The following is a 41317-nucleotide window of genomic DNA, read 5'->3' on the forward strand; positions in this document are numbered from 1 at the left end:
CTTCGATCGGCCCAAGGATGAACGCCGCGCAGATCCGAGAATCTCGTGGAGGATGGACGTTACGCCTCATCGGCAGGAGATGGTCGGGCCAAGCCCGACCACGACGCGGCACCTCAAAGCGCCTCGCCCTTCATCAGTCTCGGCGGCGCCCCGCTCACACCCGCCGCCTCGCGGATGAAGAAACGCTTGAGCCCGGGCAACCGGTCCACCAGCCCCAGCCCCAGATCCCGCACCAGCCTGACCGGCGTGACATCGTTCGAGAACAGCCGGTTCAGCCCGTCGGTGACCGCTCCCATCGCCACCGTGTCGAAGCGCCGCGCCCGCTCGTAGCCTTCCAGCACATCCGCCGTGCCCGGATCGAGCCCGAGGCGCGCGGCATCGACGATCGTCTCCGCCAGCGCCGCCACATCCCTGAGGCCGAGATTCAGGCCCTGCCCGGCGATCGGATGGATCAGATGCGCCGCGTCGCCCAGCAGCGCCAGGCGCTCGCCGACGAAGCGCCGCGCCACGCCAAAGCCCAGCGGATGCGCGGAGACCGGGCTTTCCAGGACGATATCGCCGAGTTCGAGACCAAAGCGCCGCTCGATTTCGGCCAGCATGTCGATGGCGTCGAGCGACAGCAGCGCCGGCAGATTCTCGGCGGCTTCACTCCAGACGATCGAGGAGCGATGCCCCAGCCGCCCGCCATCCGTCAGCGGCAGGATGGCGAAGGGACCCGACGGCAGGAAATGCTCGACCGCGCGACCGCCATGGGGCCGCTCATGGCCGATCGTCGCGACCAACCCCGATTGCCCGTAATCCCAGCCGACCCAGCCGATGCCGGCCTGTTCGCGCAGCCTGGACCGCGCCCCATCGGCCGCGACCAGCAGGCGGGCCGACAGATTCTCGCCAGCCGACAAGGTGATCGTCACGGCCGTCGCGCTGGTCTCGAAGCTGGCCACGCCCTCGGCCCGAAGCACGACGCCTGCCTCGCGGCAGGCCTGCGTCAGAGCTGCGACCAGCGCCGCACTCTCGACCATATGGGCAAAGGCCTGGCCCGGCTCGACCTCGCCGTCGAAGGTCAGGAACACCGGCCGCACCACATCGCCGCTGCGGCTGTCGGAAACGATCATCTCCGTCATCGGCTGGGCGGTCGCGACGATCGTGTCCCAGATGTCTAAAGTCTGCAGCATCGCCTGCGCCGCCGCAGCCACCGCATAGGCCCGGTTGTCGGGGCGCGCAGCCGCACCCAGCGCCGGATCGGCCACGACGATCGAAAATCCCGTCCCGAGCGCCCGCTTCAGGGCGAGCGCCAGCGACAATCCCGCAATGCCCCCGCCTGCGATCACGATCGCCTCGCGAGGCCCTGTCCCAACGGTCATCTGCTGTCCTCCTCGCCGCTGCCCGACGGTGTGCCGGCTTGACGGCCCCGGATCGGTCGGTGCTGATGCGCAACGGCCGGCCGATCCTCTAGTCCCCGATCCTCTAGTCCCAAAGCCGGCGAAACCGTCAACCCGCCTGCCTTCAGAGCGTGCAAGACCATGTCCCAGATCAGCGACTCCCTGATGTCGATCCTCGACCTCGAGCCGCTCGAACGCAATCTGTTCCGAGGTCGCAGCCCCAAGGTCGGCTGGCCGCGCGTCTTCGGCGGACAGGTCATCGCGCAATCGCTCTATGCCGCCTGCAAGACGGTCGAAGGTCGCCAGCCCCATTCCCTGCATGCCTATTTCCTGCTGGGCGGCGACCCCGAAATCCCGATCATCTACGAGGTCGACCGCCTGCGCGACGGACGCTCCTTCACCACGCGGCGCGTGCTCGCGATCCAGAAGGGCGAGGCGATCTTCGCCATGTCCGCGTCCTTTCAGGTGGAGGAGCCCGGCTACGAGCACCAGATGCCGATGCCCGATGTGCCGATGCCGGAGGATCTGCCCGACCGGGAGGCGATGAACCGCAGCGTCCTGCCCAACATGCCCAAGGCGGTGCGCGCCTATTACCAGCGCGAACGGCCCATCGAGATCCGACCCGTGGAATTTGAGCGCTATGGCGACCGTACCGGGTCGCGCGAGCCGAAATTCCATGTCTGGATCAGGGCGATCCAGCCCTTGCCCGACGATCCCGCGATCCACCAGGCCGTGCTCGCCTATGCCTCGGATCTGATGCTGCTCGATTCCAGCCTGATCGCCCATGGCACCACCGTCTTCGACGAGAAGATCCAGGCCGCCAGCCTCGATCATGCGCTCTGGTTCCACCGGCCCTTCCGCGCCGACGAATGGCTGCTCTACGCGCAGGACAGCCCCTCGACCTCGGGCGCGCGCGGCTTTTCGCGCGGGCTGGTCTTCGATCGGCAGGGTCGGCTGGTGGCGTCGGTCGCCCAGGAAGGCCTGATCCGGCCGCGCCCCGATCGCGACTGATCACTTTTCAGGCACAAGCTAAAGTTTTCATCAGACGCACACGCGCTGGGCAAACTGCCTGTGCCGGAATCACAGGCATGGCGGCGATTCGAATTATTGCAGGAACCCCGCGTCCCGCCGGGGCAGTTGGCACGCGCTTTGAATTGCGTCCGGACGACGCGCTGCGGCTCAACACGGCGCGCGAAGCGCAACGAGATCGCCGGGGCTGACTTCCGGGCGGCGTAAACGGGGAAACCCTTCAGATGAAGATCGTGATGGCTATCATCAAGCCGTTCAAGCTGGAGGAGGTGCGCGACGGGCTCACCGCCATCGGCGTGCATGGCCTGACCGTGACCGAGGTGAAAGGCTATGGCCGCCAGAAGGGCCATACGGAGATCTATCGCGGCGCCGAATACGCCGTGAGCTTCCTGCCGAAGATCAAGATCGAGGTCGCCGTGTCCGACGAGCTCGTCGGCAAGGTGATCGAGGCGATCACGGCAGCCGCCCGCACCGGCCAGATCGGTGACGGCAAGATTTTCGTCTCGTCCATCGAGAAAGCCGTGCGCATCCGCACCGGCGAGACCGACGGCGACGCCCTCTGAGCCCAGATCTTTCTGTCAGGAGTTTCCAACAATGAATTTCAAGAGCCTTAACCGGGCCGGGCTTGTCGGACTGGCGCTTGCAGCGGCCACCGGCGCCGCGCTCGCGCAAACCCCAGCCGCGACCCCAGCCCCCGTGCCCAACAAGGGTGACGTCGCCTTCATGATGAGCTCGACCGTATTGGTCCTGCTCATGACCATTCCCGGCCTGGCCCTGTTCTACGGTGGCCTGGTCCGCAGCAAGAACATGCTCTCGGTCCTGACGCAGGTCTTCGCCATCACCAGCATCGTCGTGCTGCTCTGGGTGACCTATGGCTATTCGCTCGCCTTCACCAATGGCGGCGGCCTGAACGACTATGTCGGCGGCTTCTCCAAGGCGTTCCTCAGGGGCGTGGATGCGACGACGACGGCAGCGACCTTCTCGAACGGCGTCGTCATCCCCGAATTCCTCTACATGGCTTTCCAGATGACCTTCGCCTGCATCACGCCGGCGCTGATCGTCGGTGCCTTCGCGGAGCGCATGAAGTTCTCGGCGCTGCTGCTCTTCACGGTGCTCTGGGTCACCTTCATCTACTTCCCGATGGCCCATATGGTCTGGTACTGGGGCGGCCCCGATCTCGTCGGCAACGCCGCCAAGGCGCTCGCCGATGCCGGTGCTGACGGCAAGGTCGCAGCCCAGGCGGCGCTCGACGCCGTCAACGCCGATGCCGGCATGCTCTTCAAATGGGGCGCGCTCGACTTCGCCGGCGGCACGGTGGTTCACATCAACGCAGGCATTGCCGGTCTCGTCGGCTGCATTCTGCTCGGCAAGCGCATCGGCTACGGCAAGGAGCTGATGGCCCCGCACTCACTGACGATGACCCTCATCGGCGGCGCCCTGCTCTGGGTCGGCTGGTTCGGCTTCAACGCCGGCTCCAACCTGGAAGCCAACGGCACGGCCGCGCTCGCCATGGTCAACACCTTCGTCGCCACGGCGGCGGCGGCGGTCGCCTGGCTCTTCGTCGAATGGGCGATCAAGGGCAAGCCCTCGATGCTCGGCATGGTCTCGGGTGCCGTCGCCGGTCTCGTCGCGGTCACTCCCGCTGCTGGTTTCGGCGGCCCGATGGGCTGCATCGTGCTCGGCCTCGTCGCCGGCATCGTCTGCTTCATCTTCTGCTCGACGGTGAAGAACGCGCTCGGCTACGACGACTCGCTCGACGTCTTCGGCATCCACTGCATCGGCGGCATCCTCGGCGCCCTGGCGACCGGCATCCTCGTCAATGTCGATCTCGGCGGCGCCGGCATCCCGGACTATACCTCCAAGCCCGGCGAACTGGCTGTCGGCGCCTATGTCCTGGGTGACGCCTTCCTCGCCCAGGTCAAGGCGGTGCTGTTCACGATCGTCTTCAGCGGCGTCGGCTCGCTGATCCTCTATAAGATCGTCGACGTCATCATCGGCCTGCGCGTCGCTCCCGATGCCGAGCGCGAAGGGCTCGACATCGCCGAGCATGGCGAGCGCGCCTATCACGACTGATTGCACGCAGGTCTTCCGTCTCACGTGAAACAATCCCCGGCGGGCGACCGCCGGGGATTTTTCGTTCAAGGGCAGGCTCGTTCGCTGCGTGCCCGGCCCGTGCGAGCGCCCGCGACCGCGCCAAGGTTAAGCGGGTCTTAACCTCGCCTTCCTAACGTGATGGGGATGGCCGATGCGACGCGGCCCGTAGCCCAGGGATGACGGCTTAATTCCGCATGCGCACGATCCGACGCTCCTCATCGCTGATGGACCGCCTGCCCGACCCGATCAGGGAGTTCCTGTCGCGCCGTGCCAGCGAGATCACGGGGCTTGCCGTGCTGGCCCTGATGGCCGCCGTCGCGCTGTCGCTCGCGACTTGGTCGGTCGATGATCCCAGCCTCAACAACGCCACCAGTGGCGCCGTCAGGAACTGGCTCGGCCGGCCCGGCGCGATGATCGCCGATCTGATGATGCAGCTGATCGGGCTCGGCGTCATCGCGCTGCTGTTCCCGCCGGTGATCTGGTCGCTTCGGCTGGTCCGTTTCCATCTCTTCGACAGGGGCGCGCTCAAGCTCGGCCTCTGGGTCGTCGGCGTCGCCGCCACGGCCGCCGTCGGCAGCGCGCTGCCCGCCACGCCGCGCTGGCCGTTGCCGACCGGCATGGGCGGCGTCATCGGCGACGGCCTTCTGTTCGGCACCCGCAATCTCGCCGGCATCGCCGGCAATGCGCTGGGCGGCCTGGTCGGCTTCCTCTATGCCGGCATCGCCATCCTGGCCGTCACGGCCGCTGCGGGCTTCGGCTTCGTCAGCGACGAGGACCCGGTCGCCGACGCCGACGACGCCGATGAATCTTGGTCGGAGAGCGAGGACCGCCGCGAGGACGAGCCCGGCATCGCCGTGATCCTGATCGGCTGGCTCGCTCATGGCGCGATGGCGCTGCGCGGCGCGATCCTGCGTCGCCTGCCGCAACCGCCGGCCGCGGCAACGCAAGGCGCGCAGCAGGGATCGCAGCATGGCAGCGCACCCGCCCCCGCAGCCGGCCGCGTCCGTCGCGAGCCGCAATTCCAGGACGGTCCTCGTCGCGAACAGGCTGTGCGCCCGACACTGCCGGCCTTCGACCCCGAGCCGCTCCCCTCTTCGCGCGCCGCAAAGACGCCGGGTCGCGACCTCGGCCCGCCCTTCGATGTCGAGGATGACGGTCCTCAGGATTTGCGCGACCTCAACGCGCCGCGCGTCACTCCGCCGCCGCCCGCGCCAAAGACCGGAAAGCGCATCCAGCGGGAGGCTCAGCCCTCCCTGCTCGATCGCGACGCGTTCGAACTGCCGCCGCTGACCTATCTCGGCGAGCCCAAGAAGCTACCGGCCAATGCGATCTCGACCGACGCGCTGGAGCAGAACGCCACGCTGCTCGAAGGCGTGCTCGAGGATTTCGGCGTGCGCGGCGAGATCACGCAGGTGCGCCCCGGCCCTGTCGTGACGCTGTACGAGCTCGAGCCCGCGCCGGGCACCAAATCCTCGCGGGTGATTTCGCTGGCCGACGACATCGCCCGCTCCATGAGCGCGATTTCGGCGCGCGTGGCGGTGATCCCCGGCAAGAACGCGATCGGCATCGAACTGCCCAATGCCCGCCGCGAGACGGTGTTCCTGCGCGAGCTTCTGGCGAGCCAGGATTTCGAGAGCTCCAAGCACAAGCTCGCGCTGGGGCTTGGCAAGACCATCGGCGGCGAGCCGGTGATCGTCGATCTCGCCAAGATGCCGCATCTGCTCGTCGCCGGCACCACCGGCTCGGGCAAATCGGTGGCGATCAACACCATGATCCTGTCGCTGCTCTACCGGCTCACCCCGGAGCAGTGCCGGCTGATCATGGTCGATCCCAAGATGCTCGAATTGTCGGTTTATGACGGCATTCCCCATCTGCTCACCCCCGTCGTCACCGACCCGAAGAAGGCGGTCGTGGCCCTGAAATGGGCGGTGCGCGAGATGGAGGAGCGCTACAAGAAGATGTCGAAGCTCTCGGTGCGCAACATCGACGGCTTCAATGCGCGGGTGGTCGAGGCCAAGGCCGCCGGCGAGGTCATCACCCGCACGGTCCAGACCGGCTTCGACCGGCATTCCGGCGAGGCTGTCTATGAGGAGGAGGTCATGGACCTCGAGCCTCTGCCCTATATCGTGGTGATCGTCGACGAGATGGCCGATTTGATGATGGTCGCCGGCAAGGAGATCGAGGGCACGATCCAGCGTCTGGCCCAGATGGCACGCGCCGCGGGCATCCATGTCGTGCTGGCGACGCAGAGGCCGTCGGTCGACGTCATCACCGGCACGATCAAGGCGAACTTCCCGACGCGGATCTCCTTCCAGGTCACCAGCAAGATCGACTCGCGCACGATCCTGGGCGAGATGGGCGCCGAGCAGCTTCTGGGCCAGGGCGACATGCTCTACATGGCCGGCGGCGGTCGCATCACCCGCGTCCACGGCCCCTTCGTCAGCGATGGCGAGGTCGAGAAGGTCGTGGCCCATCTCAAGACGCAAGGCCGGCCTCAGTACCTCGACGCGGTCACCTCCGAGGAAGATGCGGCGCCCGAGGAGGGCGAGGATGGCGCGGTCTTCGACAAGACCGGCATGGGCCAGGCCGAGAGCGAGGATCCTTACGACCAGGCGGTGGCGGTGGTCCTGCGCGACAAGAAGGCCTCGACCTCCTACATCCAGCGCCGCCTCCAGATCGGCTACAACCGCGCCGCCTCGATCATGGAGCGGATGGAGAACGAAGGCATCGTCGGACCCGCCAACCACGCCGGCAAACGCGACATCCTCGTCGAGACCGGCCGCGCCAGGGAAGACGAGGATTGAGCGGCTTCAGGCGAGTCGGCCCTTGCGGTTGCCGGCCTCGGTCCTCAAATTGCCATCAGGGTGCTGCAACCTCTCGCACACCCGTAGCGTTGAGCTGCCGCGCGCCATGCCGGCAGCGGAAGAATGCGCAACACATGTGTCCGGTCGTTGCGGAGGATTGCGGCGACACAGGAATGGAGCAGACCTGCTCATGACATCGCTCCCGACGCGTCGGGCCAAAATTGCCCTGGTGGCTCTGCTGGGCTGCGCAGCCCTGCCTGCCTCGCTGACAGCGCAACCGCTGCAACTGCAGCCGTCCAAGCCGGCTGTGGCGAGGCCCGCCGTCGCGCGCCCGCTGCCCCTGCCGCCAAGCCGGCCTCCGGGTCTCGGCCTGCCGCGCGTGGCCGAAGCCGCTGCCGTGCAGCCGGCATCGTCGTCGGCCGGAAGCGCCGTGGCGGAAGCCGCACGTCCCGCCGCGACACCAGCGCGCGCCAAGGCCGGCGCACCAGCGACGCAGGAAGAAGCGATCGAGCGGCTCAATACCTATCTCAACAGCTTCTCATCTCTGCAGGGCAACTTCATCCAGTTCGCCGCCAATGGGCGCCGCCTTGAAGGTCGGATCTACATCCAACGCCCCGGCAAGATGCGCTTCGAATACGAGCCTCCGGCGACGATCGAGGTCATTGCGGATGGCACCTCCGTCGCGGTTCGCGACAAGAAGCTGGCGACGCAGGACATCTACTCGCTCGGGCAAACGCCGCTGAAATTCCTCGTGCGCGAAAAGATGGATCTCGCCCGTGACGGCACCATCACCGGCGCTGGCGTCGATGGCGATGTCCTGTCGGTGCGCCTCGAGGACCGTTCGACGCTGGGCGGGACCTCGAAAATCACGCTGAAATTCGACCTGGTCGCCAACGTCCTGAAGCAATGGGTGGTAATCGACCCGCAGGGCTACGAGACCTCAGTCGCGCTCTACAATCTCGACACCCAGCGACGCCCCGACGCGAAGAACTTCGTGATCGACTATCAGCGCAAGCTTTGACGGTCCCTGACACGGGCATCGCTCCGCAAGCCGCCTGAAACGGCTTGCCTTTTGCGCGCCAGCAAACCAGTTTCCGGCTCCCTTTCGCCGGAACCGCTTTGCGTGCAACTCACCGTCACAAGCTGGAACATCAACTCGGTCAGGCTGCGGATCGGCATGGTCACGGATTTCCTGGCCGCGCACGCACCCGATATCCTCTGCCTGCAGGAAACCAAGACGCCCGACGAGCAGTTTCCGGGAAAGGCCTTTGAAAAGGCCGGCTACGTCCATCAGGCCTTCATCGGCCAGAAGGGCTATAACGGCGTCGCCATCGTCTCGAAGCTGCCCTTCAGCGAGAAGGACGCCATGGCGATGTGTGGCCGCAACGACGCCCGCCACATGACAGCCGTGCTGGACACCGGCGCAGGAGCCGCTGCCGGCATTGCGATCCACAATTTCTACATTCCCGCCGGCGGCGATATTCCCGACCCCGAGAAAAACGAGAAGTTCGCGCATAAGCTCGCCTTTCTCGACGAGATCGGCGCCTGGGGCATCGCGAAGCGGCCAACGGACCGGCCCGCCATCCTGCTCGGCGACCTCAACATCGCCCCCTACGAGCACGATGTCTGGAGCCACAAGCAGCTCCTCGACGTGGTCAGCCACACGCCGATCGAGACCCAGACGCTGGAGAGGCTGCGCTCCGAGCTCGGCTGGACCGATGCGGCGCGCACGCTGCGGCCGGAGCCTGAGAAGCTCTACAGCTGGTGGAGTTACCGCGCCGCCGATTGGGAGCTCTCGAACCGGGGCCGCCGGCTCGACCATATCTGGCTCTCCGACGCACTGACGCCGGCCCTGCGCGATGTTACCTTTCTGCGTGAGGCCCGGGGCTGGGAGCGCCCCTCGGACCATGTGCCGGTGACGGTGACCTTGGAGCTGTGACGGACGGCTGACCGGCGACTGGCGCCGTCAGCGGACTGCGTCGATCGCAGTCAGCGCGTGCTGGACCGCCGTCAACTCGTCGACGAAACCGCGCAGCCTGTCGCTGATCGCAGTCGCCACGGCCTGTGCCGAGGCCGGAGACTCCGCGAGCACGCGGCGCATGACGCTGCGCGACAGCCGCATCACCTGGGTCGGCTCGCGGGCGATCGCCGTGGCCTGGCGTGCGACAGAGGTGAAGAGCGCCATCTCGCCGATCAACGCACCGGCCCCGGCAACTTCTTCGGCCGGCTGCCCGTCTTCCCGACTTGTCAGGGCGATCGTGCCCGAGATGACCAGCACACCGCCATCCGACGGCTCACCGATTCGAAAGAGGATGTCGCCCGCACGCAGGATACGGCTCTCCGCCGCGAAGGCGACGAGCCTCAGCGCATCGCGTTCCATCAGGCCCAGCAAAGGTTGCCGGGCCAAGAGGGCGATATCGTCGTCGAGTGCCACGGGTTTAGGGGTTGAGCCGGTAGCCGCCGGCGTCGGTCACGAGCAGCCGGGCGTGACCCGGATCAGGCTCGATCTTCTGGCGCAGCCGGTAGATATGCGTTTCGAGCGTGTGAGTGGTGACCTGGCTGTTATAGCCCCAGACCTCCTGCAGCAGGACCTCGCGCGCGATCGGCTTGCGGCCGGCACGGTAGAGAAAGCGCAGAATCGCGGTTTCCTTCTCGGTGAGCTTGGTCTTCGAGCCTTTCTCGCTGACCAGAAGCTTCGACCCCGGGTGGAACGTGTAGGGTCCAACCTGAAAGACGGCGTCCTCGCTCGCCTCGTATTGCCGCAGATGCGCGCGGATCCTTGCCAGCAGCACGGCGAACTTGAACGGCTTCACGACATAGTCGTTGGCCCCGGCTTCCAGACCGAGCACGGTGTCGGCGTCGGAGCCCTGGCCCGTCAGCATGATCACTGGGCTCTTGAAACCGTTCTTGCGCATCAGCTTGACCGCTTCGCGCCCGTCCATGTCCGGCAGGCCGACATCCATGATCGCAAGATCGATGCGATCCCCCTGGACCGCCTTGACGGCGGCCGTCGCGGTTCCTGCTGTCGACAGCTTGAATTCTTCATAAAGGGCAAGCTGTTCGGCCAGCGCCTCTCGCAGGGTCTGGTCGTCATCGACCAGAAGGATATGATGGACGGCGGGCATGAAACATCGTTCGCACGAGAAATGACGGATCACAATGAGCCCGCTGAATCGCGACCGCAAGTCACGCCCTATGGAATTGCCGTGAGAAAACGTGAGAATCGGGCGCCGCGCCCGGATCATGCCGGCCCCCCGCCGCTGCGCAGACTCCGTGTCTTCGCCTCGGTCCGTGACCCGCGGAAGGGCTTTCTGCTCGCCGGCGGCGCCGCCTTTCCTTGCGCGCTGGGCCGCTCGGGGATCGCTACGCTAAAGCGCGAGGGCGATGGCCGAACGCCGCGCGCCGCCCTGCCGCTGCGCAGCGTGCTGTTTCGGGCTGACCGGATCGGCCGGCCGCGCACGCTTCTGCCGACGCGTGCGATTCGTTCACGCGACGCCTGGTGCGACGACGTGTCCGATCGCCGCTACAACCGCCTGATCGACCGCCCGCCGGGCGAAGCCGAGGAACGGCTGACCCGCGACGACCATCTCTACGACATCGTCGTCGAACTCGGCTGGAACGATGCGCCTGTGATTCGCGGCCGCGGCAGCGCGATCTTCTGGCACCTGGCCCGCCCGGGCTTCACGCCGACCGCCGGCTGCGTCGCGGTCGAGGGCCACGTCTTCGCCAAGGTGCTGCCCCGGCTGGCGCGGCGCTGCGTGATACGCGTCGGCTGACTTACCCGCGCGCGCCAAAGATCGCGCTGCCGACGCGCACATGCGTCGCGCCGAGCTGGATGGCCGCCTCGTAATCGGCGCTCATGCCCATCGACAGGCCGCGCAGGCCGTGCTTCGACGCAATCTTGGCCAGCAGGGCGAAATGCGGCGAAGGCGGATCCTCGGCTGGGGGAATGCACATCAGCCCCTCGATCACCAGACCGTGATGGACGCGGCAGCTCTCGAGGAAGGCGTCGATCTCGCTTGGGCTGACGCCACCCTTCTGCGGCTCGTCGCCGGTATTGACCTGCACGAACAGCGTCGGCGCCTTGCCGCTGCGGCCGATCTCGCGCGCCAGCTCCTTGGCGAGGCTTTCGCGGTCGAGCGAGTGGATCGCGTCGAACAGTTCGACCGCCTCTCTGGCCTTGTTGGACTGAAGCGGCCCGATCATATGCACCTGCGCGTCGGGGAAGCGTTCCTTGAGCCCCGGCCACTTGGCCTTGGCCTCCTGGACATAGTTCTCTCCGAAGACGCGCTGCCCTGCCTCCAGAACCGGCAGGATCGCGTCCGCCGGCATCGTCTTGGACACCGCGATCAGCGTCACCGAATCCGGCTCGCGCTCGAAATCGCGTGCCGCGCGGGCGATTGCCGCCTGCGTCTGGGCCAATCGCGTCACCGTATCGCTCATCTCGTATCCCTTCATGCCTGGGCCGACGTTGACCACGTGCACGCAATGGTGTCCTAGAGCATGATGCCGAAAAGTGGGAACCGGTTTTCGGACACCATCATGCGCTAATCTCTTGGACGAGAGACGGATTCGGATCTCGTCCGGCCCCATCCGATCATGCAAGAATAGCCCGCAATCATGGCCGTCGAACGCTACAATCCCAAGGAATCCGAGCCGAAATGGCGTGCCGTCTGGGAGGAGCGCAAGCTCTTCGAGACGCGCAACGACGATCCACGGCCGAGCTATTACGTCCTCGAGATGTTCCCCTATCCGTCGGGGCGCATCCATATGGGCCATGTCCGCAATTATGCGATGGGTGACGTGGTCGCGCGCTACAAGCGGGCCAAGGGTTTCGCCGTGCTGCATCCGATGGGCTGGGATGCCTTCGGACTTCCCGCCGAGAACGCCGCCAAGGCCAAGAACGTCCATCCGCGCGAATGGACCTATGCCAATATCGCGTCGATGCGGACGCAGCTGCAGTCGATGGGCCTGTCGCTCGACTGGAGCCGGGAACTGGCGACCTGCGACCCCTCCTATTATCGCCACCAGCAGAAGATGTTCCTGGACTTCCTCAAGGCCGGGCTGGTCGACCGCAAGACGGCCAAGGTCAACTGGGATCCGGTCGACGAAACCGTGCTCGCCAACGAGCAGGTCATCGACGGCAAGGGCTGGCGCTCCGGCGCACCCGTCGAAATCCGCGAGCTGACGCAGTGGTTCTTCAAGATCACGGCTTATGGCCAGGAGCTGCATGACGCGCTGGAGGGCCTGACCCGCTGGCCCGACAAGGTCCGCCTGATGCAGAAGAACTGGATCGGCCGCTCGGAAGGGCTGCTGATTCGTTTCGCTCTCGAATCGAAGGCGGTCGAGGCCGACGAGATCGAGGTTTACACGACCCGGCCCGACACGCTGTTCGGCGCGAAGTTTCTCGGCATCGCCCCCGATCATCCCGTCGCCAGAATGGTCGCCGCGCAGAGTCCTGCCCTGCAGGCCTTTATCGAGGACTGCAAGCGCACCGGAACGGCCCAGGAGAACATCGACAAGGCCGAGAAACTAGGCTTCGACACGGGCCTGCGCGTCGCGCATCCCTTTGATCCCTCATGGACTTTGCCGGTCTATGTCGCCAATTTCATCCTGATGGACTACGGCACCGGCGCGATCTTCGGCTGCCCGGCCCACGACCAGCGCGACCTTGACTTCGTGAACAAGTATGGCCTGGGTAATACCCCGGTCGTTGCCCCCGAAGGCGTCGATCCGGCGAGCTTCGTGATTACCGACACGGCCTATGTCGATGACGGCCGCATGATCAATTCCCGCTTCCTCGACGGCATGACCATTCCGGAGGCGAAAGAAGAGGTTGTCCGCCGGCTGGAAGCGGAGACGCGCGGCAACCGCCCGGTCGGCGCCCGCAAGGTCAATTTCCGGCTGCGCGACTGGGGCGTCTCGCGCCAGCGCTACTGGGGCTGCCCGATCCCGGTGATCCACTGCGCCGATTGCGGCACGGTCCCGGTTCCCGACGCCGATCTGCCGGTGAAGCTGCCCGACGACGTCTCCTTTGACAAGCCGGGCAACCCGCTCGACCATCACCCGAGCTGGAAGCATGTCGCCTGTCCGCAGTGCGGCGGCCAGGCCCGGCGCGAAACCGACACGATGGACACTTTCGTCGACTCGTCCTGGTACTTCGCCCGCTTCACCGATCCCTGGCGGACGCAGAGCCCCACCGATCGTCCCGTCGTCGACCGCTTCCTGCCCGTCGACCAGTATATTGGCGGCGTCGAGCACGCGATCCTGCACCTGCTCTATTCGCGCTTCTTCACCCGCGCCATGAAGGCGACCGGTCATATCGGGCTGGACGAGCCTTTCGAGGGCATGTTCACGCAGGGCATGGTGGTCCACGAGACCTATCGTGAGGCGAACGGCGACTGGATCGAGCCCGGCGACGTCCGCATTGAGGGCGCTGGAGCCGACCGCAAGGGTTTCCACGTCGACACCGGCGCACCGATCGAGATCGGCGCGATCGAGAAGATGTCGAAATCGAAGAAGAACGTCGTCGATCCCGACGACATCATCGCCTCCTACGGCGCCGACACCGCACGCTGGTTCATGCTCTCCGATTCGCCGCCGGATCGCGACGTGATCTGGACCGATGAGGGCGTGCAGGGTGCTGCGCGCTTCGTCCAGCGCTTCTGGCGGCTCCTGGGCGAGATCGCCGAGCGCACCGGCAACGCGACGCCCCGGCCCGAAGGCTTCGGCGAAGCGGCCGATACCCTGCGCAAAGCCAGCCATCGCGCGCTCGATGCCGTCGGCAACGACATCGAGCGCCTCGGCTTCAACCGCTGCATCGCCCATGTCTACACGCTGACCAATGCCATCGGAAAAGCGCTGGACGCCGCGGCGGAAAGCGCAGCATTGGCGACGGACGTCGCCTTTGCCCTGCATGAAGCCGGCGTGATCGCGACGCAGCTCGTCGCCCCGATGATGCCCCATCTGGCCGAGGAATGCTGGCAGGCGCTCGGCCAGCCAGGCCTCGTTGGCGAAGCCGCCTGGCCCGATGCCGAGGCCTCCCTGCTCAAGGATGACAGCATCGTCCTGCCGGTGCAGGTCAACGGCAAGAAGCGCGCGGAGGTGACCGTACCCGCGGATGCGGATACGGTGGCGGTGGAGGCGCTCGTGAGGGCGTCGGAGATCGTCGCCAGGGCGCTTGACGGCCGCGAGATCCGGAAGATCATCGTCGTGCCCGGGAGAATCGTGAATGTCGTCGTCTGAAGCCGGAAACCGCGACGCCCGTCAAAGCCGCCGCGCAATGCTGGTCGCGGTGATGGGTATGGCAGCGCTGGCAGGCGGATGTCTGCAGCCTCTCTACGCCGAGAATACCGCGAGCGTGACCGGCGGCAGTGTCAGGACGGCGATGAAAGAGGTCGATATTCCCGAGATCAAGGGGTTGATCGGCCACTACCTGCGCAACGAGCTGGTCTTCGAGCTCGACGGCGGCGGCGAGCCCGACCTGACCAAGCGTCTCAGGCTCGATGCCAAGGTCGCCGAGGCGCTCGAGGTCGTTACCGTGGACTATGCCAATGGCCGCGCCGATTCGGCCATTCTCGTCGCCACGGCAACCTGGACGCTGACCGACGTTCGCTCCGGCAAGGTCGTGTCCTCCGGGACCAATGTCGTCCGGGCGCCCTATGAGCGCTCCGTGCAGCGCTTCGCCACCGTCCGCGCCGCTCGCGACGCACAGATCCGTGCCGCGAAGAACCTCGCGACACTGATTCGCGGGCAGTTGGCCGCCGATCTCGTCGCCGGCTGAGCGGCCGGAAACGCCACCATGGTCGCCATCAAGGCGCATGAGGCCGACCGGGCGCTCGCGAGGCTCGATTCCACCTACCGCCTCGTGTTGATCTACGGGCGCGATGCCGGCCTGGTCTCGGAGCGTGCCTCCGCGCTCGCCCGCGCCCATGTCGACGACCCCAGTGACGCCTTCCAGCTCGTCCGCATGAGCGGCGACGAGATCGCCTCGGATCCGCTCAAGCTCGTCGACGAGGCGAATACGATCGGGTTGTTCGGGGGTCGGCGGGCCATTCGCGTCTCGCCGACCTCCAAGCCGCTGCTGGCCGCCGTCGAGCCCTTACTGACGACACCCTCGAAGGACGCGATCGTCATCGTCGAAGCCGGCGATCTCCAGCGCAGCAATCCGTTGCGAACCGCCTGCGAGCGCGCGCGGACAGCGCTGGCGGTGCCATGTTACGGCGATGCCGCCCGCGATCTCGTTGGAATCATCGACGAGATGGTCCGTCTGGCCGGCAAGACGATCGACCGCGCCAGCCGGGACCATCTCGCTGGCCTGCTCGGCGGCGATCGCCAGACCTCGCGCCGTGAGATCGAAAAGCTGCTGCTCTATGTCGGGGCCGAGAAAACCGTCAGCGAGACGCATATCGATGCCGTTGTCGGCGACACGGCCCAGCGTGAACAGGCGATGCTCGTGGATGCGGTCTTCTCGGGCAAACTGCCCGCTCTCGATCTCGCCCAGGCGAAACTGGCTGGCGAGGGGCTCGACCCCGGCGTGATGCTCGGCACCGTGCTGCGTCACACGCTGACACTGTTGAAGGCCCGCCAGGGCATGGATGCAGGACGCAGCGCCCGCGATATGGTGGCCGCGATGCGCCTGCCCTATCCACGCATCGCGGCAACCGAGGTCGCTCTGTCGAACTGGACGACAGCCAAGCTGATGGACGCCGTCACCCTGCTTGGCAATGCCACCCTTGCCGCGCGTCGCGATGGCGAGATCGGCCGGGCCGGCGCGACCCGCGCGCTCTGGACGCTGGCGCGGCTGGGACGGCAGACCGCGCGCGGCGAATAGGCCCGCGTCAGTCCTTCAAACGCCGGCACAGGCCGTCGAGCTGTTCCAGGGTCTTGTAGCTGATCTTCATCTCACCGCCGCCATTGGCACGGTGTGTAATCGAAACTGACAGGCCAAGCGCCTCCTCGAGCACCTTTTCGAGCGCGCGTGTATCGGGATCCTTCTCGAGCTTCGGCTTGCTCGCGATGCTTTTGGTTTCGCCACGCGATTCGTCCTGCACGATCCGCTCGATGTCGCGGACGCTCATGCCCTCTTCGACGATGCGACGCGCCATCAGTTCCGGATCCGAAACGGAAAGCAGGGACCGGGCGTGGCCAGCCGAGACCGAGCCGTCGCTGACCATCTGGCGAACCGATTCCGGCAGCTTCGACAGGCGCAGCGTGTTGGCGACATGGCTTCGGCTCTTGCCGATCACGCGCGCGAGGTCGTTCTGCGTGTAATTGAACTCCGCGATCAGCCGCTCATAGCCGGCGGCTTCCTCGATCGCATTGAGATCCGTCCGCTGGACGTTCTCAACAATCGCGATTTCGAGCGCCTCGCGATCATCGGCCTCGACCAGGATCACCGGCACATCATGCAGCCCGGCGCGCTGCGCCGCACGCCAACGCCGCTCGCCTGCGATGATCTCATAGGCATCGAGCATGCCGGCGATCGACCGCACGATGATCGGCTGGAGGATGCCGCGCTCGCGCACCGACGCTGTCAGCTCCTCGAGATCCTCCTCGACGAAATTACGCCGCGGATTGCGGGCGCTCGGGCGCAGGAATTCCACTGGCACCCGGCGCTGGCCGCGGGCCCGCTCCAATGCTCCGATCTCATCGCCGACATCGCCGATCAGCGCTGCCAGACCCCGGCCGAGGCGTGAGCGCCCCTGTTCTTCGGCCATAGCCATCCTCGTCAACCTCTACGCAAAAAGGAATTCAGGCTGCGGCGCGCAGGGTGCGCTCGCGCCGGATCACCTCGGACGCCAGCCTCAGATAAGCTTGCGAGCCCGAGCAGCGCAGATCGTAAAGCAGCGCCGGCTTGCCATAGGAAGGCGCCTCGGAAACCCGCACATTGCGCGGGATCACCGTGTCATAGACCTTGTCGCCGAGGAATTCGCGCACATCGGCCATCACCTGGCCCGACAGATTGTTGCGCGGATCGTACATCGTCAGCACGACGCCCTGGATGATGAGGCGCGGATTCAAGCCCGCACGCACCTGCTCGACCGTCTTGAGCAACTGGCTGAGACCTTCGAGCGCGAAGAACTCACACTGCAGCGGCACGAGGACAGCATCGGACGCCGTCATCGCATTGATCGTGATCAGGCTCAACGAGGGCGGGCAGTCGATCAGCACATAGGTCAGGTCGGAGCAGCGCTGGTCATAGACCAGTTCGTCGATGGCGTTCTTAAGCCGATGGGCCCGATCCTTGGACGACGCGATCTCCAGCTCGACCCCGAGGAGGTCCAGCGTCGACGGCGCCAGGAACAGCCCCGGAACGGCCGTCTCCTGCATCGCCTGGCCAAGACCGACATCCCCGCACAACACGTCATAGGTCGAGGATTTGCGGCTCCGGCGATCGACCCCGAGGCCTGTCGAGGCATTGCCCTGCGGGTCAAGGTCGATGATCAGCACCTTCTCACCGATCGCCGCCAGCGCCGTTCCCAGATTGATCGCCGTCGTCGTCTTGCCGACGCCACCCTTTTGATTCGCGAGCGCCAACACGCGCGGGCGGCGCGGCTGGGCAATAGGTGTGAGATCGGTCATTGATCGGCCTGTTTCTCGGCCGCACGAACCATCAGGATCCGAGCGGCGCCATCCGTGACGGAGGAAACCGTTGATGCCTGAATCTTCCAATATCTGGACGAGTCCGTCAATTCCGCATCTAGATGTTGTCCCTTGGGAAAGAGTCCAAGGGTCCCTGTTCTCAACAGCTCTTTGCACCAGTCGAGAAGCTGGGGCAGCGGAGCGAGCGCGCGGGCGGTGACGACATCGACGCACCCCGTGAAATCGCCGATCACATCATCAATGCGCGCGGCGTGAACGGTGACCGGCGCCCCTGTCAGGCGCGCCGCATGCCGCAGAAAGGCGCATTTGCGGCTGTTGCTCTCGACAAGATGGATATGGCCGCCTGATCTCTCCGCCAGGCATATGCCGATGACCAGGCCCGGAAATCCGCCGCCAGAGCCGAGATCAAGCCATTTCGCAGCGTCCGGTGCCAGGTCGAACAGCTGCAGTGAATCCGCGATATGGCGGGTCCAGACATCCGCCAGGGTCGCCGAGGAGACCAGATTTTTCGCCACCTGCCACCGCTCCAGCTCCGCAACGAGCACCGCCAGGCGCTCCTCTGTTTCACGTGAAACAGGCGTCAAGCGCAAAGCGCGCGCGCGGTCGGAATTATCAACAGCCACGAATCAGGCCGCCGGCTCAGCGGCACGCGTCGTACGGCCGCGGCGCGCATGGGCGGCCAGCAGCGTCAGGGCCGCCGGCGTCATACCCTCGATCCGGCCCGCCTGCGCCAGATCGGCAGGACGCTCGTTGGCCAGCTTGGCTTTGAGTTCGTTGGACAATCCGGAAATGCCGTCGAGATCGAGATCCTGCGGCACTTTCAACGCCTGATCGCGCCGATAACTCTGGATTTCAGCCGCTTGGCGGTCGAGATAGACGGCATAGACGGCATCCGCCGTGACGCGGGCAGCGATGCCCGGTGGATAGGCCGAAAGCTCGGGCCAAATCGCGACCAACTGCTCGAAACCGACATCCGGATAGGACAGGATCTGGTAGGCACTGCGCCGCACGCCATCGCGATTGACCTGAAGCCCGACCGCATCCGCCTGCTGCGGTGTCAGCGAGAGAGACTGAAGCCGCGTCCGCAGGCTCTCGATTGCTGCGCTGCGGGCTGCATGGGCGGCCTGGCGCTCCGATCCCACAATTCCAAGCGTCGATCCCAGCTCGGTCAGCCGTTCATCGGCATTGTCCACCCGCAGGGACAGCCGGAACTCGGCCCGCGACGTGAACATTCGATACGGCTCCGTAACGCCGCGCGTGACGAGATCATCGACGAGCACACCGATATAGGACGAGGTCCGCTCGAACACGACAGGCTCGGCGCCGGCTGCCCGTCGCGCGGCATTCAGGCCCGCAAACAGCCCCTGCGCGCCAGCCTCCTCATAACCGGTCGTGCCGTTGATCTGCCCGGCCAGGAACAGCCCTGCCACGGCGCGTGTCTCCAGCGTGTTCTGCAGCGAGCGCGGATCGACGAAATCATACTCGATCGCATAACCCGGCCGCAGCATCACCGCCCGCTCCAGGCCGGGAATGGTGGCGAGGACCCCGAGTTGCACGTCCTCCGGCAAGGAGGTCGAGATGCCGTTCGGGTAGACCGTTGGGTCGTCCAGCCCCTCGGGCTCGAGGAAGATCTGGTGGCCGTCGCGATCGCCGAAACGCCCGACCTTATCCTCGATCGACGGGCAGTAGCGCGGGCCGCGCCCTTCGATCTGGCCGGAGAACATCGGCGCGCGATGCAGATTGGCCCGGATCAGATCATGCGTCGCCAGTGTCGTGCGCGTAATCCCGCATGAGATCTGCGGCGTCGTGATCCTGTCCGTCAGCATGGAGAACGGCTCGGGCGGATCATCCCCGGCCTGCATCTCCAGCGCAGCCCAGTCGATCGTGCGGCCATCGAGACGCGGCGGCGTTCCGGTCTTGAGCCGTCCCAGCGGAAAGCCGTGACGCTCCAACGTGACGGAGAGACCGAGCGAAGGCTCTTCATCGACCCGGCCCGCCGGGATCTTGGCCTCGCCGATATGGATCAAGCCGCGCAGAAAGGTGCCTGTCGTCAGCACGACCGTTCCGGTGCCGAATCGACGGCCGTCGGCCATCAGCACGGCAACAACACGACCGTCGCGGATGTCGAGGTCGAAAACCTCGCCTGCGATGAGCGACAGATTGGCCTGCTCGGCGAGCAGATCCTGCACCGCCTGGCGGTAGAGCTTGCGATCGGCCTGGGCACGGGGACCGCGTACGGCTGGACCCTTGCGCCGGTTGAGCATCCGAAACTGGATGCCGGCACGGTCGGCCGCCCGTGCCATCAACCCGTCGAGCGCATCGATCTCGCGGACGAGATGGCCCTTGCCCAATCCGCCGATCGCCGGGTTGCACGACATTACGCCGATCGTATCGATACGATGCGTCACGAGCGCCGTGCGCGCACCATGACGCGCCGCCGCTGCGGCAGCCTCGACGCCGGCATGGCCGCCGCCGACGACAATGACGTCGTAACGCGCTTCGACAGGATCATGAGACATAGGCAGTTCGCTATCGAAGCGGCCGCCACGGGTCAATGATTATCGGATTCGTGGGGCTTTCCGGGAGCTTGCGACGGAGCCCTACTCATTTACCGATGCAGAAGCCGGAAAAGAGCTGGTCCAGCACATCCTCGACATCGATACGCCCCAGCAGACGCTCGAGCGCCAGCACGGCGACGCGGATGTCCTCCGCCAGGAGTTCGGCCTGGCCATGCCGGCTCTCTACGGCGCGCTCCAGCGCGGTGATGGCCTGCGTTACCGCAAGGCGATGTCGCTCCCGGGTCAGCAGGGCCGGCTCCGCCTGAGTCATTGCCGAGAGCCGCGCGACGATCGCCGTCAGCAGCGCGTCGAGGCCATCGCCCGAAATCACCGAAATCGGCAATTCGCCCGGTAGCTGCGGCCCAGGGAGGTCTGCTTTGGTTACGATCGCGAGCGAATGACCATCATGATGGATTCGATCCGGCTCCGAATCGATGGCGCGTAGGCTCAGGACAAGGTCGGCTCTCGCGACCAGCGTCCGCGCCCGGCGCACGCCTTCCGCCTCGATCGCATCGGCGCTGTCCCGCAGCCCAGCCGTATCGACCAGCAGGACAGGCATCCCTGCGAGATCGAGCTGAACTTCGATCGCGTCTCGGGTGGTCCCGGCAATCGGAGAGACGATCGCGACATCGCGGCGGGCGAGCGCGTTCATCAGGCTGGACTTGCCGGCATTGGGTGGCCCGGCCAGCACGACGACGAACCCCTCGCGCACGCGTTCGCCCATCGCGAAGCTGCCGAGCGCCGCACGCAGCTCAAGCAGCACCGCAGCGACGCCCGCCACGGCCTGCTCGACCAGCGGACCCGCGACATCGCCCTCGTCGGAAAAATCGATCTCGGCCGCGAGCAGTGCCATCGATTCGACCAGACCGGACCGCCACCGCGTGACGGACGCGCCCAGCGCGCCTTCCATCTGGCGCAGAGCCTGGTGACGCTGCCATTCCGTATCCGAATCGATCAGGTCGGCAAGGCCCTCGACGGCCGCAAGGTCAAGCTTGCCCGCTTCGAACGCACGACGCGTGAACTCGCCGGGTTCAGCCAGCCTCAGGCCGGGTAGGGCGCAGAGAACCGCGAGGAGCCGCGCCAGCACGGCGCGCGAGCCATGGACATGGAATTCGGCGACATCCTCGCCGGTGAAGCTGGCTGGGGAGGGGAAATACAGGACAAGCGCGCTATCGATGACATCGCCCGCCTCGTCGCGAAGCCTGCGCAGCACGGCCTGGCGCGGTTCCGGCACAAGACCCGCAATCGTTTCGAGAACGAATCTGACGTGCGGTCCTGAGATGCGGACGACGGCCACGCCAGCCCGGCCAGCGCCCGACGACAACGCCACGATCGTCGAATGGGTGTCAGGCTCGCTCATGCCCTCGAAACCCGCATGTCACGGACCCGAATCGATCGCCTGACCACCGCTCCAGGCGCAGGCTTGGCGTGCTGGGACGCAGAGCGCGTCTTGAAGACTGCGCCGACCGATCAGGTGTTCATCGAGTCGAAGAAGTCGGCGTTCTGCTTGGTCTGGCGGAGCTTGTCCATCAGGAACTCGATCGCGTCCTGCGGACCCATCGGGTTGAGGATGCGGCGTAGGACATAGGTCTTGGCCAGCACATCCTTCGGCGTGATGAGCTCTTCCTTGCGGGTGCCCGATTTGAGGATGTCGATCGCCGGGAAGATGCGCTTGTCCGAGACCTTCCGGTCCAGGATGATCTCGGAGTTACCCGTGCCCTTGAACTCCTCGAAGATGACCTCGTCCATGCGTGAGCCGGTGTCGATCAGCGCGGTCGCCACGATCGTCAGCGAGCCGCCTTCCTCGATGTTGCGCGCGGCACCGAAGAAGCGCTTCGGACGCTGCAGCGCATTGGCGTCGACACCGCCGGTCAGGACCTTGCCCGAGGACGGCACCACGGTGTTGTAGGCGCGACCGAGGCGGGTGATCGAATCCAGCAGGATCACGACGTCGCGGCCATGCTCGACCAGGCGCTTGGCCTTCTCGATCACCATCTCGGCGACCTGGACGTGGCGGGTGGCCGGCTCGTCGAAGGTCGAGGACACGACCTCGCCCTTCACGGAGCGCTGCATGTCGGTGACCTCCTCGGGCCGCTCGTCGATCAAAAGCACGATGAGATAGCATTCGGGGTGGTTGGTGGTGATCGACTGCGCGATGTTCTGCAGCAGCACGGTCTTGCCGGTGCGCGGCGGCGCCACGATCAAAGCGCGCTGGCCCTTGCCGATCGGCGCGACGATGTCGATGACGCGGGCCGAGAAATCCTTCTTGGTCGGCTCGGCGACTTCGAGGCGCAGGCGCTCGTCGGGATAAAGCGGCGTCAGATTGTCGAAATTGATCTTGTGCTTGATCTTCTCGGGATCTTCGAAATTGATCGTGCTGACCTTGAGCAGCGCGAAATAGCGTTCGCCATCCTTGGGTCCGCGAATCGGCCCCTCGACGGTGTCGCCCGTGCGAAGCCCAAACTTCCGGATCTGCGTCGGCGAGACGTAGATATCGTCGGGGCCCGGCAGATAATTGGAATCGGGAGAACGCAGGAAGCCGAACCCGTCGGGCAGGACCTCGACCACGCCTTCGCCGAGGATTTCGGTGTCCTTCGCCGCGAGCTGCTTCAGGATCGCGAACATCAGCTCCTGCTTGCGCATCGTGCTGGCGTTCTCGACCTCGAGCCCCTCGGAGAAGGCGAGCAGCTCGGTCGGCGATTTGACCTTGAGGTCTTGGAGTTTGATTTCCCGCATGGGGCACCCGGATCGTGAATGTCCCGACGCAAATGGTCGGGACCAGGACGGCAATGGAAGGGTCGACAGGCCCAGACGGACGGCGCGGAGGTTGCGCGCCACGAGCGGCTGCTAGGGCAGTCGGCTCACGAACCATCGACAACAGGGAGAACGCTGGAGAAGCGTACGCCCCTGATAGCTGGAAATCTTGTCCTGCTCAAGCGGGAAACCGCAAATCGTCAGAACGGCTTCACGATGACCAGAATGACGATCCCGACCATCAGCACGGCCGGCACCTCGTTGATGATCCGGTAGAAGCGCGCGGACTTGACGTTGCGGTCCTCTGCGAAGGCCCGGACCCGCCCTGCGAGATAGCCATGGATGCCCGACAGGATGAAGACCAGCAGGATCTTGCCATGCAGCCAGCCGCCCTTGAAGCCGAAAGCGGACCAGGCGAGGTACAGGCCCAGCACCCAGGTCACGATCATCGCGGGGTTGATGATCCCCTTCAGCAGCCGGCGCTCCATGATCTTGAAGGTCTCGGACTGAATCGAGCCGACCGGCGCCTCGACATGATAAACCATCAGCCGTGGCAGATAGAGCATGCCGGCCATCCAGGAGATCACCGCCATCACATGGACGGCCTTGATCCATTCATACATTGGACTTGAGCTCCATCATCACCGCCCTCCGTCAGGCCCGAACCGCGGCAAGCAGGCGCTCGACATGGGCGATCGGCGTGTCCGGCAGGATACCGTGGCCCAGATTGAACACGAAGGGACCGTCGCCGAATGCCGCACGCACGGCCTCGACCTCGCGCTCGAGCTCGGGTCCCCCAGAGCGCAGCACCAACGGGTCGAGATTTCCCTGCACCGGCACCAGCGACTGAATCTCGTCGCGAGCAAACGCCCGGTCGATATCCGATTCGAGACCGACCGCATCGACCCCGGTCGCCGCGACATAGCGCGGGATCAGCCGGCCCGCACCTCGCGGGAAGCCGATGATGCGGGATTTGGGATGCCGGGCACGAACGCCATCGACGATTCGGCGGGTCGGGGTGACGCACCATCGCTCGAAATCATCCGCCCCGAGCGATCCCGCCCAACTGTCGAAGATCTGGACGGCATCGACGCCTGCCTCGATCTGCGCGCAGAGATAATCGATCGAAGCCTCGACGATCCGGTCGATGATCTGCTGGAACAGCGCGGGGTCACTGCCGAACAGCGCCTTGGCCGGACCTTGATCCGGGGTGCCGCGCCCGGCGACCATATAGGTCGCCACAGTCCAGGGCGCCCCGCAGAAGCCGATGAAGGCCGTTTCCTGCGGCAAGGACGTCTTGACCCTGCGGACGGTCTCGATGACCGGCGCCAGGAGATCCGGGTCAGCCCGTTCGTTGATCTCGCCAAGCCTCGTCGCATCAGCGACCGGCTCGAGTCTCGGACCCTCGCCCTCGACGAACCAGAGCTTCTGTCCCAGCGCCTGTGGCACAACGAGGATGTCCGAGAACAGGATCGCCGCATCGAAGCCGAACCGACGGATCGGCTGCAAGGTCACCTCGGCAGCCATCTCGGGATTGTAGCACAGCGACAGGAAGCTGCCAGCCTTGGCGCGAAGTTCACGGTATTCCGGCAGATAGCGTCCAGCCTGCCGCATCATCCAGATCGGAGGCGTCGACAGCGTCTGACCGGACAGCGCTTTCAGGAAGGCCGGTTCGTGCTTGGTCGCAGTGCTCATCGGCCATCCCATTCCTATCTCTCTTAAATATGATTCTTGAGAGAGAATCTTCTTCTTTGACTCTTGGAGGGGGGCAAATAGCCCGGCGCAGGACTGTCCACAACCTGTCCACAGACGATCCGCGCCGATCGGTACACCGGCATGGGCGGTCAGGGTCCGTTAACGGTTTATTAACCCATCTGAATCCGCGCTGGCCGCGTCACCCCAAAATGATTCACGTGAAACATGCCTCCCTGTCCCCACAGGGTCCGGCCTGTTGATGGAAAGCGGGAGTTATACAGAGGCGCCCAGCAGGCGCCTGCGGCTGTCCACTTGTCCACATTGGTCCCCAGGCCCGTCCCATCGATGGCGGTCAGGCCCCAGCCCGAATCGGACGTTTTCGGGGATGGTCCAATTTGCTTTGCCGCCCCGGCGGGCTAGAGGTGGCTGACGCCGCCTCGACCCGGGAGCCACCGTGGCCCGCAACTATTTTCATCTCCACCTCGTCTCCGACGCGACGGGCGAGACCCTGATCGCGGTCAGCCGCGCCGCTGCCGCGCAATACGAAACCGTCTCGGCGATCGAGCATGTCTATCCTCTGGTGCGCTCGGAGGCGCAGCTCGCGCGCGTGCTGGCGGAGATCGAGGCTTCTCCCGGCGTCGTGCTCTACACGCTGGTCGAGCCGGAATGGTCGGCGCGGCTGGAGAAATTCTGTGGCGAGCTCGGCTGCCCTTGCCTGTCCGTGCTGCAGCCCGTGCTCTCGCTGTTCCAGTCTTATCTCGGCCAGGCCTCGGCGCCGAAGCCCGGCGCGCAGCATGTCCTGAACGCCGAATATTTCCGCCGCATCGACGCGATGAACTACACGCTCCTGCATGATGACGGGCAGCTCGGCGGTGATCTCGAAAGCGCCGACATCATCCTGGTCGGCATCAGCCGGACCTCGAAGACACCGACCTCGATCTATCTCGCCAATCGCGGCATCAAGACCGCCAACATCCCGCTGGTACCGAATGTGCCGCTTCCGGCCGAGCTCGAGCACATCAGGAAGCCGCTGATCGTCGGCCTGGTCGCAAGCCCCGACCGCATCGTCCAGATCCGCCAGAACCGGCTGCTCTCGCTCAAGGCCGATGACGAGACGCCCTATGTCGATCCGGCTTCCGTTGCCGACGAGGTCGCTCAGTCACGCAGGCTCTGCGCCCGCAAGGGCTGGCCGGTGATCGACGTTACCCGCCGCTCGATCGAGGAGACGGCGGCTTCGATCCTCGATCTTCTGCGCGACCACCGCATGAAGTTCATCGCCACATGACAGCCCAAGTCCCGAGAGGAAAAGCTGCCCTCTGGCTGTGCGATCAACCGCTGCTGCTCGCCTCCGGCAGCGCGACGCGGCGCGACATGCTGCTGGCGGCGGGCATGCCCGTCGAGATCGTCAAGCCCGAGATCGACGAGCGTACAGTCGAGGCGCCGCTGATCGCAGCGGATGCGGCACCCGAGGCCGTGGCTGCCGCGCTGGCCTGCGCCAAGGCACTGGCCATCTCGCAAGCCAGGCCCGGCCGCCTCGTGCTGGGTGCCGACCAGACGCTGACCTGCGAAGGTGAGGCCTTCCACAAGCCAGCGACGCGCATGGCTGCGGCCGATCAGATAGCAGCGCTCTCCGGCCGGACGCATGAGCTGCACAGCGCCTTCGTGATCGCGCGTGACGGCGCAACCGTCGCCGAGGGCGTGGCGGTCGCGCGGCTGACGATGCGCGCGCTCTCGCCTGGCTTCATCATCAGCTATCTCGATGCGGCCGGAGACGCTGCCTTGTCGAGCGTCGGTGGCTATCAGGTCGAGGGCTTGGGCGCCCAGCTCTTCGAGCGGATCGAAGGCGACCATTTCACCATTCTCGGCTTGCCGCTTCTCGCCGTTCTCGCGGCGCTGCGCGACCTCGGCCAACTCGCCCGCTAATTTCGGACACGACCTCCATGCCTCCCCGCTGCTTCATCATCGGCCACCCCGTCGCCCATTCACGCTCGCCGCTGATCCATCGGACGTGGCTGGCAGAGCATGGCCTCGAAGGGTCGTATGAGCGGGTCGACGTTGCGCCCGTCGATCTGCCGGGCTTCGTAGAGCGCCTGCGTGCCGGCGCATTCGCGGGCGGCAACGTCACCGTGCCGCACAAGGAAGCGATGCTGCCGCTGCTCGACGAGGTCAGCGAGGCCGCGCAAGCCGTCGGCGCAGTCAACACGATCTGGCGCGAGGGCAACCGCATTCACGGGGATAACACCGACGTCTCCGGCTTCCTCGCCCATCTCGACGCCTCCGTTTCCGGCTGGGACAAGCGCGTCGTCACGGCGCTCGTGCTGGGCGCCGGTGGCGCGGCCCGCGGCGTCGCCTTTGCGCTCAAGGCTCGTGGTGTGGGCCGCATCCTCCTCGTCAATCGCAGCCGCACCCGCGCCGACGACCTCGCGGCAGCGCTGGGGAGGCCAGTCGAAGCGGCCGATTGGCAGGAGCGTGCCGGCCTCGTCGCCTCCGCCGATCTGATCGTGAACACCACGGCTCTCGGCATGCACGGCCAGCCGCCGCTCGATCTCGACCTCGCCGGCCTGCGTCCTGGCACGGTCGTCGACGACATCGTCTATGTGCCGCTGAAGACGCCGCTGCTGCTGGCCGCAGAAGCCCGTGGCGGCATCGCGGTCGATGGCCTCGGCATGCTGCTGCACCAGGCGGTGCCGGGCTTCGCACGCTGGTTCGGCGTGACGCCGTCGGTGACGCCCGCACTGCGCGCCAAGCTCGAAGCGGATATTCTCGGGGACTGATTCGACGGGACGAACCCATGGCCGGGCCGAGAGGCGCTTTCACGCGATGACCTTCATCCTCGGCCTCACCGGCTCGATCGGCATGGGCAAATCGACGACCTCCGGCCTGTTCCGCGAACACGGCATTCCGGTCCACGATGCCGACGCATCGGTTCATGCGCTCTATCGCGGACGCGCCGTCGCGCCGATCGGCGCGGCCTTTCCCGGGGTGATCCGCGACGGCGCCGTCGATCGGCAGGCTCTGTCCGCCGCCGTGCTCGGCCGGCCCGACGCGCTGCGTCGGCTCGAAGCCGTCATCCATCCGCTGGTGCGCGAGACCGAGCTTGCCTTCCTGCACCGCTGCCGCGAGACCGGCGCAGGCCTCGCCGTGCTCGACGTGCCGCTTCTCCTGGAAACGCGAGGTGAGAGCCGCTGCGACGCCGTGCTCGTCGTCAGCGCACCGGCCGACGTCCAGCGCCAGCGCGTGCTTGCCCGTCCCGAGATGACCGAAGACAAGTTCGCCGCGATCATGGCCCGCCAGATGCCGGATGAACAGAAGCGCGCCTGCGCGCATTTCATTGTGGACACGGCGCGGGGCGTTCTGGCCGCGCGCCGGCAGGTCGGCTCTATCCTGAGCGCGCTCGCGGGCCGGCCCGGTCGCGGCGGGCAGAGCGTAAACCGGAACGAGGCAGAGACCCATGCGTGAGATCGTCCTCGATACCGAGACGACGGGCGTCGAGGCCAATGGCGGCGACCGCATCGTCGAGATCGGCTGCGTCGAACTGCTCAATCACTGCCCGAGCGGTCGCAGCTTCCACTGCTACATCAACCCCGAGCGGCCGATGTCGGAGGGAGCCTTCAAGGTCCACGGCCTGTCCGACGCTTTTCTCGCGCCGCAGCCGGTCTTTGCCGCGATCGCCGACGACTTCATCGGCTTCATCGAGGGCGCGCGTCTGGTGATCCACAACGCCGCCTTCGACGTCGGCTTCCTCAACATGGAACTGAAGCGCGTCGGGCAGGGGCCGATCGAGCCCTCCCTCGTGGTCGACACGCTGTCCATGGCGCGCCGCAAACACCCGGGCGCCTCCAACAGCCTGGACGCGCTCTGTTCGCGCTACGGCATCGACAACAGCCGCCGCACCAAGCACGGGGCGCTGCTCGACGCCGAGATCCTGGCGGAGGTCTATATCGAGCTGATCGGCGGCAAGCAGGCGTCGCTCATCCTCGGCGCGGCGGAGTCCGGCCGTGGCGGTCTGGCCGGCATCGCGATCGAGCGCCCGCAGCGGCTGCGGCCTCTGGCGCCGCGCCTCGATGACGCGACGATCGCCGCGCATGAGGTCTTCGTCCGCTCGCTCGGCAAGACCCAGCTCTGGCGCGGCTATCTCGGCATCGCCGAGGAGGGCTGAGCTGAGACGGAGCCTCAGCCGCCGTCCTTCCGGCGCGATGAGCGCCGCGACAGCATGTTGAGGCCTTCCACCAGCGCCGAGAACGCCATCGCGGCATAGATGTAGCCTTTAGGCACATGCGCGCCGAAGCCCTCGCCGATCAGCGTGCCGCCGATCATCAGGAGGAAGCCCAGCGCCAGCATCACGATGGTCGGGTTGTGCTCGATGAACAGCGCCAGCGGGTCGGCCGCGAGCAGCATCACAAGAACCGCGAAGACGACCGCGATGACCATGACCGGGATGTGGTCGGTCATGCCGACGGCGGTGATGATTGAGTCGATCGAGAAGACCAGGTCGAGCAGCAGGATCTGGGCGATCGCGCCGCCGAACGTTACCGCGACGACCTTGCCGCCGTTGGCGACCTGCTCATGCTCTTTGGTATCGACCTTGTGATGGATCTCGGCCGTCGCCTTCCAGACCAGGAAGAGGCCGCCGGCGATCAGGATCAGGTCGCGCCAGGAGAACGCCTTGCCGAACACCGAAAAGATCGGCGCTGTCAGCTGGACGATGATCGCGACCGTGCCGAGCAAGGCGAGCCGCAGGATCAGCGCCAGGCCGATGCCGATCCTGCGGCCGCGCGAGCGCTGATGCTCAGGCAGCTTGTTGGTCAGGATCGAGATGAAAATCAGGTTGTCGATGCCGAGCACGACCTCCATGGCGATCAGGGCACCGAGAGCAGCCCAGACTGCGGGGTCGGCGGCGAGCGTCATCAGGTAGTCCATCGGTCCTCCGGCATCATGAAAACGGCGGGCGGCCTTGTGGCCGTCCGCCTTTCGATGGAGTTCGAGATGGAGAGGCCCTGCACCCGCCGCAAGGGAAACACGCCGCGAACGTTTGGCGTACACCGCAAGAAAAAGGGCCCCGGAGGGCCCTTTTGAATCGATCGGATCGTCACAGCCGGCTCAGGCGAGCGGCGCGCCCTGCTGGGTCTGGAATTCCTGCATGCGCTGCTGGAACAGAGCCGCGAAATCGATCGGCGGGACATAGAAGGGCGGGAAGCCGCCGTTCTGTACGGCCTCGGCGATGATCTGCCGGGCGAAGGGGAACAGCAGACGGGCGCAGTCGATGACCAGAACCGGATGGATATGCTCCTCCGGCACGTTCAGCAGGCGAAACACGCCGCCATAGCTCAGGTCGAAGGCAAACAGCGTCTCGTTCTCGAGTTCGGCCTTGCCCTCCAGGCGCAGCACGGTCTCGTAGTCATTGTCGCCGAGCGCGCTGCTCGAGACGTTCACCTGCAGCGACATCTGCGGCCCCTGCTGTGCCTGCTGCTGGCCAAGGGCACGGGGCGCCTTCGGATTCTCGAAGGAGAAGTCCTTGGTGTACTGGATCAGGGCGCTCATGCTCGGCGCCATCGCGTCGCCGTTGCCGGCACCGTTGGGGAGTTCGTTGGCCATCGGTCCCATCGCTTCTGGCAGGCTGTCTCGGGAAGTCCGGCATCGCGTAGCGGTGCCCTGGACTGCGCTCCGCTCTCACGGCTGGACGCGGGCGTCGGCTATCACGGACCAAAGCGCGGCACAAGAAGCCGCCTTCACAAGCAGGGGGGTGGATGTTACGAGCCTAGCTCACCATATGACGCATAGCGGCGCTCCTCAGGGGCCGCTGGTCTTTCAACTGCGACTGGAGCCTCGGGTCAGCTTTCGATGCAAAATTCCTTCGACATGACGACTCTGGTCTTCCTGGCTCTGGCCGTTTTCGTCGCCTGGAAGCTGCGCTCCGTGCTCGGCCAGAAGACTGGCCACGAGCAGCCGCCGACCGATCCGTTCGCGCGCCGGGAGACGCCGCCGCTGCGGCCCGACCAGGCGCCGCCTGCCGACGCCAAGCGCGACAACGTCATTCGCCTGCCCGGTGCCGCAGCCAACGACCCTGCCGCGGCCCCCATGCCGTCAGCCGATCGCTGGAGCGATATCGCCCCGCCGGAGTCTCCGATCATCGCCGGCATCGACGCCGTTGTCCGGCAGGAGCCGTCCTTCAATCCGCGCGAGTTCCTCGGCGGCGCCAAGGCGGCCTATGAGACGATCGTCACGGCCTTCGCGCGCGGCGATCGCAAGATGCTGAAGGGCCTCCTCGCCAAGGAGGTCTATGAGGGTTTCGAACAGGCGATCACCGATCGCGAGAAGCGCAGCGAGAAGGCCGAGTCCAACTTCGTCTCGATCGACAAGGCCGAGATCACGGCGGTCGATGTGAAGGGCAAGATGGCGCAGGTCACCATCGCCTTCGTCTCGCAGCTCATCAGCGTGACCCGCGATGCGGCCGGCGCGGTGGTCGATGGCAGCGCCGAATCCGTCTCGACCGTCAACGACATCTGGACCTTCTCGCGCCAGCTCGGCAGCCGCGATCCGAACTGGCTGCTGGTCGCCACCGAATCCGCCGCGTGATCCGTGGCGCCGGTTTCGCACTGGCGCTGCTCGCAGCCTGCTGGACGCCGGTGACCGGCATGGCCACCTCTCCCCCACCCTTGCCGTCAGGCGCCAGCGCAGAGCTACTGGCGCCCGCGCAGATCGCCGGCTGGTCGGCCGACGACCATGCCGCCGCCCTTGCGATCTTCGCACGCGGTTGCCAGGCGGATCCGCCGCTCAGAGCCTCAGTCCAGCTGCCCGCTGCGCTGGCTTCCGTCTGTGAAAAAGCGCGTCTGCTCACCGAGGCCGGCACCGTTTCCGGCGAAGCGGCGCGAGTTTTCTTCGAGCACAACTTCTCGTTCTGGCGAATCGGACCGCCCGGCGCGGCGACCGGGTTCATGACTGGCTATTTCGAGCCGGAGTTCGAGGGCTCGCTGACGCGATCCGAGGCCTATCCGACGCCGCTCTACGGCCGCCCGCCCGAACTCGTGACGCGGATGCCGGAGGACGTGTGGCCAGGCCTCGACACGGCCTTGTCGGCGGCACGCCGGACCGCCACGGGGTTGGAGCCCTTCCCGGATCGCATGGCGATCGAGACCGGCGCGCTCGATGGCCGCGGTCTCGAAATTCTCTGGATGCGCGATCCCGTGGATCGCTTCGTCCTGCAGGTGCAGGGCTCCGGCCGCATCCGCCTGCCCGATGGCTCGGTGACACGGCTGGTCTATTCCGGCCGCAACGGCCACGCCTACACCTCGCTCGGCCGCGTCCTGAGCGAACGGGAGAACATCGCCCCCGCCGACATGACCATGGACCGGCTGATCGCGCGGCTGAAGGCCGATGCCGGCTTCGCCCGCGACCTGATCCGGCTGAACCGCTCCTTCGTCTTCTTCGCCCGTCGCGACGACCTGCCGCCGGACTCTGGTCCGATCGGCGGGGCGGGCCTGCCGCTGACGCCGCTGCGCAGCATCGCCATCGACCGAACAATCTGGCCCTACGGGTTGCCGGTCTGGATCGACGCGACGCTGCCTGACGGAACGGGGGGTAGCGAACGCCTAGCGCGTCTGACGGTCGCGCAGGATACGGGCTCTGCGATCCTGGGCCCCGCGCGGCTCGATCTCTTCGTCGGCTCGGGCGCTGGCCCCGGCCATCGTGCCGGTCTGATCCGCCACCCGGTCGATTTCACCGTGCTCTGGCCGCGCGACCTCGGGCGATAGCGATGCGCTCGCGGCGGGGACGGACACTGTCGGAGGCCGATCTCGCGCTCTGGCGCCAGGTGGCGCGCTCGGTGAAGCCGTTGCCGGGCCGTGCGCCGATCGAGCCCGAGCCGGTCGCGGTCGCGGCTGCACCCGTTGCAGAGCCGAAGCTGGCCGGCCCGTCCGGCTTCGCACCATCCAAGCCGGCGGTTGCGACCCCGCCGCCGCTGGCACCGCTCGAAAACCGCCTGCGCACGCAGTTGCGGCGCGGGCAGCAGGGCGTCGATGCGGTCATCGACCTCCACGGCATGCGCCAGGACGAGGCGCATCTGGCCCTGCGCGCTTTCCTATACCGCGAGCAAGGGCGGGGCACGCGGCTCGCGCTCGTGGTCACTGGCAAAGGCGCGGCTGGCACCTCGCTCTTCGGCGACGAGCGTGGCGTGCTGCGCCGCGTCGTGCCGCATTGGCTGCGCCTGCCCGATCTGCGCCCGCTCGTCGTCGGCTTCGAGGAGGCGCAAGCTCGCCACGGCGGCTCCGGCGCGCTTTATGTCAGGCTGCGCCGGGCCCGTGAGGCCGGGCCGTGACCCCCTTCGGACAGCGCGTGCGCGAGCACAGGGAGCAGCGCGGCATCACCCTTGCCGAGATGGCCGGCGTGCTCGGCGTGACGCCGGCCTATCTCTCGGCGCTGGAACACGGCAAGCGCGGGCGCCCGACCTTCACCCTGATCCAGGGCGTCATCCATGTGCTCGGCGTGATCTGGGACGAGGCCGACGAACTCGTGCGCCTGGCCGATCTCTCGCATCCCCGCGTCACGGTCGACACCGCCGGGCTCGAACCGGAAGCGACTCTGCTGGCGAACCGTCTCGCCCGCGATATCGGCGACTTGGACGCCGGGGAGTTGAATCGTCTGGCGGTGGTGCTGGACGAGGCTGCGGCACGGCGGGCACGCGCCGAGGGGGCCGCCTGAGCCCTGTTCGCTTGACCCCCGACGGCTTGGATGCGACACGCCCCGCCATCACCTTGAATTCCTCTCCGTCATCCTCCATCCGCACAGCATTGGGCTCTCCATGACCAGCACGCGCACCGACGTCCTTGCCCTCGGCAACGCCATCGTCGACGTCATCGCCTCCGCCGAGGAGGATTTTCTGGCCACGCACGGCCTGACCAAGGGTGCGATGGCGCTGATCGACGAGGCCCGCGCCGAAGCGCTCTATGCTGCGATGGGCCCTGGCAAGGTGATCTCGGGCGGTTCGGCCGCCAACACCATCGCCGGCCTTGCCTCCTTCGGCGGCAAGGGCGCCTTCATCGGCAAGGTCAAGGCGGACGAACTGGGCAAGCTCTATCGGCATGACCTGACCTCGCTCGGCGTGGCCTTCGACACAGGCTTCGCAGCGGACGGGCCGGCGACGGCGCGGTCCTTCATCATCGTCACGCCAGACGGCGAGCGCACGATGAACACCTATCTCGGCGCCTGCCAGGGCCTCACCGTGGCCGATGTCGACGCCAAGGCGGTCGAGAACGCCGACATCGTCTATCTCGAGGGTTACCTCTGGGATCCGCCGGCGGCCAAGGACGCTTTCCGCAAGGCCTCCGAGATCGCCCACAAGGCCGGCGGCAAGGTCGCGATCACGCTGTCTGATTCCTTCTGCGTCGATCGCTACCGCGACGAGTTCGTCGGGCTGATCCGCAACCGCATGGTCGACATCGTCTTCGCCAACGAGCACGAGCTGAAGAGCCTGTATCAGGCGGCCGCCTTCGAGGACGCGCTGTCGGCCCTGCGTCAGGAAGGCATCCTGGCCGTGGTCACACGCTCCGAGAAGGGCGCGCTGGCCGTGACCCCCGACGGCGTCATTGAGGAGCCGGTGTTCCCGATCGAGCGCCTCGTCGACGCCACCGGCGCCGGCGACCTCTTCGCTGCCGGCTTCCTCTTCGGCCTGACCTCGGGCCGAGAGGTGCGTGATTCGCTGCGCCTCGGCGCGCTCGCCGCCGCCGAGATCATCAGCCATGTCGGCGCAAGGCCAGACGTGAACCTCAAGGTGCTGGCGGGCAACGAAGGGCTGCTTTGAAGGGTACCATCCCTGTCATTCCGGGGCGGCCCTGCGGGCCGAACCCGGAACCCACGACCGGGTGAGACGACAGGTTCACGAAGCGTGAGGGTGGTTGCGATGGAAGCATTCACCCAGTCGTGGGTTCCGGGTCCTTCGCTGTGCGAAGCCCCGGAATGACAAGGTGGCGGCTGCGTCGCCCCTTCAATACAGCGTCGCCTTGACGCGCTCCGGCAACGCCTTGTCATAGGCCTCGCCATCGAACGTCTCGACGGCCGCATCCCGCGCCGTGATGTCGCGCAGGATCGTGCCCGCGCTCGGCACCGCGCCCTTGGCGACATGCGTCTGCGGGTTCCACAGACCGGCCCGGACGACCGCGCGCGAGCACTGGAAGTAGACGCTCTCCACCGTGACCACGGTGACGCAGGCCGGGAGCTTTCCGGCCATCTCGAAGCGCGCGCACAACTCAGGGTCGTCGGACAGCACCGCGACTCCGTTGACGCGCAGGGTCTCGCCGTACCCGGGCACCAGGAAGAGCATTCCGATTCTCGGATCGAACAGGATATTTTTCAACGAATCCAGACGGTTATTGCCTCTTCGGTCGGGAATCAGGAGCGTTTTCGCGTCCGCGACCGTGACAAACCCTGGCTGATCCCCGCGCGGCGAACAATCCAGGCCTCCGGGACCATTGGTCGCGAGCACGAAAAACGGCGAGGCGGCGATCAGCGCTGCATAGTTCGCATCGACATGGTCGATCTCCTTGGCGATCGAAGCCGGTACGATCGGGTTGGGGTAGAGCGCGGTGAGGGCGTCGAGCGAGGTGATGCGATGCTGTGTCATGACCGGTATCCTAGAACCGGCATATGTCTAGACTATTACAATCGCCGTCGCCAGCCGTCATTCTCGGGCGACGCGTCAGCGGGGGCCGGAGAATCTCGGGATCTCGAAGCGCCGGAAATCAAATCCGGCAAGAGATGCTCGGGTCAAGCCCGAGCATGACGTGGGAGTCAAAACGAAAAACGCCCCGCATCTGACGATGCGGGGCGCTTCATTGTTTCACGTGAAGCTCACCGCCTCACATGCGGGCCGATCACTCGGCCTGCTGCTTCTCGCGGGACTTCTCGCTGTCGCGCTGGGCCTTGAGCTTCTCGGTCAGGTCCTCGCCGGTCTCCTGGTCGACGACCTTCATCGAGAGGCGGATCTTGCCGCGGTCGTCCTGGCCAAGGAACTTGACCTTGACCTTGTCGCCTTCCTTGACGACGTCCGAGACCTTCTGGACGCGCTGGGCGGCCAGTTCGGAGATGTGGACGAGACCGTCCTTGGCGCCGAAGAAGTTCACGAAGGCGCCGAACTCCATGATCTTCACGATCGTGCCGTCATAGATCATGCCCGGCTCGGCTTCCGAGACGATCGACTTGATCCACTTGATCGCGGCTTCGATCGACTTGCCGTCGGCCGAGGCGATCTTGATGGTGCCGTCATCCTCGATGTTGACCTTCGCGCCGGTCTTCTCGACGATTTCGCGGATGACCTTGCCGCCGGAGCCGATGACTTCGCGGATCTTGTCGACCGGGATCTTCATCGTCTCGATGCGCGGGGCATATTCGCCGAGCTGGCCGCGCGAGGTCGAGAGCGCCTTGTTCATCTCGTCGAGGATGTGGTCGCGACCGCCCTTGGCCTGGTCGAGGGCGACCTTCATGATCTCCTCGGTGATGCCGGCGATCTTGATGTCCATCTGCAGCGAGGTGATGCCCTCGGCCGTTCCGGCGACCTTGAAGTCCATGTCGCCGAGATGGTCCTCGTCACCCAGGATGTCGGAGAGCACCGCGAAGCGCTCGCCTTCCAGGATCAGGCCCATCGCGATACCGGCAACCGGTGCCTTCAGCGGCACGCCGGCATCCATCAGCGCCAGCGAGGTGCCGCAGACGGTGGCCATCGAGGAGGAGCCGTTCGACTCGGTGATCTCCGAGACGACGCGGATCGTGTAGGGGAATTCCGACTTCGCCGGCAGCATCGGCCGGATCGCGCGCCAGGCGAGCTTGCCATGGCCGATCTCGCGGCGGCCGGGCGAACCCATGCGGCCGGCTTCACCCACCGAATAGGGAGGGAAGTTGTAGTGCAGCAGGAAGGTCTCCTTGTAGGTGCCTTCCAGCGAGTCGATGTACTGCTCGTCGTCGCCGGTGCCCAGCGTGGTCACGACCAGCGCCTGCGTCTCGCCGCGGGTGAACAGCGCCGAACCATGGGTGCGCGGCAGGATGCCGGCCTCGGCGACGATCTTGCGGACCGTCTTGAGGTCGCGGCCGTCGATGCGGACCTTGTCGTCCAGGATCATCCAGCGCACGACCTTGGCCTGGGCTTCCTTGAACTGGCCGCCGACCTGCTCCTTGGTGAAGGTGGTCTTGCCGTCCGGCGTCTCCGAGATCAGCGAGGCGACCTTGGCCTTGGCAGCGTCGAGTGCCTTGTAGCGCTCGGCCTTGGTGCGGATCTGGTAGGCGGCGCGGATGTCCTTGTCGACCAGCTTGAGCACGGCGTCGAGAACGACGGAGTTGTCGGCCGGGGTATAGTCGCGCGGCTCCTTGGCGGCCTTCTCGGCCAGGCGGATGATCGCGTCGATCACCGGCTGGAAGTGCTTGTGGCCGAACATCACGGCACCGAGCATGATCTCCTCGGAGAGCTGCTTGGCCTCCGACTCGACCATCAGCACGGCGTCGGGCGTGCCGGCGACGACGAGATCGAGCTGCGATTCCTTGATCTCGTCGACCAGCGGGTTGAGCTTGTAGGCGCCGTCGAAATAACCGACGCGTGCGGCGCCGATCGGGCCCATGAAGGGCACGCCCGACAGGGTGAGCGCCGCCGAGGTGGCGACCATCGCGACGATGTCGGGGTCGTTCTCGAGGTCATGCTGCAGCACGGTGCAGACGACCTGCGTCTCGTTGCGGTAGCCCTCGACGAAGAGCGGGCGGATCGGCCGGTCGATCAGGCGGGAGACCAGCGTCTCCTTCTCGGTCGGGCGGCCTTCGCGCTTGAAATAACCGCCGGGAATGCGGCCGGCGGCGAAGGTCTTTTCCTGGTAGTTCACGGTCAGCGGGAAGAAATCGATCCCGGCCTTGGGCGACTTGGCGGAGACGACGGTCGCAAGCACGACGGTCTCGCCATAGGTGGCGAGCACGGCGGCGTCGGCCTGGCGGGCGATCTTGCCGGTTTCGAGCACGAGCTTGCGCCCGCCCCACATCAGTTCTTCGGTCTGGACATCGAACATGGATTTTCTTTCGGATCGGATGCGATCCGCAAGTGCCTCAAGCCCATGGGCAAGACGGCGAAACGCTCAGGATTCGGACGAAGACGATCCGCGCCCGGGCGCTTTGCGATCCTGCCATGGGCGAGAGGCGCCCGGCGGGTCATGCGGCAGGCCGCCCCATGCGGCTGCCGCGTTGTAGCGGGGTCGATGCCGCACCATTGCGGCAAACCCCTATACGAAAGCGCCCGGAGCGGAACCGCACCGGGCGTTGAACGTCAGGCGTCGATCAGCGGCGGATGCCGAGCTTCTCGATCAGTGTCTTGTAGCGCGGCTCGCTCTTGCTCTTCAGGTAGTCGAGCAGCGAACGACGCTGCGAGACCATCTTGAGCAGGCCGCGACGCGAATGGTTGTCCTTGACATGCGACTTGAAGTGGCCGGTCAGGTTGTTGATGCGCTCGGTGAGGATCGCGACCTGGACTTCCGGCGAGCCGGTGTCGTTCGGCTTGGTGGCATGCTCTTTCATGAGCGCGGTCTTGCGCTCGGCAGTGATCGACATCGTGTGATCCTTCGGTTGGGTGTTGATCTGGCGGGCCTGAGCCGGGATGTCGTCCAGCAGGGTCCGAAGCCCGCGATCGCCTCATCGGGGAGGGGTCGCGCAGCCGGTTTTAAGGCCGGTTGGCGGCGGTATACACGAAATGGCGGGAAAGGCCAGCACTCCCCGGCGGAACCTGTCACGACGCCGTCCGTTGGACCGGTATCAAGAACCGCGGGTGTAGCGTCATGCGTCTATCGGAGAAGGATCGCCTCATCGTTGCGCTGGCCGCGCAGTTGCGGGCGGAGCGGGAGACGCGCGAGGCGCTGTCGAGCGTCATCGGCAACGGCCAGCTCGATCGCGAGGTGCTGCTCGCCATTCTCGGCGATCCGATTCCCGCGCTGTCGCAGGAGGATCTGGTTCGGGCCGATGCGGTGGCATCCGTTCTGCGGGCCGTTCCGGCAAGGGCAGCCTGACGCGCCTTTGCAGAGGCCTGCAAATCGGCCGTCAGTTCATCTCATGCCCGCCGCGGTCGTAGCGCCGCTGCGCCTCCTGCACCGCCTCGATATGGCTTTCGGCCCAGAGCGTCAGCGCCTCCACCGTCTTCGCCAGCGTCCGCCCGAGCTCAGTCAGCGAATATTCGACGGTCACCGGCACGGTGGCGAAGACCTCTCGCCGCACCAGCCCGTCGCGTTCGAGGCTCTTCAGCGTCTGCGACAGCATCTTCTGAGAGATGTTCTCGATGCGGCGGCGCAGCGCGTTGAAGCGCAGCGTCTCCCGGTCGAGCATGATCAGGATCAGCACGGCCCATTTGTCGCCGATGCGGTCAAGAACCTGCCGGGTCGGGCATTGCGCGTTGAACGGGTCTGGGCGTTGCAGCACGGTGGTTTCCCGGGAGTGACCATGTCTCGCCAAAGTGCCTTCTTTACGGGCGGCACGGGGCGGGCCATGTGGGTTCCAATGGATCGTTGGTATCCGTTGGTTACCAGAACAAAGGACCCCTGTCATGAGCATTGCATTGATCGGAGCCACCGGCTTCATCGGCTCGCGCATTCTGAACGAGTTGGTTTCGCGCGGCCACGCGGTCACGGCCATCATGCGCAATCCCGAGAAGGTGCCGGCCCTGGCCGGCGTCACCGCCGTCAAGGGCGACATCCTCGACAGGGACGGCCTCGCCAAACTTCTCGCCGGCCATGAGGCGGCAATCAGCTCGGTTCACTACCTCGCCAGCGACGCCGACGCGCTGCTCGGCGCCGTCAAGCAGTCGGGCGTCAAACGCTATCTCGTCGTCGGCGGTGCCGGCAGCCTCGAGGTCGCGCCGGGCGTGAAGCTGGTCGACACGCCGGAATTCCCGGCTGTTTATCTCGACGAGGCCCGGAAGGGCGGCGCCTATCTCGAGCTGCTCAAGCAGGACAAGACGCTCGACTGGACCTTCCTGTCACCCTCGGCGATCATCGCGCCGGGCGAGCGCACGGCGAAATTCCGCCTCGGCCTCGACCAGCTTCTCGTCGATGGAAACGGCGACAGCAAGATCTCGGCCGAGGATTATGCGATCGCGCTGGTGGACGAGCTCGAAAAGCCGGCCCACAGCCGCCGCCGCTTCACGGTTGGCTACTGAGCTCAGGCGCGAGCCGCGACCGGTGGAACTGCTTTTCGCCGATCCTGAGTACGCCGCGGCGCATCTCGCCCTTGGCGACCTGCCCGCTGTCGCTTTCGAAATAGAGCTGCGAGCGATCGACCTCGTAGCGGCCATGATACCAGTCAGGGGCGGCCTGCTTGGCTTTGTTGTAGCGGCCGTCGGGCCGCAGCTCGATGACGATCGCGCCGTCCTCGGTCGCCCAGCGGCCGAGCGCGGCGCGGGCAAAGGCGTCGGCCTCGTCCACCATGGCGATTTCCAGCGAACGGGTCGGCCGGGCGGAGGCAACGAAGCCGGCGGCGAAATGGCTCAGCGACTGAAGCATGTTTGTCAAAGGCATGGTCGGGTCTCCAGGGTCGTCCCGGATGGTGGGGCCTGCCCATGATCCGGTCTTGCAAACGTCAAAGGTTCAACCTGCAGTCGCGCCGCGCGAGCGACAGGTTCAATGCGGGCAGGCCGCGGGCCGCAGGGATGATCGCGCTGACCTCGCCACCGCCGGCTGCCGGATCGAGAAGGCGACAGCGCGGGCGATGGCCTGCGGCTCGATCGCGAGCGGGCTGAACGCGGCCATGGCTAAACGCGGTATAGCGGCCTTGGCGCCGGGGTCTGTGATGGTTGAGGCGAACTCGGAGCGTGTGACGCCGGGCGAGATCACCACGATATCTATGTCGTCATGGTCCTGGCGCAAGCCCTCGGAGATCGTGAGAACCGCGAATTTCACCGCGTTGGATGGGGCGGCGCGGCCCATGGTTGCTCAGCCGGCGTATCGGCTGCTCCACCCTCGACATGATCGGGGCCTGAATCGCTGCGCGATCCAGGCCCCGTACAGGCTATGCGAGGATGTCGGGATCGTTCAGAACTCTTCCCAACCAGCATCGTTGGCGCGGCCATTTGCGACCTTTCGGGCCGCGGGGCGCGGCGCCGAAGCCGAGGGCTGGGTCTTCGGCGTCGAAAGCTGGGGCGCCTGCGCCCTGGCCTGCACGAAGGCGGTCTCGGCGAGCTGGCGCAGACGCGCAGGCTCTGAAGCGGTCGGCGCCGGCGGGCGATAGGCAGCGGGGGCCCCCGCGCCCTCCTGTCCTGTCCTGAAGGCCGCGACGAGGTCGTTGAGCTGCCCGATGCGGGAGGAGAGCGAGGCGGCCGAGGCCGCGCTCTGTTCGGAGAGCGCGGCGTTTTGCTGGGTCATCTCGTCGAGATGAGCGACCGCCTGGCTCATCTCGT

The 41317-nt window shown here is 66.2% G+C and carries 42 protein-coding genes and 1 pseudogene; 22 read left to right on the forward strand and 21 right to left on the reverse strand.

Annotation, left to right across the window (positions count from 1 at the left end; all coding sequences use genetic code 11):
• Positions 1-113: 113 nt before the first annotated feature.
• Complete coding sequence (locus AE618_RS25135) at positions 114-1361, reverse strand: ubiquinone biosynthesis hydroxylase (protein ID WP_054211814.1); 1248 nt, start codon at positions 1359-1361, stop codon at positions 114-116.
• A 159-nt stretch (positions 1362-1520) separates the two neighbouring features.
• Between AE618_RS25135 and tesB the strand changes: the two genes are divergently transcribed.
• The 6 genes from tesB (at position 1521) to xth (ending at position 9245) form a co-directional block, all read left to right on the forward strand.
• Positions 1521-2390 carry an acyl-CoA thioesterase II gene (gene tesB / locus AE618_RS25140; RefSeq protein WP_054211815.1) on the forward strand — a complete coding sequence of 290 codons (870 nt, stop codon included), beginning with the start codon at positions 1521-1523 and terminating at the stop codon, positions 2388-2390.
• Positions 2391-2632: 242 nt separating this feature from the next.
• Complete coding sequence (locus AE618_RS25145; RefSeq protein WP_054141588.1) at positions 2633-2971, forward strand: P-II family nitrogen regulator; 339 nt, start codon at positions 2633-2635, stop codon at positions 2969-2971.
• A 31-nt stretch (positions 2972-3002) separates the two neighbouring features.
• The gene (locus AE618_RS25150; protein ID WP_054211816.1) at positions 3003-4481 is read left to right on the forward strand and encodes an ammonium transporter; all 1479 of its coding nucleotides are present in this window, start codon (positions 3003-3005) and stop codon (positions 4479-4481) included.
• A gap of 215 nt (positions 4482-4696) precedes the next feature.
• Positions 4697-7306: an FtsK/SpoIIIE family DNA translocase gene (locus AE618_RS25155; RefSeq protein ID WP_054211817.1), complete on the forward strand. Its 2610-nt coding sequence runs from the start codon at positions 4697-4699 to the stop codon at positions 7304-7306.
• 22 nt (positions 7307-7328) lie between these two features.
• Complete coding sequence (locus AE618_RS25160) at positions 7329-8327, forward strand: LolA family protein (RefSeq protein WP_156330487.1); 999 nt, start codon at positions 7329-7331, stop codon at positions 8325-8327.
• A gap of 102 nt (positions 8328-8429) precedes the next feature.
• On the forward strand, positions 8430-9245 hold the full coding sequence (gene xth, locus AE618_RS25165) for an exodeoxyribonuclease III (protein ID WP_054211819.1): 816 nt from the start codon (positions 8430-8432) through the stop codon (positions 9243-9245).
• 27 nt (positions 9246-9272) lie between these two features.
• On the opposite strand, the gene AE618_RS25170 is transcribed toward xth, so the two are convergent.
• Entirely contained in the window at positions 9273-9713 is a 441-nt protein-coding gene (locus tag AE618_RS25170; RefSeq protein ID WP_248311018.1) for a cyclic nucleotide-binding domain-containing protein, read from the reverse strand.
• A 31-nt stretch (positions 9714-9744) separates the two neighbouring features.
• Positions 9745-10431, reverse strand: a complete 687-nt coding sequence (locus AE618_RS25175) for a response regulator transcription factor (RefSeq protein WP_054211821.1) — start codon at positions 10429-10431, stop codon at positions 9745-9747.
• Between AE618_RS25175 and AE618_RS25180 the strand changes: the two genes are divergently transcribed.
• The gene (locus AE618_RS25180; protein ID WP_248311019.1) at positions 10414-11082 is read left to right on the forward strand and encodes a L,D-transpeptidase family protein; all 669 of its coding nucleotides are present in this window, start codon (positions 10414-10416) and stop codon (positions 11080-11082) included. The two genes, AE618_RS25175 and AE618_RS25180, sit on opposite strands and share 18 nt — an antisense overlap.
• A 1-nt stretch (position 11083) precedes the next feature.
• Here the strand turns inward: AE618_RS25180 and AE618_RS25185 are convergent, their stop codons facing one another.
• Positions 11084-11749: a YggS family pyridoxal phosphate-dependent enzyme gene (locus AE618_RS25185; protein ID WP_082365577.1), complete on the reverse strand. Its 666-nt coding sequence runs from the start codon at positions 11747-11749 to the stop codon at positions 11084-11086.
• A gap of 177 nt (positions 11750-11926) precedes the next feature.
• Here AE618_RS25185 and leuS point away from each other — a divergent pair, with 177 nt between their 5' ends.
• From leuS to holA, 3 genes are read left to right on the forward strand one after another with little or no spacing between them, the layout of a single operon-like run.
• Entirely contained in the window at positions 11927-14551 is a 2625-nt protein-coding gene (gene leuS, locus AE618_RS25190) for a leucine--tRNA ligase (protein ID WP_054211822.1), read from the forward strand.
• The gene (gene lptE / locus AE618_RS25195) at positions 14538-15089 is read left to right on the forward strand and encodes an LPS assembly lipoprotein LptE (RefSeq protein WP_082365571.1); all 552 of its coding nucleotides are present in this window, start codon (positions 14538-14540) and stop codon (positions 15087-15089) included. The genes leuS and lptE overlap by 14 nt, the downstream gene beginning before the upstream one ends.
• Positions 15090-15107: 18 nt before the next feature.
• Positions 15108-16139: a DNA polymerase III subunit delta gene (holA, locus tag AE618_RS25200; protein WP_054211824.1), complete on the forward strand. Its 1032-nt coding sequence runs from the start codon at positions 15108-15110 to the stop codon at positions 16137-16139.
• Positions 16140-16146: 7 nt separating this feature from the next.
• On the opposite strand, the gene AE618_RS25205 is transcribed toward holA, so the two are convergent.
• The 8 genes from AE618_RS25205 to hemE all read right to left on the reverse strand — a co-directional run bounded on the left by AE618_RS25205 (position 16147) and on the right by hemE (position 24918).
• Complete coding sequence (locus AE618_RS25205; protein WP_054211825.1) at positions 16147-17025, reverse strand: ParB/RepB/Spo0J family partition protein; 879 nt, start codon at positions 17023-17025, stop codon at positions 16147-16149.
• A gap of 34 nt (positions 17026-17059) precedes the next feature.
• Positions 17060-17890 carry a ParA family protein gene (locus AE618_RS25210; protein WP_054211826.1) on the reverse strand — a complete coding sequence of 277 codons (831 nt, stop codon included), beginning with the start codon at positions 17888-17890 and terminating at the stop codon, positions 17060-17062.
• Entirely contained in the window at positions 17887-18534 is a 648-nt protein-coding gene (gene rsmG / locus AE618_RS25215; RefSeq protein WP_054211827.1) for a 16S rRNA (guanine(527)-N(7))-methyltransferase RsmG, read from the reverse strand. Before rsmG ends, AE618_RS25210 begins: the two co-directional genes overlap by 4 nt.
• Before the next feature lie 3 nt (positions 18535-18537).
• Positions 18538-20430 (reverse strand): tRNA uridine-5-carboxymethylaminomethyl(34) synthesis enzyme MnmG, encoded by a 1893-nt coding sequence (gene mnmG, locus AE618_RS25220; protein ID WP_054211828.1) that lies wholly within the window; start codon positions 20428-20430, stop codon positions 18538-18540.
• Positions 20431-20515: 85 nt separating this feature from the next.
• Complete coding sequence (mnmE, locus tag AE618_RS25225) at positions 20516-21829, reverse strand: tRNA uridine-5-carboxymethylaminomethyl(34) synthesis GTPase MnmE (RefSeq protein ID WP_054211829.1); 1314 nt, start codon at positions 21827-21829, stop codon at positions 20516-20518.
• Positions 21830-21939: 110 nt separating this feature from the next.
• The gene (gene rho, locus AE618_RS25230) at positions 21940-23205 is read right to left on the reverse strand and encodes a transcription termination factor Rho (protein ID WP_054211830.1); all 1266 of its coding nucleotides are present in this window, start codon (positions 23203-23205) and stop codon (positions 21940-21942) included.
• A 218-nt stretch (positions 23206-23423) separates the two neighbouring features.
• Positions 23424-23846: a protoporphyrinogen oxidase HemJ gene (gene hemJ, locus AE618_RS25235; protein ID WP_082365572.1), complete on the reverse strand. Its 423-nt coding sequence runs from the start codon at positions 23844-23846 to the stop codon at positions 23424-23426.
• A 31-nt stretch (positions 23847-23877) separates the two neighbouring features.
• Entirely contained in the window at positions 23878-24918 is a 1041-nt protein-coding gene (gene hemE / locus AE618_RS25240) for a uroporphyrinogen decarboxylase (protein WP_082365573.1), read from the reverse strand.
• A 454-nt stretch (positions 24919-25372) separates the two neighbouring features.
• On the opposite strand from hemE, the gene AE618_RS25245 reads away from it, so the two are divergent.
• The 5 genes from AE618_RS25245 to dnaQ are packed head-to-tail and all read left to right on the forward strand — an operon-like array spanning position 25373 to position 29077.
• Positions 25373-26203, forward strand: a complete 831-nt coding sequence (locus tag AE618_RS25245; protein ID WP_054211832.1) for a pyruvate, water dikinase regulatory protein — start codon at positions 25373-25375, stop codon at positions 26201-26203.
• A complete protein-coding gene (locus AE618_RS25250; RefSeq protein ID WP_054211833.1) occupies positions 26200-26841 on the forward strand; it encodes a Maf family protein in 642 nt (213 codons plus the stop codon). The genes AE618_RS25245 and AE618_RS25250 overlap by 4 nt, the downstream gene beginning before the upstream one ends.
• A 17-nt stretch (positions 26842-26858) precedes the next feature.
• A complete protein-coding gene (locus tag AE618_RS25255) occupies positions 26859-27692 on the forward strand; it encodes a shikimate dehydrogenase (protein ID WP_054211834.1) in 834 nt (277 codons plus the stop codon).
• Positions 27693-27738: 46 nt separating this feature from the next.
• Entirely contained in the window at positions 27739-28377 is a 639-nt protein-coding gene (gene coaE / locus AE618_RS25260) for a dephospho-CoA kinase (RefSeq protein ID WP_054211835.1), read from the forward strand.
• Positions 28370-29077, forward strand: a complete 708-nt coding sequence (gene dnaQ, locus AE618_RS25265) for a DNA polymerase III subunit epsilon (RefSeq protein ID WP_054211836.1) — start codon at positions 28370-28372, stop codon at positions 29075-29077. The genes coaE and dnaQ overlap by 8 nt, the downstream gene beginning before the upstream one ends.
• 14 nt (positions 29078-29091) lie before the next feature.
• Here the strand turns inward: dnaQ and AE618_RS25270 are convergent, their stop codons facing one another.
• Both AE618_RS25270 and secB read right to left on the reverse strand, forming a co-directional pair.
• A complete protein-coding gene (locus AE618_RS25270) occupies positions 29092-29838 on the reverse strand; it encodes a TerC family protein (protein WP_054211837.1) in 747 nt (248 codons plus the stop codon).
• A 180-nt stretch (positions 29839-30018) separates the two neighbouring features.
• Positions 30019-30513, reverse strand: coding sequence for a protein-export chaperone SecB (gene secB, locus AE618_RS25275; protein WP_054211838.1), 495 nt, complete (start codon positions 30511-30513; stop codon positions 30019-30021).
• A gap of 246 nt (positions 30514-30759) precedes the next feature.
• Between secB and AE618_RS25280 the strand changes: the two genes are divergently transcribed.
• The 5 genes from AE618_RS25280 to AE618_RS25300 all read left to right on the forward strand — a co-directional run bounded on the left by AE618_RS25280 (position 30760) and on the right by AE618_RS25300 (position 34714).
• On the forward strand, positions 30760-31494 hold the full coding sequence (locus AE618_RS25280; RefSeq protein ID WP_054211839.1) for a Tim44/TimA family putative adaptor protein: 735 nt from the start codon (positions 30760-30762) through the stop codon (positions 31492-31494).
• The gene (mltA, locus tag AE618_RS25285) at positions 31491-32669 is read left to right on the forward strand and encodes a murein transglycosylase A (protein ID WP_054211840.1); all 1179 of its coding nucleotides are present in this window, start codon (positions 31491-31493) and stop codon (positions 32667-32669) included. Before AE618_RS25280 ends, mltA begins: the two co-directional genes overlap by 4 nt.
• Positions 32670-32671: 2 nt before the next feature.
• On the forward strand, positions 32672-33232 hold the full coding sequence (locus AE618_RS25290) for a Smr/MutS family protein (RefSeq protein ID WP_054211841.1): 561 nt from the start codon (positions 32672-32674) through the stop codon (positions 33230-33232).
• Positions 33229-33615: a helix-turn-helix domain-containing protein gene (locus AE618_RS25295; protein ID WP_054211842.1), complete on the forward strand. Its 387-nt coding sequence runs from the start codon at positions 33229-33231 to the stop codon at positions 33613-33615. Before AE618_RS25290 ends, AE618_RS25295 begins: the two co-directional genes overlap by 4 nt.
• A gap of 100 nt (positions 33616-33715) precedes the next feature.
• On the forward strand, positions 33716-34714 hold the full coding sequence (locus tag AE618_RS25300; protein WP_054211843.1) for an adenosine kinase: 999 nt from the start codon (positions 33716-33718) through the stop codon (positions 34712-34714).
• A 183-nt stretch (positions 34715-34897) separates the two neighbouring features.
• Here the strand turns inward: AE618_RS25300 and AE618_RS25305 are convergent, their stop codons facing one another.
• From AE618_RS25305 to rpsO, 3 genes are all read right to left on the reverse strand, one after another.
• A complete protein-coding gene (locus tag AE618_RS25305; protein WP_054211844.1) occupies positions 34898-35533 on the reverse strand; it encodes a pyridoxamine 5'-phosphate oxidase family protein in 636 nt (211 codons plus the stop codon).
• 250 nt (positions 35534-35783) lie between these two features.
• Positions 35784-37952, reverse strand: coding sequence for a polyribonucleotide nucleotidyltransferase (gene pnp, locus AE618_RS25310; protein ID WP_054211845.1), 2169 nt, complete (start codon positions 37950-37952; stop codon positions 35784-35786).
• Between the two features lie 265 nt (positions 37953-38217).
• Positions 38218-38487, reverse strand: coding sequence for a 30S ribosomal protein S15 (rpsO, locus tag AE618_RS25315; protein ID WP_054143123.1), 270 nt, complete (start codon positions 38485-38487; stop codon positions 38218-38220).
• A 224-nt stretch (positions 38488-38711) separates the two neighbouring features.
• Between rpsO and AE618_RS25320 the strand changes: the two genes are divergently transcribed.
• Positions 38712-38939: a hypothetical protein gene (locus AE618_RS25320; protein WP_054211846.1), complete on the forward strand. Its 228-nt coding sequence runs from the start codon at positions 38712-38714 to the stop codon at positions 38937-38939.
• A gap of 31 nt (positions 38940-38970) precedes the next feature.
• Here AE618_RS25320 and AE618_RS25325 read toward each other — a convergent pair whose 3' ends face one another.
• Positions 38971-39342 carry a winged helix-turn-helix transcriptional regulator gene (locus AE618_RS25325; protein ID WP_054211859.1) on the reverse strand — a complete coding sequence of 124 codons (372 nt, stop codon included), beginning with the start codon at positions 39340-39342 and terminating at the stop codon, positions 38971-38973.
• Between the two features lie 127 nt (positions 39343-39469).
• Here AE618_RS25325 and AE618_RS25330 point away from each other — a divergent pair, with 127 nt between their 5' ends.
• Positions 39470-40081, forward strand: a complete 612-nt coding sequence (locus tag AE618_RS25330; RefSeq protein WP_054211847.1) for an NAD(P)-dependent oxidoreductase — start codon at positions 39470-39472, stop codon at positions 40079-40081.
• Here AE618_RS25330 and AE618_RS25335 read toward each other — a convergent pair.
• The 3 genes and pseudogenes from AE618_RS25335 to AE618_RS28640 form a co-directional block, all read right to left on the reverse strand.
• Positions 40065-40439, reverse strand: a complete 375-nt coding sequence (locus AE618_RS25335; protein WP_082365574.1) for an Atu4866 domain-containing protein — start codon at positions 40437-40439, stop codon at positions 40065-40067. The two genes, AE618_RS25330 and AE618_RS25335, sit on opposite strands and share 17 nt — an antisense overlap.
• Before the next feature lie 102 nt (positions 40440-40541).
• Positions 40542-40847 carry a hypothetical protein gene (locus tag AE618_RS25340; protein ID WP_054211849.1) on the reverse strand — a complete coding sequence of 102 codons (306 nt, stop codon included), beginning with the start codon at positions 40845-40847 and terminating at the stop codon, positions 40542-40544.
• Positions 40848-40952: 105 nt separating this feature from the next.
• A pseudogene (locus AE618_RS28640) lies at positions 40953-41317 on the reverse strand (hypothetical protein); the annotation flags it as partial.

This window comes from Allobosea vaviloviae (assembly GCF_001298265.1).
In the GTDB taxonomy this organism is placed as follows: Bacteria; Pseudomonadota; Alphaproteobacteria; order Rhizobiales; family Beijerinckiaceae; genus Allobosea; species Allobosea vaviloviae_B.

Coding starts and splice junctions, on each gene's coding strand:
- AE618_RS25330 (WP_054211847.1), top strand. CDS start 39,470: ATGAGCATTGCATTGATCGGAGCCACCGGCTTCATCGGCTCGCGCATT.
- AE618_RS25320 (WP_054211846.1), top strand. CDS start 38,712: ATGCGTCTATCGGAGAAGGATCGCCTCATCGTTGCGCTGGCCGCGCAG.
- AE618_RS25280 (WP_054211839.1), top strand. CDS start 30,760: ATGCAAAATTCCTTCGACATGACGACTCTGGTCTTCCTGGCTCTGGCC.
- lptE (WP_082365571.1), top strand. CDS start 14,538: ATGTCGTCGTCTGAAGCCGGAAACCGCGACGCCCGTCAAAGCCGCCGC.
- AE618_RS25205 (WP_054211825.1), bottom strand. CDS start 17,025: ATGGCCGAAGAACAGGGGCGCTCACGCCTCGGCCGGGGTCTGGCAGCG.
- AE618_RS25150 (WP_054211816.1), top strand. CDS start 3,003: ATGAATTTCAAGAGCCTTAACCGGGCCGGGCTTGTCGGACTGGCGCTT.
- hemE (WP_082365573.1), bottom strand. CDS start 24,918: ATGAGCACTGCGACCAAGCACGAACCGGCCTTCCTGAAAGCGCTGTCC.
- AE618_RS25250 (WP_054211833.1), top strand. CDS start 26,200: ATGACAGCCCAAGTCCCGAGAGGAAAAGCTGCCCTCTGGCTGTGCGAT.
- dnaQ (WP_054211836.1), top strand. CDS start 28,370: ATGCGTGAGATCGTCCTCGATACCGAGACGACGGGCGTCGAGGCCAAT.
- leuS (WP_054211822.1), top strand. CDS start 11,927: ATGGCCGTCGAACGCTACAATCCCAAGGAATCCGAGCCGAAATGGCGT.
- AE618_RS25185 (WP_082365577.1), bottom strand. CDS start 11,749: ATGAGCGATACGGTGACGCGATTGGCCCAGACGCAGGCGGCAATCGCC.
- AE618_RS25340 (WP_054211849.1), bottom strand. CDS start 40,847: ATGGGCCGCGCCGCCCCATCCAACGCGGTGAAATTCGCGGTTCTCACG.
- AE618_RS25270 (WP_054211837.1), bottom strand. CDS start 29,838: ATGGACTACCTGATGACGCTCGCCGCCGACCCCGCAGTCTGGGCTGCT.
- AE618_RS25175 (WP_054211821.1), bottom strand. CDS start 10,431: ATGCCCGCCGTCCATCATATCCTTCTGGTCGATGACGACCAGACCCTG.
- secB (WP_054211838.1), bottom strand. CDS start 30,513: ATGGCCAACGAACTCCCCAACGGTGCCGGCAACGGCGACGCGATGGCG.
- AE618_RS25290 (WP_054211841.1), top strand. CDS start 32,672: ATGCGCTCGCGGCGGGGACGGACACTGTCGGAGGCCGATCTCGCGCTC.
- AE618_RS25300 (WP_054211843.1), top strand. CDS start 33,716: ATGACCAGCACGCGCACCGACGTCCTTGCCCTCGGCAACGCCATCGTC.
- mnmE (WP_054211829.1), bottom strand. CDS start 21,829: ATGAGCGAGCCTGACACCCATTCGACGATCGTGGCGTTGTCGTCGGGC.
- AE618_RS25255 (WP_054211834.1), top strand. CDS start 26,859: ATGCCTCCCCGCTGCTTCATCATCGGCCACCCCGTCGCCCATTCACGC.
- mnmG (WP_054211828.1), bottom strand. CDS start 20,430: ATGTCTCATGATCCTGTCGAAGCGCGTTACGACGTCATTGTCGTCGGC.
- AE618_RS25335 (WP_082365574.1), bottom strand. CDS start 40,439: ATGCCTTTGACAAACATGCTTCAGTCGCTGAGCCATTTCGCCGCCGGC.
- AE618_RS25155 (WP_054211817.1), top strand. CDS start 4,697: ATGCGCACGATCCGACGCTCCTCATCGCTGATGGACCGCCTGCCCGAC.
- AE618_RS25135 (WP_054211814.1), bottom strand. CDS start 1,361: ATGACCGTTGGGACAGGGCCTCGCGAGGCGATCGTGATCGCAGGCGGG.
- rpsO (WP_054143123.1), bottom strand. CDS start 38,487: ATGTCGATCACTGCCGAGCGCAAGACCGCGCTCATGAAAGAGCATGCC.
- hemJ (WP_082365572.1), bottom strand. CDS start 23,846: ATGTATGAATGGATCAAGGCCGTCCATGTGATGGCGGTGATCTCCTGG.
- rho (WP_054211830.1), bottom strand. CDS start 23,205: ATGCGGGAAATCAAACTCCAAGACCTCAAGGTCAAATCGCCGACCGAG.
- tesB (WP_054211815.1), top strand. CDS start 1,521: ATGTCCCAGATCAGCGACTCCCTGATGTCGATCCTCGACCTCGAGCCG.
- AE618_RS25305 (WP_054211844.1), bottom strand. CDS start 35,533: ATGACACAGCATCGCATCACCTCGCTCGACGCCCTCACCGCGCTCTAC.
- AE618_RS25145 (WP_054141588.1), top strand. CDS start 2,633: ATGAAGATCGTGATGGCTATCATCAAGCCGTTCAAGCTGGAGGAGGTG.
- coaE (WP_054211835.1), top strand. CDS start 27,739: ATGACCTTCATCCTCGGCCTCACCGGCTCGATCGGCATGGGCAAATCG.
- AE618_RS25210 (WP_054211826.1), bottom strand. CDS start 17,890: ATGACCGATCTCACACCTATTGCCCAGCCGCGCCGCCCGCGCGTGTTG.
- AE618_RS25180 (WP_248311019.1), top strand. CDS start 10,414: ATGATGGACGGCGGGCATGAAACATCGTTCGCACGAGAAATGACGGAT.
- pnp (WP_054211845.1), bottom strand. CDS start 37,952: ATGTTCGATGTCCAGACCGAAGAACTGATGTGGGGCGGGCGCAAGCTC.
- holA (WP_054211824.1), top strand. CDS start 15,108: ATGGTCGCCATCAAGGCGCATGAGGCCGACCGGGCGCTCGCGAGGCTC.